Genomic DNA, 57,671 nt, shown 5'->3' with positions numbered 1-57,671 from the left:
CTTCGAACCACGAAAGGCTATATTTCAATCAATTACAGAGTAATTATCGGTAAAAATGGCGCTTAAATTTAATAAGTAATTTATCAAATATAATTATATTTTATCGTTTATGGTGTTTAAATAACGCCATGCATCACATTTTTTTGCCTTGTTTGTTTGTAAAGAAACATTATATTTATCAATATTTAAACCAATTAAAACAAACAATCACCATTAACAACATTATATTAACACTGATTTTGCGCATTTTGTCAGCAACTAATTTTGTGATGGCGATCGATTGCGCGTGATTATTCTCGGTAAAAACGTATCGCGTAGCGTTTTGTGTCGCACATCACAAAACAAGAATTATCCCGAGAGACATTTCCTCTTATAAAAGAAGTCCGGAATATTAATAAGAACGAAATAAAGATTAGATGAATGGGAAATAAACGCCAGATTCGTGGTAAACCAGGCGCAACGCCATAAGGCATGACCATCTGTCCTGAAAGCAAAAACCCCGCCGAAGCGGGGTTTTATAAAGAGTGAAGCTGACCGATAAGCCGGGTTCTGTCGTGGACAGTCATTCATCTAGGCCAGCAATCGCTCACTGGCTCAAGCAGCCTACCCGGGTTCAGTACGGGCCGTACCTTGTGAACCCCTATTTGGCCTTGCTCCGGGTGGAGTTTACCGTGCCACGGACTGTTACCAGCCGCGCGGTGCGCTCTTACCGCACCCTTTCACCCTTACCTGATCCCACTTACGTGGGCCATCGGCGGTTTGCTCTCTGTTGCACTGGTCGTGGGTTTCCCCCCCAGGCGTTACCTGGCACCCTGCCCTATGGAGCCCGGACTTTCCTCCCCTCCGCCCGTCTCCCCCGAAGAGGACGACGACGAAGCGGCGACTGTCTGGTCAGCTTCGGCGCGCAGTATAGAGGGTTTGCGGGGCAATGTCACCCCGCACTGCGCATTCCTATCGCCAGCGTGGCGGCAATGTTCCTTGAAGCACGATAAATATTATCAAATGCCCCACGGAACGCCTCTTCCAGTGTGCTGATACTGGTCAATACGCTAAACACCGCGTCGATACCATATTGATGCACCACCGCCACATCATGCGTCAGGCTGCCGCCAATACCAATCACTGGCTTGTGGTACTTCTTCGCGACATTCGCCACACCTACCGGCACTTTGCCGTGAATACTCTGGCTGTCGATCCGCCCCTCGCCAGTCACTACCAGCGTGCAATCGTGAATATGTTCTTCCAGATTAAGCGCCTGAGTCACAATCTCTATCCCACTGCGCAGATCCGCGCCTAAAAAAGCCATTAACGCTGCGCCCATCCCACCAGCCGCACCGGCGCCGGGAACGTCCTTCACGTCGACCCGCAGCGATTTTTTAATGATGTCAGCATAGTGAGACAGATTACGGTCCAGTTCGAGAATACGTTCTTCCGTTGCCCCTTTCTGCGGGCCAAAGATACGTGAAGCGCCAGTGTCGCCGGTGAGTGGATTGGTCACATCACAGGCTACGCGAATTGAACAGGTTTTTAAGCGAGGATCCAGGCCCGAGATATCGATGGCGTTCAGACTCATCAGGCTACCACCGCCGTAGCCAATGTCAGTCCCGTTGGCATCACAGAGTTTCGCCCCCAGCGCCTGCGCCATACCTGCGCCGCCGTCGTTGGTCGCGCTACCGCCAATGCCGATAATGATGCTTTGTGCGCCGCTGTTCAGCGCCTGCAAAATCAACTCCCCGGTACCGCGCGACGTAGTGACTAACGGATTGCGCTTTTCAGGAGGAACCAGCGCCAGACCACTGGCTGCCGCCATTTCGATAAACGCGGTTTTACCGTCCCCGGACATGCCCCAGCAGGCATTCACTTTTTCGCCCAGCGGCCCCGTCACCCACGCGGAATGTTCACTCCCCTGCGTGGCGGCAATCATGGCTTCGACCGTTCCTTCGCCGCCGTCGGCAACCGGAACAGACACATATTGCGCATCGGGGAAAATTTCCCGAAATCCTTTTTCTATTGCCTGAGCCACCTCGGTGGCAGAAAGGCTTTCTTTATAAGAGTCTGGGGCAATTACGATTTTCATAGTTATGTAGCCTGAAAGTGCCGCGCAAGGCAAGAAATACAGGGCGCGCATCCGCGCCCTTCTTGTTAGCGAGTGACTTCCACTTTCGCCAGTTTTTCGTAGTAGCAGGCGAGCGCGCTATGATCGGCGGTGCCCAACCCATCTGCGCGTAGCGCCTGCATCATCTCCATGACAGCAGCCGTCAGCGGCAACTGAGCGCCAACGCCATGCGAGGTATCCAGCGCATTGGCCAGATCTTTAATATGCAAGTCAATGCGGAAACCCGGTTTGAAGTTGCGGTCCATCACCATCGGTGCTTTCGCATCCAGTACGGTGCTGCCCGCCAGTCCGCCACGAATGGCCTGATACACCAGATCCGGATTCACGCCCGCTTTAGTCGCCAGCGTCAGCGCTTCAGACATCGCCGCAATGTTTAGCGCCACAATCACCTGATTAGCCAGCTTGGTCACGTTGCCTGCGCCAATCTCGCCGGTATGCACCACGGAACCCGCCATCGCTTTCAGCAGATCGTAGTACTTGTCGAAAATCGCTTTATCGCCGCCGACCATCACCGACAACGTACCGTCAATCGCTTTTGGCTCGCCGCCGCTGACCGGCGCATCCAGCATATCCACACCTTTCGCTTTCAGCGCCTCGCTGATTTCACGGCTGGCTAACGGTGCGATGGAACTCATGTCGATCAGTACCGTCCCCGGTTTCGCCCCTTCAATGATGCCGCCTTCGCCCAGCGCCACCTCTTTCACGTGCGGAGAGTTCGGCAGCATGGTGATGATCACATCACACTGCTCGGCAATGTCTTTCGCCGTGGCGGCGGTTTCTGCGCCTGCGGCAATCACGTCCGCAATGGATTCCGGGTTACGGTCAGCAACCACCAGCGAGTAACCTGCCTTGAGGAGGTTTTTACTCATTGGTTTACCCATGATACCGAGGCCAATAAAACCAACTTTCATTGTCATGTCTTTATCTCTCTCTACTGTCGATGGTGGTTATTTCTTAAAAGAATCAGCCAGTTTCTGCGTGGCTGAACGGAACACGCCAAGGTCGCTGCCGACGGCAACAAACGTCGCGCCCCACTCCAGATAACGCCGCGCATCCGCCTCTACCGGGGCCAGAATGCCGCTGGGTTTGCCGTGGGCTTTCGCGCGGGCGAAAATGTGCTGGATAGCTTTCTGCACATCGGGATGGGACGCATTGCCGAGGTGGCCTAACGCCGCGGCCAGATCGCTGGGGCCGACGAAGATACCGTCAACGCCTTCGGTCGCCGCGATTGCATCAACGTTATCAACGCCCTGCTGACTTTCGATCTGCACGATGATGGTGATGTTCTTATTCGACTGCGCAAAATAGTCCGGCACGGTGCCAAACATATTGGCGCGGTGGGATACGGACACGCCGCGAATACCTTCCGGTGGATAGCGGGTTGACGCCACCGCGTTCACCGCCTCTTCTTCGGTCTCAACAAACGGGATCAGGAAGTTGTAAAACCCGATATCCAGCAGACGCTTAATGATCACCGGCTCGTTGGTCGGCACCCGTACCACCGGCGCGCTGGCGCTACCTTTAAGCGCCATCAATTGCGGGATAAACGTCGAGATATCGTTCGGCGCATGTTCGCCGTCCAGCACCAGCCAGTCGAAACCCGCCAGACCTAAAACTTCAGTGCTGATTGGACTGGCTAATGCAGACCAGCAGCCAATCTGAATCTGCTGCGCCGCGAGGGCCGCTTTAAACTTATTCGGGAAAATCGTGTTATTCATCGCCTATACCTTTGTTTATTTCTGCAATTCCATACGTTTAATGTCACCGACAATAAACAGGTAGCAAACCATTGCCATCAGCGCTGAGCACCCTACAAACATCAGCGCGGCAGTAAATGAGTGCAACTCGCTCACCAGATACCCAATCACCAACGGAGTAACAATGGAGGCCACGTTGCCAAATACGTTAAATACGCCACCACACAGACCGACAATCTCTTTCGGCGCGGTATCGGAAATCACCGGCCAGCCCAACGCCCCGAAGCCTTTGCCGAAGAACGCCAGCGCCATCAGCGCGACTACCAGAGCGGTGTTATCGGTGTAGTTACACAGAATAATGGTCGATGCGAGCAGCATGCCGAGCACAATCGGCAGCTTACGCGCCAGGGTGATGCTGGAGCCACGTTTAATCAGATAATCAGAGAACACCCCACCCAGCACACCGCCAATGAATCCACATAGCGCCGGAATAGACGCCACCAGACCAACTTTGAGGATCGACATACCTTTTTCCTGTACCAGGTAAATCGGGAACCAGGTAAGGAAAAACCAGGTAATTGTGTTAATAAAATACTGTCCGAAGAACACGCCAAGCATCATACGGTTGGTCAGCAACTGCTTGATATAATGCAGCTTAGGACCACCTGACTTCACATCGCCCGGCTTCTTATGGTCCATATCCACGACCGCGCCGTTTTCAGAGATAAACTTCAGTTCTTCTTGCGACATACGCGGGTGATCGGTTGGGTTATGAATAAACTTTACCCATAGCCCGGTGAGCACAAAACCAATCGCCCCCATCACGGTAAAGACGTGCTCCCAGCCCCAGGCGAAGGTCAGCCAGCCGAGCAGCGGCGAAAACAGCGCCAGGGAAAAATACTGTGCGGAGTTAAAAATCGCGGATGCCGTACCGCGCTCTTTGGTCGGGAACCAGGCCGCCACGATACGGGCGTTGGCCGGGAAGGAAGGTGCTTCTGAGAAGCCCAACATAAAGCGCATGATGAACATTGAAATACCTGCCCAGGCCAGCGGGAACATGTCCACAAAGCCCTGCAGGAAGGTAAACAGCGACCAGAAGAACAGGCTCCAGGTATAGACTTTCTTCGAGCCGAACTTATCGAGCAGCCAGCCGCCGGGGATTTGCATCAGCAGGTAAGCCCAACCGAAGGCGGAAAAAATATACCCCATTGAGATGGCGCTGAGGTGCAACTCTTTCGCCACTTCCGTGCCGGCAATTGACAGCGTCGCACGGTCCGCATAGTTAACGGCAGTTACAATAAAAATTATCAGTAATATTAAATAGCGGGTATGTGTACCTTTCTTTTTCTCGACAATTGTATCCAGAATCATTCTATTTACCTCGGGCACATAAAAATGTTTTTATTATTATTTGTTAGCTATCCCTGGTGATAAATTACCGATAATAAAAACACATAATAATTTATCAGACGTTATGAAACCGTGATTTAGTATAATCAGCAGCGCAACGTTAATCATTGTGCAGACGCTCACTAATTACGCGTTGTTAAAATAATATTTTGGGCATATGCACACACGCATGGGCGCTAATGCACACATTTACTGATTAGTCCCCTTGGTGGTACGGTCCTGCTGAGTTTAAGTGATCATGATCACATTCTTAATTTTAAACTCCTGACATTCTTATTTCACGATACCCAATATTTATTACTGATAATTAGATTCAAAATATAAATATCCACACTATTATTACCACCTTGCTGGAGAATACTGGACAATGGCCGACATCGAAATCAGACAAGAATCGCCCTCGGCGTTTTATATTAAAGTTCACGCAACAGATAATGTGGCGATTATTGTCAATGACAATGGCCTGAAAGCCGGGACGCGTTTTCCGGATGGGCTGGAGCTGATTGAACATATTCCCCAGGGTCATAAAGTGGCGCTATGCGATATTCCTGTTCACGGCGAAATTGTGCGTTATGGCGAAGTGATAGGCTATGCCGTTCGCGATATCCCGCGCGGTAGCTGGATTGATGAATCCATGGTTGAGCTGCCCAAGGCCCCGCCGCTGGAGACGCTGCCGCTGGCGACCAAAGTACCGGAGCCGCTACCGCCTCTTGAGGGTTATACCTTCGAAGGCTATCGCAATGCAGACGGCAGCGTCGGCACCAAAAATCTGCTCGGCATCTCCACCAGCGTACACTGCGTAGCGGGCGTGGTGGATTATGTGGTGAAAATCATCGAGCGCGATCTGCTCCCCAAATACCCGAATGTCGATGGCGTGGTGGGGCTTAATCACCTGTACGGCTGCGGGGTGGCGATTAACGCTCCGGCCGCCATTGTGCCGATTCGCACCATCCATAATATTGCGCTGAACCCCAACTTTGGCGGTGAAGTGATGGTTATTGGCCTCGGCTGCGAAAAACTGCAACCAGAGCGACTGCTGGAAGGGACTCATGATGTAAAAAGTATCCCGGTCGACAGCGCCAGCATCGTCAGCCTGCAGGATGAAAAGCACGTCGGCTTTCAATCAATGGTTGCTGATATTTTGCAAGTGGCAGAGCGCCATCTGGCAAAGCTCAACCAACGCCAACGTGAAACCTGCCCAGCATCAGAACTGGTGGTCGGTATGCAGTGCGGCGGTAGCGATGCCTTTTCCGGCGTCACGGCCAACCCGGCGGTCGGTTATGCCTCCGACCTGTTAGTACGCTGCGGCGCGACCGTGATGTTCTCGGAAGTGACCGAAGTGCGCGATGCTATCCATCTTCTTACCCCACGCGCGATTAACGAAGAAGTAGGTAAGCGCCTGCTCGAAGAGATGGCCTGGTACGATAACTACCTGGATATGGGCAAGACTGACCGCAGCGCCAACCCTTCACCGGGCAACAAGAAAGGCGGTCTGGCAAACGTGGTGGAAAAAGCGCTGGGCTCAATCGCCAAATCAGGCAAGAGCGCCATCGTCGAAGTATTGTCGCCGGGCCAGCGCCCAACCAAACGAGGACTGATTTACGCCGCGACCCCCGCCAGCGATTTTGTCTGCGGTACACAGCAGGTTGCTTCCGGGATCACCGTGCAGGTATTCACCACCGGTCGCGGTACGCCGTACGGCCTGATGGCGGTGCCGGTGATAAAAATGGCGACGCGTACTGAGCTGGCCAATCGTTGGTTTGACCTGATGGACATCAACGCCGGTACCATCGCCACCGGAGAAGAAACCATTGAAGACGTGGGTCTGAAATTGTTCGAGTTTATTCTCGAGGTCGCCAGCGGGCGTAAGAAAACCTTCTCGGATCAGTGGGGACTGCATAATCAACTGGCGGTGTTTAACCCGGCGCCAGTGACCTGATTGCTGAAAGTGAAATTCGATTACAGGTCGGGGAGTTCGAAAACTTTCCGACCTTTTTGTCAAATACTCACCAGAACAACCTCAATCCCATGCTTACGTAATCCTTCCAGACTCTCCTCTGGAATATTTTCATCAACAATAATCATATCGATCCGCTGGGTATCAATGATCTTATGCAGACTGGAGCGATTAAACTTCGTCGAGTCGGTAACAACGATGATGCGCTCCGCGACTTCACTCATCCGGCGATTGAGACGCGCTTCATCCTCATTGTGTGTGCTAACACCACGCTCTAAGTCGATAGCATCAACGCCAAGAAACAGCATGTCGAAGTGATAATTTTGTAGCGATTGCTCAGCCTGATCGCCATAAAAGGATTGCGACTGACGACGCAAGTGACCGCCGGTCATCAGCAGCTCAACCCCTTCGGCTTCCAGTAACGCATTAGCGACATTCATACCATTGGTCATTGCAATCACATTGGTATGCTGGCGCATCAGGCGGGCAATTTCATACGTCGTGGTGCCGGAATCAAGGATCACGCGGTGCCCCGGTTTAATCAACTCTGCGGCGGCTCTGGCAATACTGCGTTTTACCGCTGTATTGAGCGAACTTTTGTCTTCAACAGAAGGCTCAACACCAGGCGTAGTGCTATCGCAAATCAGCGCCCCACCATAGGCGCGTACCGCAATCCCCTGTTTTTCCAGAAAAGCGAGGTCGTTACGAATCGTGACCGTGGAGACGCCATAAAATAAGGAAAGATCGTTAACCTGAACGCTTCCCTGCTGCCGTAACCGCTGGATGATCTGCTCGCGCCTTTCGCTGGTGCCGATAACGCGCTTGTCTGCAGAAGACTCGGTGTTACTCATAAGAAATCCTTTAGTTGTCTCTTTCGTTTTATTTCGTTTTGTCTATTAACGCCTTTCTTTTACGCGAATGCAAGCCCCACAAGCAGGGAAGAGTCGAACGGATTCACGCTGAAACCTTTCATTGCGTTTCTTTTGTGAAACAGATCGGAAAACTATTATCTTTCGTTTTATTTTTAAATCACCATGATGCAGTATTAAATGAAACAAAACGAAAGATTGATGTCGCAGTTATCTGACCTGGAGAGGAAAGTGAAACATCTAACTAAAATGGTCGAGCAACATAAACGGGGGAAGGCAAACGGGATTTATGCCGTTTGTTCCGCGCATCCAATCGTACTGGAAGCCGCAATACGCTACGCCCATGCCAATCATACACCGCTATTGATCGAAGCAACTTCTAATCAGGTTGACCAGTTTGGCGGCTATACGGGTATGACACCAGCCGATTTTCGCAGTTTTGTCTGCGGTTTAGCCGACTCGCTTAATTTTTCTCAGGATATGCTGATTCTCGGTGGAGACCACCTTGGACCAAACCGTTGGCAAAATCTGCCAGCAGAACAAGCAATGGCCAACGCTGACGATCTGATCAAGAGTTATGTCGCCGCTGGCTTTAAAAAGATCCACCTTGATTGCAGCATGTCTTGTGCTAACGACCCGGTTCCACTAACGGATGAAATCGTCGCTGAGCGCGCCGCGCGCCTGGCAAAAGTTGCCGAAGAAACCTGTATTGCGCATTTTGGTGAGTCTGACCTGGTCTATGTAATTGGCACAGAAGTCCCGGTTCCTGGCGGCGCTCACGAAGCATTAACCGAACTGGCGGTAACAACGCCGGATGCGGCACGCGCAACGCTGCAGGCCCACTATCACGCCTTTGAAAAGCGCGGACTGGAAGGTATCTGGCCGCGTATCATCGCCCTGGTGGTGCAACCCGGCGTCGAATTCGACCATACCCACATCATTGATTACCAACCGCAAAAAGCCGTGTCACTCAGCAAAATGGTGGAAGACTACGACACGCTGATTTTTGAAGCGCATTCTACCGATTACCAAACGCCTCAGTCCTTGCGCCAGTTGGTTAAAGATCATTTCGCGATCCTGAAAGTCGGCCCGGCGCTGACCTTTGCCCTGCGCGAAGCGTTATTTTCATTAGCCGCTATTGAAGAGGAATTGCTGCCCGCAAAAGCCAGCTCAGGCCTGCGACATGTCCTGGAAAGCGTGATGCTTGATCGACCGGAGTACTGGCAGAGCCACTATCACGGCGATGGCAACGCGCGCCGTTTGGCCCGCGGATATAGCTACTCAGATCGGGTTCGTTACTACTGGCCGGACAGCCAGATTGATGAGGCATTCGAACGTCTTGTGCGTAACCTGGCCGACGAACCGATCCCGTTACCGCTGATTAGCCAGTATCTACCCTTGCAGTACGTAAAAGTGCGCGAGGGAGATCTCAGCGCGACACCGCGAGAACTCATCATTAACCATATTCAGGACATACTGCAGCAATATCACTGCGCCAGCTTGGGTGATTCATCCCATAACGCATAACAAGAAAGAGAAAAATACCATGCCAAACATTGTATTAAGTCGCATTGACGAACGTTTAATTCACGGTCAGGTCGGTGTGCAATGGGTCGGATTTGCGGGGGCAAATCTGGTGCTGGTCGCCAATGATGAGGTGGCTGAAGATCCGGTGCAGCAAAACCTGATGGAAATGGTTCTGGCGGAAGGGATTGCCGTGCGCTTCTGGTCACTACAAAAAGTAATCGACAATATTCACCGTGCCGCCGATCGCCAGAAAATTTTGCTGGTCTGCAAATCGCCTGCGGATTTCTACCGTCTGGTCGAAGGCGGTGTTCCTGTTAATCGTATCAACGTTGGCAACATGCACTATGCCAACGGCAAGCAGCAAATCGCCAAAACGGTTTCTGTAGACGCTGCCGATATAGCGGCGTTCAACGGGTTGAAAGCCGCTGGGGTGGAATGCTTCGTTCAGGGCGTTCCAACAGAACCCGCCCAGGACCTCTATAAACTTCTCTGAGGGATTCACAATGGAAATCAGTCTGTTGCAGGCTTTTGCGTTGGGTATTCTCGCCTTTATTGCAGGCCTGGATATGTTCAACGGGTTAACGCACATGCACCGCCCGGTTGTTCTCGGGCCGCTGGTCGGCCTGATTCTGGGCGATCTGCATACCGGTATTTTAACCGGGGGTACGCTGGAACTGGTGTGGATGGGTCTGGCTCCGCTGGCGGGAGCACAGCCGCCAAACGTCATCATCGGCACCATCGTGGGGACGACTTTCGCCATCACCACTGGCGTAAAACCGGAAGTCGCTGTCGGTGTCGCTGTACCGTTCGCGGTAGCGGTACAAATGGGTATTACCTTCCTCTTCTCCGTGATGTCCGGGGTGATGGCGCGCTGCGATCGCATGGCGGCGAATGCCGATACAGACGGAATTGAGCGGGTCAACTATCTGGCGTTACTGGCGCTGGGGACGTTCTACTTCTTATGCGCTTTTCTGCCGATTTACTTTGGCGCGGAACATGCCAAAACAGCTATAGATGTTCTGCCGACCCGCCTAATTGACGGCCTCGGCGTGGCAGGCGGCATCATGCCAGCTATCGGTTTCGCCGTACTGCTGAAAATCATGATGAAAAACGTCTACATCCCTTACTTCATCCTGGGTTTTGTCGCCGCCGCCTGGCTCAAACTCCCTGTGCTGGCGATCGCCGCCGCAGCACTGGCCATGGCGCTGATCGATTTTCTGCGTAAATCACCTGAACCTACAGCACCCGCAGCACAAAAAGAGGAATTCGAAGATGGCATCTAATCAAACGGCTCTGCCGAACGTTTCCGAAACCGAAGAAACGCTGCTGTCCGGCACGAATGAAAACGTCTACGAAGACCAGAATATCGGTGCCGAGCTGACGAAAAAAGATATCAACCGTGTTGCCTGGCGTTCCATGTTGTTACAGGCCTCTTTCAACTATGAACGTATGCAAGCATCAGGATGGTTGTACGGCCTGTTACCTGCACTGAAAAAGATCCATACCAACAAGCGAGATCTGGCGCGTTCAATGAAAGGCCATATGGGCTTCTTCAACACGCACCCGTTCCTGGTCACGTTTGTTATCGGGATTATCCTGGCAATGGAACGCTCCAAGCAGGATGTAAACAGTATTCAAAGTACCAAGATTGCCGTCGGTGCGCCGCTTGGCGGTATCGGTGATGCCATGTTCTGGTTAACGTTATTGCCTATTTGCGGCGGTATCGGGGCAAGCCTGGCGCTACAAGGCTCTATTCTTGGCGCTGTTGTCTTTATTGTGATGTTTAACGTGGTTCATCTTGGTCTGCGCTTTGGGCTGGCACACTATGCTTATCGAATGGGCGTTGCAGCTATCCCACTGATTAAAGCTAACACCAAAAAGGTTGGACATGCGGCATCTATCGTTGGGATGACGGTGATCGGCGCGCTGGTAGCGACCTATGTTCGCCTGAGCACCACGCTGGAAATTACTGCTGGCGATGCGGTTGTGAAACTACAGACAGACGTTATAGACAAGCTGATGCCTGCATTTTTGCCGCTGGTCTACACATTGACCATGTTCTGGCTGGTTCGTCGTGGCTGGAGTCCTCTGCGTCTTATCGCCATTACCGTGGTACTCGGCATCGTGGGTAAGTTCTGTCACTTCCTATAAATGTAAGGGGTTGTAGATGTTAGGTATTATTTTGACGGGCCATGGCGGGTTTGCCAGCGGAATGGAAAAAGCGATGAAACAGATTTTAGGTGAACAGACTCAGTTCATCGCCATCGACTTTCCGGAAACCTCAACCACAGCCTTACTCACCTCGCAACTTGAACAGGCAGTGAGTGAACTGGATGCTCAGCAAGACATCGTGTTTCTGACTGACTTGTTGGGCGGAACACCATTTCGCGTCGCTTCCACACTGGCCATGCAAAGGCAAGGTACTGAAGTGATCACCGGCACCAATCTGCAACTGCTGCTGGAAATGGTACTGGAACGCGACGGCCTGAGCAGCGAAGCGTTTCGTTTGCAGGCGCTGGAATGCGGACATCGGGGGTTGACCAGCCTGGTGGACGAGCTGGGACGCTGTCGCGAGGAAAAACCCGTCGAGGAAGGGATATGATACAGGTGCTACGCGCCAAGCGTCTGCTCACGGAACAAGGCTGGCTGGACGATCATCAGGTGCGTATTGAGGATGGCACCATTAGAGCCATTGAGCCTATCGTCTCAGGCGTGATGGTGCGCGATGCTGAGCTGTTGTGCCCTGCATATATCGATACCCATGTGCATGGAGGCGCAGGTGTCGATGTCATGGATGATGCGCCGGATACGCTCGACAAGCTGGCAATGCACAAAGCGCGCGAAGGGGTAGCCAGTTGGCTACCCACCACCGTCACCGCCCCATTACCAGATATTCACCGCGCATTGAAACGTATTGCCCACCGCTACTATTCCGGCGGGCCTGGCGCGCAGGTACTGGGGAGTTATCTTGAAGGTCCGTACTTTACGCCACAGAACAAAGGGGCGCATCCGCCTGAGCTCTTCAGGGAACTGGAGCTCAGGGAACTGGATGAACTGATTGCGATTTCCCAACAAACATTGCGCGTCGTTGCGCTGGCGCCAGAAAAAACCGGCGCATTGCAGGCTATCAAACATCTGAAGCAGCGCAACGTACGGGTGATGCTGGGCCACAGCGCAGCCACCTGGGAGCAAACCCGCACCGCCTTTGATGTCGGGGCTGATGGGCTGGTTCACTGCTATAACGGTATGACCGGTTTACACCACCGGGAGCCCGGAATGGTTGGCGCAGGGTTAACCGACTCTCGCGCCTGGCTGGAGCTTATCGCTGACGGACACCATGTCCACCCGGCGGCCATGAAGCTGTGCTGCTGTTGCGCAAAAGACAGACTGGTACTGATCACCGATGCGATGCAGGCTGCTGGTATGCCGGACGGGCGCTATACGCTCTGCGGTGAGGAGGTGGAAATGCGCAGCGGTATTGTGCGTACCGCTTCCGGTGGCCTGGCGGGCAGCACGCTCTCGGTTGATGCAGCCGTACGTAATATGGTCGAATTCACCGGGATTACCTCTGAAGAGGCGATCCACATGGCTTCGCTCCATCCCGCTCGCCTGTTGGGAATCGATCGCCAACGCGGATCGTTAGCGGTGGGCAAAACTGCCGACATTATCGCCCTCAATAGCGGCCTGCATTTGCAGCAGATCTGGATTCAGGGTCAGGCTCTCCCCCTTTAGACCTTTCATTTTGTCTCGTATTGGCCTGCGGTCTTTGATCGCCGGGCCTTTCTTTTCCTTTCGCTTATAAAATTTTGATCCGCACTATCTGCAAGCGATTCTTTAAAGATCAACAAGATAATTACAGTCTTCGTTCTCACGATCACAAATTTCGTTTTATTTCATTTTGCATCATTGAACTTTCACTTTCTTTCATATAGATTTTAATCAATCGATCATATGAACAAGTGAAACGAAACGAAAGATAGCGACATTTTGCCAGCGTCTTATGTGGAATTTACGAGACTAAGGACTTAAGTTATGCCAGAAACCTACACCCCTGCTCACGCGTCGACGGGCACCTGGACAGAAGAAGAGATCCGTCAGCAACCCGCTAGTTGGATCCGCTCTCTCGCTAATATCGATAATATTCGATCCGCCATTGATAGCTTTCTCGCGCCATTGTTGCGCAAAAACGATCTACGGATCGTACTGACCGGGGCGGGTACTTCCGCATTTATCGGCGACATTATTGCTCCGTGGCTGGCAAGCCAAACCGGAAAAAACATCAGCGCCGTGCCGACCACCGATCTGGTCACCAATCCGATGGATTATCTGAATCCCGCACATCCGTTGCTGCTGGTTTCTTTCGCTCGCTCAGGTAACAGCCCCGAAAGCGTTGCGGCTGTGGAACTGGCTAATCAGTTTGTACCTGAGTGCTATCACCTGCCAATTACCTGTAACGAAGCAGGTAGCCTGTATCAAAACGCCGTCGCAAGCGACAATGCCTTTGCACTGTTAATGCCTGCTGAAACGCACGACCGTGGCTTCGCCATGACCAGCAGTATTACCACCATGATGGCCAGTTGCCTGGCGGTATTCGCCCCGCAAAAAATCAACAGCCAGACCTTCCGCGACGTGGCCGATCGTTGCCAGACGATCCTGACTTCACTGGGTGATTTCAGCGACGGCGTATTCGGCAACGCGCCATGGAAACGGATCGTCTACCTCGGTAGCGGTGGGTTACAGGGAGCCGCGCGTGAATCGGCGCTGAAAGTCCTGGAACTGACAGCGGGTAAACTGGCGGCATTCTATGACTCGCCGACCGGTTTTCGTCATGGGCCAAAATCGCTGGTTGATAACGAAACGCTGGTAGTGGTCTTTGTTTCCAGCCACCCCTATACACGCCAATACGATCTTGATCTGTTAGCTGAGTTACGCCGCGATCGGCAGGCGCTGCGGGTAGTCGCGATTGCCGCACAAACCGATGACGTGATTGAAGCCGGCCCGCATATCCTGCTGCCGCCTGCCCGCACCTTCATTGATATGGAACTGGCGTTCTGCTTCCTGATCTATGCGCAGGTCTTCGCCCTGACACAGTCAATCAGTATCGGTAATACGCCAGATACGCCTTCTGCCAGCGGTACCGTGAACCGCGTCGTACAGGGCGTTGTTATTCATCCCTGGAACGCCTAAAAGGATCGTTTTATGAGCATTATTTCTACAAAATACCTCCTGCAGGATGCGCAAAAAAAAGGCTATGCCGTACCGGCCTTTAACATCCATAACGCCGAAACGATCCAGGCGATCCTGGAAGTGTGCTATGAAATGCAATCGCCGGTGATCCTTGCCGGAACGCCGGGTACGTTTAAACATATCGCGCTGGAAGAAATCTACGCGCTGTGCAGCGCTTATTCCACCAGCTACGGCATGCCGCTGGCGCTGCACCTCGACCACCATGAATCACTGGACGATATCCGCCGTAAGGTGAATGCCGGGGTGCGCAGCGCCATGATTGATGGCAGCCACTTCCCGTTTGAAGAAAACGTCAAGCTGGTGAAATCCGTTGTGGATTTTTGCCATGCCAAAGATTGCAGCGTGGAAGCTGAGCTGGGCCGCCTCGGCGGCGTTGAAGATGATATGAGCGTGGATGCCGAAAGCGCCTTCCTGACCGACCCGCTGGAAGCGAAACGGTTTGTCGAACGTACCGGCGTCGACAGCCTGGCTGTTGCCATCGGCACGGCACACGGTTTGTACACTAAAACGCCCAACATCGATTTCCAGCGTTTAGGGGAAATTCGTGAAGTGGTGGATATTCCGCTGGTGCTGCATGGCGCAAGCGATGTTCCTGACAACTACGTCCGCCGCACAATCGAGCTGGGAATATGCAAAGTTAACGTGGCCACCGAACTGAAAATCGCCTTTGCCGACGCGGTCAAAGCATGGTTTGCAGAAAATCCGCAGGGCAACGATCCCCGCTATTACATGCGGGTCGGTATGGATGCGATGAAAGAAGTGGTGCGGAGTAAAATTAATGTCTGTGGTTCAGCAAACAAATTGATGGCTACCTGCGAATTATCGTGACCGTCATTATATTCTGCGCGAGTGCTATCTGCGTGTTGTCAGGTAGCGCTCATTGTTCGAATAATTAGGCGGGATACACACCATCATGACATGTCAAAAACGGCTGCTCATCGTGTGATTCGCAGCATAAGCCAGTGTTGAAGGACATCCTGAATGCTTAAGAGATCTTGCTGCTGATAGCAGCTAAAGCGAAGCACGATGCTTTAGCTGCAACGCTTTCAGATACCGCTCTACGGTGCGAGCTGAGATTTCACACTCTTCAGCGATACTTTTGGCAGATCTGCCCGGCTGGTTCGACAAGATTTGTAGAATACGTTTTCCTTCCATCAGTGCGGTGACTTGCTCCCTAGTCAACGAATTATGCTCAATCGCTAAAGAGGCCTGAATGGTGCGAATACGATTTTCTTTGCGCAAAAGAGGAGATGCCCTACCAGCCATCGCGGCCCAATGCCCCATCAACTCACCAATTTCAATGACTTGATTAAGGATCAATGGAGTGACGACGAAAGGTGGTTGGTAGGTGCTCACTCTTACTCCCCCTGCTGGTCCAGCGCGTACTTATACAGCGCATTCTTTTTCACGCCGTGAATTTCCGCTGCCAGCGCCGCCGCTTTCTTCAGCGGCAGCTCTTTTTGTAACAACGCCAGCGTACGCAGCGCATCAGCCGGGAGGTCATCTTCCTGCGCTTTATGCCCTTCGACAATCAGCACCATTTCGCCCTTACGACGGTTTTCATCTTCCTTGACCCACGCCAGTAGTTCGCCGACCGGCGCGCCGTGTATGGTTTCCCAGGTTTTGGTCAGTTCGCGCGCCAGCACCACATAACGGGATTCTCCCCAGACGGCGACCATATCTTCCAGACTATCCAGCAAACGGTGGGTGGATTCATAAAAAATAAGCGTACGCGGTTCTGCCTCAATGGCTTTCATCGCATCGCGGCGGCCTTTCGATTTGGCAGGCAGAAAACCCTCATAGCAAAAACGGTCGGAAGGCAGGCCGGCAGCGCTCAGCGCGGCAATCGCCGCACACGGGCCAGGCAGCGGCACCACGCGGATACCTGCTTCACGACAGGTGCGCACCAGATGGTAGCCCGGATCGTTAATCAGCGGCGTTCCGGCATCAGAAACCAGCGCAATGTTTTGCCCTTCTTTGAGCTTTGCCACCAGCGTCTCGGCTTTTTGTTGCTCATTGTGATCGTGTAAGGCAAACAAACGGGCGTTAATCGCGAAGTGTTGTAACAATAATCCTGTATGACGGGTGTCTTCAGCGGCAATTAAATCAACGGCTTGTAAAACTTCGAGCGCTCGTTGGGTAATATCAGCCAAATTTCCGATAGGAGTAGGTACAATAAAGAGTTGGCCTTGAGAATTATCCGCCGATTCGTGTTGTTTCATTGTGTCGTCCGTATTGCCGATTTAATATTGAGCATTGCGTAAAAAAATATCACTGGATACAGTATGGTACCCTCAACATTTTCTCGTTTGAAAGCCGCGCGCGCGCTACCAGTCATTCTGGCAGCTTTGATTTTCGCAGGCTGTGGCACCCAGGCGCCAGACCAGAGCGCAGCCCATATGCAGGGCACTGCGCAGGCTGATTCCGGCTTTTATCTGCAACAGATGCAGCAAAGTTCAGATGATAGCAAGACCAACTGGCAATTACTCGCCATTCGTGCACTGCTGAAAGAAGGTAAGAGCCAGCAGGCTATCGAATTGTTCAACCAGTTACCACAGAAGCTAAACGATGCCCAGCGTCGTGAGCAGTCACTGCTGGCCGTCGAGATCAAGCTCGCGCAGAAAGATGTCGCGGGAGCCCAGGCCCTGCTGGATAAACTCACGCCCGCCGATTTCGACCAAAACCAGCAGGCGCGTTACTGGCAGGCGCAAATCGACGCCAATCAGGGTCGCCCGTCGCTGTCGCTGCTGCGCGCCCTGATCGCCCAGGAACCACTGCTTGCCGCGAACGCTAAACAGAAAAACATCGATGCAACCTGGCAGGCACTGTCGTCCATGACCCAGGAGCAAGCGCAGACGCTGGTCATCAATGCGGATGAAAACGTACTGCAAGGCTGGCTGGACCTCCAGCGCGTCTGGTTCGATAACCGTAACGACCCGGACATGATGAAAGCCGGTATTGCCGACTGGCAAAAACGTTACCCGCAAAACCCGGGAGCAAAACTGCTGCCAACGCAGTTGGTTAACGTGCAGAGCTTTAAGCCAGCGTCCACCAGCAAGATTGCCCTGCTGCTGCCGCTGAACGGTCAGGCCGCTGTATTTGGTCGTACTATTCAGCAAGGCTTTGAAGCCGCGAAAAATATGGGCACTCAACCGGTAGCCGCTCCTGTTACCGCCGCGCATGCTGCGGATGCCTCTGCTGTGACGACCACGGATCAGCCGCAAACGACTGACGGTGTTGCCAGCCCTTCTCAGGCGTCAGTAAGCGATCTGACCAACGAGACGCCTGCGCAGCCAGAAGCTACAGCCCCACAGCCAACCGCACCAGCACAACCAACTATCGCCAGCGCGCCGGCAAATCCGTCCGCTGAGTTGAAAATCTACGACACCTCATCGCAGCCGCTGAACCAGATCCTGGCCCAGGTTCAGCAGGATGGCGCCAGCATCGTGGTAGGCCCGCTGTTGAAGAATAATGTTGAAGAGCTGATGAAAAGCAATACGCCATTAAACGTCCTGGCGCTTAACCAGCCTGAGTCCGTACAGAATCTGGCGAATGTTTGTTACTTTGCCCTGTCGCCAGAAGATGAAGCGCGCGATGCCGCACGCCACATCCGCGATCAAGGCAAACAGACGCCGCTGCTGTTGATCCCACGCAGTTCGTTAGGCGATCGCGTGGCTAATGCTTTTGCGCAGGAATGGCAAAAACTGGGCGGCGGCGTAGTGCTGCAGCAGAAGTTCGGCTCTACGGCTGAGCTGAAAATGGGTGTCAACGGCGGCGCGGGTATTTCCCTGACGGGCAGCCCGGTAGCCTCTTCTGTACCTGCGCAGCCTGGCGTGACGATTGGCGGTCTGACGATCCCGGCAGCGCCCACCGATGCGCAAATCACCGGGGGCAGTGGCCGTGTTGACGCCGTGTATATTCTGGCGACGCCGGAAGAAATCGCCTTTATTAAACCGATGATCGCCATGCGTAACGGCAGCCAGAGCGGAGCAACGCTGTATGCCAGCTCCCGTAGCGCGCAGGGAACCGCTGGCCCGGACTTCCGTCTGGAAATGGAAGGCTTGCAGTATAGCGAAATCCCAATGCTGGCAGGCGCTAACATGCCTCTCATGCAGCAGGCGCTTGGCGCGGTGCGTAACGACTACTCGCTGGCGCGTATGTACGCGATGGGTGTCGATGCCTGGTCGCTTGCCAACCACTTCTCGCAAATGCGTCAGGTGCAGGGCTTCGAAATTAACGGCAACACTGGCGCATTAACCGCAAATCAGGATTGTGTGATTAACAGGAAGTTATCATGGCTCAAATACCAGCAAGGACAGGTCGTCCCCGCCAGTTAACGAGCAAACAGACCGGTGACGCGTGGGAAGCTGTTGCGCGTGACTGGCTGCACAGCAAGGGACTGCATTTCATCGCCGCCAATGTGCGTGAACGTGGCGGCGAAATCGACCTGATAATGCGTGAAGGCAACACCACCGTATTTGTTGAAGTTCGCTACCGGCGTTCAGCCCAATTTGGCGGCGCGGCGGCGAGTGTGACCCGGAGCAAACAACACAAATTATTACAGACCGCCCGCTTGTGGCTTGCGCGCCACAATGGGAGTTTTGATACTGTGGATTGCCGGTTCGATGTGTTAGCCTTCACCGGAAATGATGTTGAGTGGTTTAAAGACGCGTTCAACGACCGCTCATAGTTGAAGATTCAGAGCCTGGTTCTTAAGGATTAGCGTGTTAGATAGAATTAAAGTCTGCTTTACAGAAAGCATTCAAACTCAGATAGCTGCGGCTGAAGCGCTCCCGGATGCGATCTCCCGTGCAGCCATGACGCTGGTTCAGTCCCTGCTCAATGGCAACAAAATTCTCTGTTGTGGTAATGGGACGTCCGCTGCCAACGCACAGCATTTTGCTGCCAGTATGATCAATCGTTTTGAAACGGAACGGCCAAGTTTACCTGCTATTGCACTAAATACTGATAATGTGGTCTTAACTGCGATTGCCAACGATCGCCTGCACGACGAAGTTTATGCAAAACAAGTCCGTGCGCTGGGACATGCAGGTGATGTTCTGCTGGCAATCTCTACGCGTGGTAATAGCCGCGATATCGTGAAAGCCGTTGAAGCCGCCGTGACCCGCGACATGACAATCGTCGCGCTGACCGGGTATGACGGAGGGGAGCTGGCCGGGTTGCTGGGGCCGCAGGATGTTGAAATCCGCATTCCTTCACACCACAGCGCCCGCGTTCAGGAAATGCATATGCTGACGGTCAACTGCCTTTGCGATCTCATCGATAACACGCTTTTTCCTCACCAGGATGATTAAGGAGTACACATGAAGGCATTTTCGCCGCTTGCTGTGATTATCGCTGCACTGCTGCTGCAAGGCTGTGTAGCTGCCGCCGTTGTCGGAACCGCAGCCGTCGGGACTAAAGCCGCGACGGATCCGCGTAGTGTCGGCACTCAGGTAGACGACGGAACCCTGGAATTACGCGTCAATACGGCGTTGTCGAAAGATGCCCAGATCAAGAAAGAAGCGCGTATCAACGTTAGCGCGTATCAGGGCAAGGTTCTGCTGGTCGGTCAGTCACCAAATAGCGAGCTGTCTGCGCGGGCCAAACAGATTGCAATGGGCGTAGAAGGTACCACTGAGGTCTTTAATGAGATCCGTCAGGGTCAGCCAATCGGTCTGGGCGATGCGTCCAATGATACCTGGATCACCACCAAAGTACGTTCCCAGTTGCTGACCAGCGATCAGGTGAAATCCTCTAACGTGAAAGTCACCACCGAGAACGGGGAAGTGTTCCTGCTGGGCCTGGTTACTGAACGTGAAGCGAAGGCGGCGGCGGATATCGCCAGCCGGGTAAGCGGCGTGAAACGCGTCACGACGGCCTTTACGTTTATTAAGTAATACCGATGCCGGATAGCGACGCATAAGCGTCTTATCCGGCCTACAGGACGTCATCGTTTGTAGGTCGGATAAACGTCAGCGCCATCCGGCATTTTATTTTGCCCTTTCGCGTAGCTCGGAGGAGGTCAGGATTGTAACGCCCTCATCTCCTGGCGCCAGCGCTTCTGCCAGCATTGCCCGTGCAACATCACGCGCTTCAATCGACTTCCAGTTACCTGGCAGCAACCTGAACAACGGCGCTAAAAACCTCTCATTCGTCCGCTGTTTATCCCGTTCCCCCAGTAGCATCGAAGGTCGGACAATCGTCAGGCGCGGCCATTTCTGCGCGATTAACGCCTGCTCCATTTCCCCTTTCACCCGGTTATAAAAAAACGGTGAATTCGCATTCGCGCCCATCGAACTCACCACCAGCATATGCTGGGCGCCTAACCGGCGTCCCGTCAGGGCGGTGTCCACCACCAGCGTATAGTCAGCGTGGATAAACGCCTCTTTCGAGCCGGCTTCACGCCGGGTGGTTCCCAGACAACAAAAAACGATATCGACCGGATCGGTGACTTGCGCCAGAGCATCGGTTAGCTGCGGATCATGGGGATTATAAACGCCAACCATATCAGCCAGCGGTCGACGCGTCGGCGCCGTAATGGCGTTGACCCGGGGTTCATTAAGCAGCATACGCAGCAAATTTCCGCCTACCAGCCCCGTTGCGCCTGTTATTAACACCTGACTCATCCTCGCTCCTTTACAGATTTGTCCGTCTTGCACTCTCAGCCTTAGCGACCAGACTTAATAGTTCGTGAGGTAATTATCCGCCAACATGGAAATTCTGCCTCATTCGCAACCAACTCAACGGAGGAAACATGAGCAAGAAGATTGCCGTTTTAATCACTGATGAGTTTGAAGATTCAGAATTTACATCACCAGCAGCAGAATTTCGCCAGGCCGGGCATGAAGTCATCACCATTGAAAAACAGGCAGGCAAAACGGTGAAGGGGAAAAAAGGAGAAGCCAGCGTCACCATCGACAAAGCGATCGAGGATGTGCGCCCTGCCGATTTTGACGCCCTGCTACTGCCAGGCGGTCACTCGCCGGACTACCTGCGCGGGGACGATCGTTTCGTGACCTTTACCCGGGATTTCGTTAACAGCGGCAAACCGGTGTTTGCTATTTGCCACGGTCCACAGTTGCTGATCAGCGCGGATGTCATTCGTGGCCGTAAACTTACCGCCGTGAAACCTATCATCATTGACGTAAAAAACGCGGGCGCCGAATTTTACGATCAGGAAATGGTGAATGATAACGATCAGCTGATAACCAGCCGAACACCGGATGACCTGCCAGCGTTTAACCGTGAGGCATTACGTATTCTCGGGGCGTGAGTCTCGTAGCCAGAGCATTTTTTTGCCAAAGCCCAGCGTGTTGTCCGTAAATTTGACTTCATCCAGCCGAATTTCCCACACGGGTGCGGACAGCATTCTGGCCACCGGGAAGCGGCGATTATACGCTTTACGCGCAATGTCGCTCTCCTCCCCCTCAAGACGGCGGATTTCCCCTTTAAACTGTACGCCGCGAATCAGGGCTACCGTTTTGGGCTGGCCGTTTACCGTACCGGCAACAGGCGCACGTGGCCCGGACATCTGAGCATGACGCGTTTTCTCTTCGGTCAGCACATAGAACACCACCTTTTGCGCATCAAACAGGTAAAACGCATTGGCGCACCACAATTCACCATCATGGTGAACACACCAGGTTACGACGTGCTGTTTTGCCAGCCAGCGGGTCACCGCAGTCAGTGTTTCCATTTCTGTTCTCTTTTATACTGTAGGCCTGAAAATTATCACGTCGATGGTGACAATGACACCCTGGTATCTGTATCTGATCCGTACCGCGGACAACGCTTTATACACCGGAATAACCACCGATGTGGAGCGTCGATATAAGCAACATCAGAGCGGGAAAGGCGCGAAGGCGCTACGTGGAAAGGGAGAACTCACCCTGGCATTTGCGGCGCAGGTCGGCGACCGTTCGCTGGCTCTGCGCATCGAGTATCGCGTCAAACAGCTTACAAAGCGTCAGAAAGAGCGCCTTGTAGAGGGCGGAGGGCTTGAGGCTCTGCTGAGCAGCCTGCAAACCCCGGATGTTAAAAACGATTGAAGTGGTCGTGGTATTCCACCAGGCCCGTCACGCCCTCCAGCGCATCGTCCGCCAGGCGATGAACCTGGAACGCGCTTTCGGTGCCCGACCAGCGGCAACGCAGGTCATGATGCGCAGCCAGCTCAAAGCCAAAACGGCTGTACAGTGCCGGATCGCCCAGCGTAACCACCGCGGCGTAGCCAAACTCGTTCAGGGAGTCGAGTCCTTCATAGACCAGTTGACGCGCCAGGCCCTGACCACGGTAATTTTCATCCACTGCGAGCGGCGCCATGCCGACCCATTGCAGATCTTCACCCTGAACATCAACAGGACTGAACGCGACGTAACCCACTACCTGACCTTCGTCATCTGTCGCAACCAAACCCAGCGTTAAGAAACCATCTTCACGCAGGTCGTGCACTAATTTCGCTTCAGCATCGCTCTCAAATGAACGACGCAGCAACGCATCAATACCGGGGGCATCGATGGGAATCTCAACTCGAATCAGCATGGCTCACCTACCGAAGTCTGTTTGGTGTCTGGCGTCGTTTTCATTCCCGCCTCAACAAAATCCGCCAACTGCATCAGCATGACGCGCAACGCTTTAGGCATCTGATCCAGTTCGATGGCGTCCATCAGATTTTTTACATACAGCCCTAATTCTGTGTCACCTTCAATCACCAGGCGACGCTGGAAGAAAAGCGTATCCGGATCCTGCTTACGTGCAGCAATCATCAGTAAATCGCTGGCGTCAGCGCTAAAACTCACATCCGCATCGGCACTCTGGCTGACGATAAGTTTATCGTTCTCAACAGAGGTATACCATTGGAGGCCAATATCACGCACATGAATACTCAGCCAGCGGCCTTCGAGGAACTCCAGCTCTCCATCAGCCAGCGCCTGGCTAAACTGCCAGCTCAGAACCTGCTCCAGGACCTGGCGCTTCAGCGCAAAGGGCGTCAGTTTAACCGGTACACTCATCAGAGAAGGACCAAAATGTACTAAGCGTGAACGCAGTTTATCCAACACGAGCTTTACTCCCTGTTTCAATAGTCCTGCTATTTTGCCATATCCAATAAACGACATAGCGGCATAAATCAACAATTCGATGCGAAATTGTTACCTCTTTATTGCTGTCACCAATACGACTTTAACTGCCTCAAATCAAAAATTGTCTCAGCAAGGTTAACTAAAATCCCTCTTCGTTAACATTTCTGCGCCCTTCACGGCGCTACGTTCAGGATAAATTATGGAGCTGCTCTGCCCTGCCGGAAATCTCCCGGCGCTTAAGGCGGCCATCGAGAACGGCGCTGATGCTGTCTACATCGGGCTGAAAGATGATACCAACGCCCGTCATTTCGCCGGCCTTAATTTTACCGAGAAAAAATTGCAGGAAGCGGTGAGTTTTGTCCATCAACACCGCCGTAAGCTGCACATCGCGATTAACACCTTTGCGCATCCGGATGGTTATGCGCGCTGGCAACGGGCCGTAGATATGGCGGCGCAACTGGGTGCGGATGCGCTAATCCTCGCCGACCTCGCCATGCTTGAGTATGCCGCAGAGCGCTACCCGCATATTGAGCGCCATGTCTCTGTTCAGGCATCTGCTACCAACGAAGAGGCGATTAATTTTTATCATCGCAACTTTGATGTCGCCCGCGTGGTGCTGCCGCGCGTGTTGTCTATCCATCAGGTGAAACAGCTCGCTCGCGTCACGCCCGTTCCACTCGAAGTGTTCGCCTTTGGCAGTCTGTGCATTATGGCGGAAGGGCGGTGTTATCTTTCATCCTACCTGACGGGTGAATCGCCTAACACGGTTGGCGCTTGCTCTCCCGCGCGTTTTGTTCGCTGGCAGCAGACCCAACAAGGTCTGGAATCGCGTCTGAATGAAGTGCTGATTGACCGCTATCAGGACGGAGAAAATGCCGGTTATCCGACACTGTGTAAAGGCCGCTATTTGGTTGACGGCGAGCGCTATCATGCGCTGGAAGAACCCACCAGCCTGAACACGCTGGAGCTGCTGCCGGAGCTGCTGGCGGCCAATATTGCCTCGGTAAAAATCGAGGGACGCCAGCGTAGCCCGGCCTACGTCAGCCAGGTGGCGAAAGTGTGGCGTCAGGCGATCGATCGTTGTATAGCCGACCCACAGAACTATGCGCCACAGGCGGCATGGATGGAAACGCTCGGTTCCATGTCCGAAGGCACGCAGACCACGCTTGGCGCGTATCACCGTAAATGGCAGTGAGAGAAGCAATGAAATATTCCTTAGGGCCGGTGCTGTGGTACTGGCCAAAAGAAACGCTGGAAGATTTTTATCAGCAGGCCGCCGCCAGCCAGGCCGACATTATCTATCTTGGCGAAGCGGTATGCAGCAAACGTCGCGCCACTAAAGTCGGCGACTGGATTGATATGGCGAAGTCGCTCGCCGGCAGCGGTAAACAGGTGGTGCTGTCAACGCTGGCGCTGGTGCAGGCATCCTCTGAGCTAGGCGAATTAAAGCGCTATGTCGAAAACGGCGACTTCCTGCTGGAAGCCAGCGATCTGGGCGTGGTAAACATGTGCGCGGAGCGTAAGCTGCCGTTTGTCGCCGGACATGCGCTCAACTGCTACAACGCGGTGACGCTACGTTTGCTGCTCAAACAAGGGATGGTGCGTTGGTGTATGCCGGTAGAATTATCTCGCGACTGGCTGATCAATCTGCTCAACCAGTGTGAAGAGTTAGCTATCCGCGATAAGTTTGAAGTGGAAGTGCTGAGCTACGGCCATCTGCCGCTGGCGTACTCTGCCCGCTGCTTTACGGCGCGTTCCGAAGATCGGCCAAAAGACGAGTGTGAAACCTGCTGCATCAAATACCCGAACGGGCGAGATGTGCTGTCGCAGGAGAATCAGCAGGTCTTTGTTCTCAACGGGATCCAGACCATGAGCGGCTATGTTTATAACCTCGGCAACGAGCTGACATCCATGCAGGGACTGGTAGATATTGTGCGTCTGTCCCCTTCAGGCACGGAAACATTTGCCATGCTGGATGCCTTCCGCGCCAATGAAAACGGCACTGCCCCATTACCGCTTGCCGCCCATAGCGACTGCAACGGTTACTGGAAACGTCTGGCTGGGCTGGAGCTGCAATCCTGATATAACCTCGCCGGATGGCGGCATAAATGCCTTATCCGACCTACAAATCGCGATCCCTAGGCCCGATAAGCGCAGCGCCATCAGGCATTGTTTTTGCCGTCAGTCTCATAAAGCTCACTTTGTTAACAACGTTAATCAAATTTTAATGCAGTATTAAATGATTAACCGGTAACAAAGTGAGCCGTTATGACTGACAAAACTATTCCGTTCTCGGTGCTGGATCTGGCACCGATCCCTGAAGGATCTTCGGCAAAAGAAGCCTTTACGCACTCGCTTGATCTCGCACGGCTGGCTGAAAAGCGCGGCTATCACCGCTACTGGCTGGCAGAACACCACAACATGACCGGCATCGCCAGCGCCGCAACCTCTGTGCTGATTGGTTATCTGGCTGCCAATACCACCACGCTGCATCTGGGTTCTGGCGGCGTGATGCTGCCCAACCATTCGCCGCTGGTGATCGCCGAGCAGTTCGGTACCCTGAACACGCTGTATCCGGGACGCATCGATCTCGGGCTTGGCCGCGCACCGGGGAGCGATCAGCCAACGATGCGCGCGCTGCGCCGCCATATGAGTGGCGATATCGATAACTTCCCACGCGACGTAGCAGAACTGGTGGAGTGGTTCGACGCCCACGACCCGAACCCCCATGTACGCCCGGTGCCTGGCTACGGCGAGCAGATCCCGGTCTGGTTATTAGGTTCCAGCTTGTATAGCGCACAGTTGGCGGCGCAGCTTGGCCTGCCGTTTGCCTTCGCCTCGCACTTTGCTCCGGATATGCTGCATCAGGCGCTGCATCTGTATCGTAGCCAGTTCACGCCTTCGGCGCGCCTGGCAAAGCCGTATGCAATGGTATGCATCAACATCATTGCCGCCGACAGCAATCGCGATGCCGAATTTCTTTTCACCTCAATGCAGCAGGCGTTTATGAAACTGCGTCGTGGCGAAACCGGCCAGCTACCGCCGCCGGTAGAGAATATGCATCAACTGTGGTCCGCTTCTGAACAGTATGGCGTGCAGCAGGCGCTACGCATGTCGCTGGTCGGTGATAAGGCGAAAGTGCGGCACGGGCTGGAGGCTATTTTACGTGAAACCCAGGCTGATGAAATTATGGTTAACGGCCAGATTTTTGATCACCAGGCGCGGCTCCACTCATTTGATTTGGCGATGGATGTGAAGCAGGAATTGTTGGGATAGTGCTATTTGTGCCGGATGGCGGCTGCGGCTTATCCGGCCTACGCAATCTCTGTAGGCCCGGTAAGCGTAGCGCCACCGGGCAATTGTTCTACTGGTACACCGGCAGCAGGTTAACGCTCGACAGAACATGGATAACCGCGTTGCCGACGCCGAAGACCAGAATCAGGGCAATCATTGGTTTACCGCCCCAGACGCGGAATTTCGGACTGCCGAAACGTTCGCGAGATTTACGTGCCAACAGCGCTGGCACAATGGCAGCCCAGATAGTTGCAGCTAAACCTGCATAGCCAATGGCGTACAGAAAACCGTTCGGCCACAGCAGGCCACCGACAATTGGCGGCACAAACGTCAGCAATGCGGTTTTAAAACGCCCCATTGCTGAATCATCAAAACCAAATAAATCAGCCAGATAGTCAAACAGGCCCAGCGTCACGCCGAGGAAGGAACTGGCGACCGCAAAGTTGGAGAACACCACCAACAGCAGATCCAGACTACGGCTGTTCAGCACACCGCTCAACGCCTGCACCAGCACATCAATGTTCCCACCCTGCTGCGCAATACCAATAAATTCCGGACGCGGAATATTACCCATCGTTCCCAGCAACCATACGGTATACAGCACCAGCGCCAGCAACGTGCCGTATACCAGGCACTTAACGATGGTCTTCGGATCCTTGCCGTAATACTTCATCAGGCTTGGGACGTTGCCGTGATAACCAAATGAAGCCAGACAGAATGGCAGCGTCATCAGCAGGTACGGCGTATATGAAGCGTTGCTCTGCGCCACGTTAAACAGCGTTGCGGGCTGCACGTGTCCCAGCAGGCTGCCGAAGGTCAGGAAAAAGGTAATCACCTTCGCGCCCAGCACAATCGCCGTCATGCGGCTAACCGCTTTGGTGCTTAACCACACCACAAACGCGACCAGCAGCGCAAAGCCAAGACCTGCCGCGCGCGCCGGAACGTTCAGCGACATCTCGGCAAAGGTGTGATGCAGAATCGAGCCGCTTGCCGAAATATAGGCGTAGGTCAGAATGTAGAGCACAAAGGCGATGGAGATGCCGTTAACAACGTTCCAGCCTTTGCCCAACAGATCTTTGGTAATGGTGTCGAAGCTGGAACCAATCCGGTAATTGAGGTTGGCTTCAAGGATCATCAGCCCGGAGTGCAGCATGCAGAACCAGGTGAAGATCAGCGCCGCCATTGACCAGAAGAACCACGCCCCGGACATGACCACCGGCAGAGAGAACATCCCCGCGCCAATAATGGTGCCGCCGATGATCACCACGCCGCCAAGCAGCGAAGGTGACGTTTGGGTGGTGGTTAGTGTTGCCATTTAGCCATCTCTCCAGTCATTAATATTGTGACTACTTATCAATGTGCTGCACTGTACCAGTACACGAGTACAATTGAAATAAAAAAAGCCCCGATTGTTGAGATCGGGGCTGTATACTTTATTTTACGCTTTTAAGCCGTTTTGGCTTATGCGTCACCGCCGAAACGACGACGACCGGCTGAGTCATCACGACGCGGAGCAGAAGAATCGTCACGGCGCGGGCCACGACCACCTTCACGACGTTCGCCGCTGAAACGACGACCATCACCACGACCGCCTTCACGACGCTCACCGCCAAAACCACGACCTTCACCGCGACCGCCTTCACGACGCTCGCCGCTGAAACGGCCACCGCCACGACGCTCACCACCGGTATGCGGTACTGCATCGCCAACCAGCTGCATGTTCATCGGCTTGTTCAGGATGCGGGTACGGGTAAAGTGCTGCAGCACGTCGCCCGGCATACCTTTCGGCAGTTCGATGGTCGAGTGGGAAGCAAACAGCTTGATGTTACCGATGTAACGGCTGCTGATATCACCTTCGTTAGCAATCGCGCCAACGATATGGCGGACTTCAACACCGTCATCACGACCCACTTCAATGCGGTACAGTTGCATATCGCCAACGTCACGACGTTCACGACGCGGACGGTCTTCACGGTCGCCACGCGGGCCACGATCGTTGCGGTCACGCGGGCCACGATCGTCACGGTCGCGGAATTCACGCTTAGGACGCATCGGTGCATCTGGTGGTACGATCAGGCTACGTTCGCCCTGAGCCATTTTCAGCAGTGCGGCTGCCAGGGTTTCCATGTCCAGCTCTTCGCCTTCAGCGGTAGGCTGAATCTGCGCCAGCAGAGCACGGTACTGATCCAGATCGCTGCTTTCCAGCTGCTGCTGTACTTTCGCGGCGAATTTTTCCAGACGGCGTTTGCCCAGCAGCTCTGCGTTCGGCAGTTCTACTTCTGGAATAGTCAGTTTCATGGTGCGTTCGATGTTACGCAGCAGACGACGCTCGCGGTTCTCAACGAACAGCAGCGCACGGCCAGCACGACCCGCACGACCGGTACGGCCGATACGGTGAACGTAAGATTCGGAGTCCATCGGGATATCGTAGTTAACGACCAGGCTGATACGCTCAACGTCCAGGCCACGGGCCGCAACGTCGGTTGCAATCAGAATATCCAGACGGCCATCTTTCAGACGCTCCAGAGTCTGCTCACGCAGAGACTGGTTCATGTCGCCGTTCAGCGCAGCGCTGCTATAACCGCTACGTTCCAGCGCTTCTGCCACTTCCAGAGTCGCATTTTTGGTACGGACGAAGATAATCGCCGCATCAAAATCTTCTGCTTCCAGGAAACGCACCAGCGCTTCATTTTTACGCATGCCCCACACAGTCCAGTAGCTCTGGCTGATGTCAGGACGGGTAGTGACGCTGGACTGAATGCGTACTTCCTGCGGCTCTTTCATAAAGCGGCGGGTAATACGACGAATCGCTTCCGGCATGGTGGCAGAGAACAGAGCGGTCTGATGACCTTCCGGGATCTGCGCCATAATGGTTTCAACGTCTTCGATGAAGCCCATACGCAGCATTTCATCAGCTTCGTCCAGTACCAGACCGCTCAGTTTGGAGAGGTCCAGAGTACCGCGCTTCAGGTGATCCAGCAGACGACCCGGCGTACCGACGACGATCTGTGGTCCCTGACGCAGGGCACGTAATTGCACGTCATAACGCTGGCCGCCGTACAGGGCAACCACGTTCACGCCGCGCATGTGTTTAGAGAAATCCGTCATGGCTTCTGCAACCTGAACCGCCAGTTCGCGGGTCGGTGCCAGCACCAGAATCTGAGGTGCCTTCAGCTCAGGATCAAGATTGTTGAGCAGCGGTAAAGAGAACGCTGCCGTTTTGCCGCTACCGGTCTGGGCCATACCCAGAACATCGCGACCGCCCAGCAGATGCGGAATGCACTCTGCCTGGATTGGAGATGGTTTTTCGTAACCCAGATCGTTAAGGGCTTCAAGGATAGGAGCCTTCAGGCCCAGATCTGCAAAAGTGGTTTCGAATTCAGCCATGTAGTACGTGTGCCTCAAAATTAATGGCGGCCAGTCTACATAACTCATCATGAAATTGATCTGCAATTTTCATTGAAAAGTGTGAACCGGCTCAAAGTAGGTGTATTAACGAACAACAACGCCCTCACCCGTGAAGGTGATGGCAATCAAAAAAGATTACGGGCTGATGTGTACGTCAGCTATTGCTGGTCCGATTCTGCCAGGTCATCTTGGTCCTGGCCCAGGAGCGATAATTCCAACAATGCGTATCGGTGCTCAACAAAGTTATGAACGTTGTTAGCCACCGCCAGTTTGAACAATGCCGTAGCGTTGTCCAAATCCCCCAGACTTAGGTAGTACTTACCTAAATAGAAGTTGGTTTCACTGAGATGCTCAGCGAGCGAGGTGTTATCCGTTGCGTCCGCCTTCAGGCGTTCCATCAGCGTTGCTTCGCTAATGTTGCCCAGGTAGAACTCGACAATGTTCCATCCCCATTGCTCTTTATCCGATTTCTCGAAGCGTTGGTTTAACGCTTCTTTAGCCTGCTTCTCATCGAGCTTCTGCTCGGCAAGATAAAGCCACAGACTGCGGAAAGGATCATTGGGATCGTCTTGATAAAACGCCAGCAGATCATCTTGCGCTAACTTGTCGCGACCGCCGTAATACAATGCGATACCGCGATTTAAGTACGCGTAGTTGTAAGTTGGATCAAGCTCAAGTACAGAATCAAACGCTTCATAGGCAGCATCAAAATTGCCTGCCTGCGTTAAATATATACCTAAGTAATTGAATACTTCAGGCATATCTGGTCGGATTGCCAGCGCTTGTGAAAAATCATTTCGCGCCAGTGCCCTCAGACCGAGACTATCATACAACACTCCGCGCTCATATAAAAGCTGTGCGCGTTCGTCATCGGTTAAAGCCCGACTGGCAAGAATTTGTTCCATACGTGCCAGAATCACTTCCTGCTGCAAAGTCGGTTGCAATGGTACTGCGAGGACTTCACTCTTACGCCAGGCGGAATTACTACATCCAGCCAGCGTGAGTGCTGTCGCAACGAAACACCAGCGCAAAAAAGGCTTCATTTCCCACTCCCGAAGACAACGATTGAATGAACGTCCAGGTTCCCCGGTTGCTAACAAGGCGTCCTGCCGGGTTAAAGGCCCTCCGTTCTCACGGAGGGCAATGGCAACCTTACTCGCCCTGTTGGCTTACCGGAGCTTCCGGTTCGCCTGCAGGCTGAGACTGCTCAGTTGCTTCTTTAATGCTCAGACGTACACGGCCCTGGCGATCAACTTCCAGAACTTTAACCGGTACTTCCTGGCCCATCTGCAGGTAATCGGTCACTTTCTCAACGCGCTTGTCAGCGATCTGAGAAATGTGTACCAGACCTTCTTTACCGCCACCGATGGCAACGAATGCGCCAAAGTCAACGATACGGGTCACTTTACCCGTGTAGATACGACCTACTTCAATCTCTGCGGTGATCTCTTCGATACGACGGATAGCATATTTCGCTTTCTCGCCGTCGGTCGCTGCGATCTTCACAGTACCGTCATCTTCGATTTCGATAGTAGTGCCAGTTTCTTCGGTCAGAGCGCGGATAACAGAACCGCCTTTACCGATAACGTCTTTAATCTTGTCCGGGCTGATCTTGATGGTGTGGATACGTGGCGCGAATTCAGAGATATCGCCACGCGGCGCGTTAATCGCCTGTTCCATCACACCCAGGATGTGCAGACGCGCACCTTTAGCCTGGTTCAGAGCAACCTGCATGATCTCTTTGGTGATACCTTCAATTTTGATATCCATCTGCAGTGCAGAGATACCGTCGCGGGAACCCGCTACTTTGAAGTCCATATCGCCCAGGTGGTCTTCGTCGCCCAGGATGTCAGACAGAACAACATAGTTGTCGCCTTCTTTCACCAGACCCATCGCGATACCCGCAACGGCCGCTTTGATCGGCACACCTGCGTCCATCAGCGCCAGGGAAGCGCCACATACGGAAGCCATGGAAGAAGAACCGTTAGATTCGGTGATTTCAGAAACCACACGCACGGTGTACGGGAATTTATCCAGTTCCGGCATCACTGCCAGCACGCCACGCTTCGCCAGGCGACCGTGACCAATTTCACGACGCTTCGGAGAACCGACCATACCGGTTTCACCTACGCAGTACGGAGGGAAGTTGTAGTGGAACAGGAAGTTGTCAGTACGCTCGCCCATCAGTTCGTCGAGGTTCTGCGCATCACGGGTGGTGCCCAGGGTCGCAGTGACCAGCGCCTGAGTTTCGCCACGGGTGAACAGCGCGGAGCCGTGGGTACGCGGCAGAACGCCAGTACGCACGTCCAGACCACGGATCATGTCTTTTTCACGGCCATCGATACGCGGCTCGCCTGCCAGTACGCGGCTACGAACAACGTTTTTCTCAATGGCGTGCAGGATTTCGCCCAGTTCGTTGGCGTCCAGGGTTTCATCTTCTGCCGTAAGCTGAGCGATGGTTTCAGATTTGATCACGTCAACCTGAGCGTAACGCTCTTGTTTGTCGGTGATACGGTAAGCATCGCTCAGGCGAGCTTCTGCCAGTGCGGCAACGCGCGCGTTCAGTGCTTCGTTGACGGCTTCTGGCTGCCAGTCCCAGCGCGGTTTGCCGGCTTCTTTCGCCAGCTCGTTGATCGCCTTAATAACAACCTGCTGCTGTTCGTGACCGAATACTACAGCGCCCAGCATCTGGTCTTCGCTCAGCAGTTCAGCTTCGGATTCAACCATCAGTACGGCACCTTCGGTACCGGCAACGACCAGATCCAGCTTGCTTTCTTTCAGTTCGTCCTGAGTCGGGTTCAGTACGTACTGGTCATTGATATAACCAACACGCGCAGCACCGATCGGGCCGTTGAATGGGATGCCAGACAGCGTCAGCGCAGCGGATGCGCCAATCATTGCCACGATATCCGGGTTAACCTGCGGGTTAACGGAAACAACGGTCGCGATAACCTGAACTTCGTTAACGAAACCTTCCGGGAACAGCGGGCGAACCGGGCGGTCAATCAGACGCGCGATCAGGGTTTCACCTTCGCTCGGACGGCCTTCACGACGGAAGAAGCTACCCGGGATACGGCCAGCAGCGTAGGTACGCTCCTGATAGTTAACGGTCAGTGGGAAAAAGTCCTGGCCTGGTTTCGCTTTTTTCTGGCCGACAACGGTAACGAATACCGCAGTGTCATCCATGCTAACCATAACAGCGGCAGTCGCCTGACGCGCCATCATGCCGGTTTCCAGCGTAACGGTATGCTGACCGTACTGGAATTTACGAACGATCGGATTAAGCAAAATAATATCCTTTCTCTATTTTTTGACGGCACATTTTTGCGCCATCGTTAATACCCGATCTTCTGCGCATCCTCGCGACTAATGACAACCCTAACCCATACGCATGAGTAAAGCCTCTCATTAGCCGCGCGAACCTCTGCAACGGAAGATCATTCATAGCAACAATACATTAGTTTCCAGCGAATTGCTGCCATCTGCTGGAAAAAAGGGGCCATGAAGGCCCCCTCTTTCTGAAACTCGAAAGAATTAGCGACGCAGACCCAGACGCTCGATCAGCGCGGTGTAACGTGCAACATCTTTACGTTTCAGGTAGTCGAGCAGTTTACGACGCTGAGAAACCATGCGCAGCAGACCACGACGGCTGTGGTGATCTTTTTTGTGCTCTGCAAAGTGGCCCTGCAGGTGGTTAATCTGTGCAGTCAACAGAGCAACCTGAACATCGGTAGAACCGGTGTCGTTTGCATCACGACCAAACTCAGAAACGATTTTAGCGGTAGCTTCAGTACTTAGAGACATTTTAAAACTCCAAAGTGTTAAGAATGAAAGGATGCCGATCTCTAATTCAGCTATCCCAGTGTATACACTTTATCCTTCAAACTGACTCTGCGTTGGCTGCGTCCGCTCACCTCAGTCACTTATCTAAGTAAGCTCCTGAGGATTCTCAGACTTGCCGCCTTGATGCAGCTCGAATGATTTTGTGTATACGCCACGCAGATTGTTAAACAATTCACGCGACGTTAAGCGGCAGTATTCTACTCGCAGCGCCCTTTTATCGCAAGACAGAGAGCGCTATGCAGGATACTCAACCACCAGGCGACGGGGGGCGACACGACCTTCATCGTCGATCTCCCCCATGCCGATAAATTTGCCGTCATCGCCTTCCGTCACACGCACCAGGCCTTCCAGCGGGACACCTGTCGTACGTACCGGGTTACCATTTTTAAAGTAAACCGACGATGTTAAAGGCAAATTAACAACAGGATAGTCCGATGCTGGACTGTCCATTGGCATCAGCAAGGGATCAAGCAACTGAGCGGCCGGAATGTTCTGCTGCTCAGCCTGTTCAACCAGCTCGCGCAAGTGTTCCAGCGTCACCATACGATCCACCGGATACTTGCTGACCGTCAGACGACGCAGGTACGTTACGTGCGCACCACAGCCGAGCTTCTCGCCCAGATCGTCGATAATAGTGCGAATATAGGTGCCTTTGGAGCAGTGAACCTCCAGCTCCAGCTCGTTACCTTCATGGCGAATAAACAGCAGCTCATAGACGGTAATCGGGCGCGCTTCACGCGGCACTTCAATGCCCTGACGCGCATATTCGTACAGCTTTTTACCCTGATACTTCAGCGCCGAATACATTGACGGAATCTGCTCGATATCGCCGCGGAAAGTATCCAGTGCGCTCGCAAGTTGCTCTGCGCTGAAGGTTACCGGACGTTCCTGCACGATTTGCCCGTCAGCATCGGAGGTGTCAGTACGTTGCCCCAGGCGGGCTACTACGCGATAGCGTTTGTCAGAATCCAGCAAATACTGTGAAAACTTCGTCGCTTCGCCGAGGCAGATAGGCAGCATGCCCGTCGCCAGCGGATCCAGCGCGCCGGTATGACCCGCACGGTTGGCATTGTAGATGCGCTTTACTTTTTGCAGTACGTCATTGCTGGACATGCCCTGCGGCTTATCCAGCAGCAGGACACCGTGAATGTCGCGACCACGACGACGAGGACGACTCATCAGTCCTCCTTGCTGTCGTCCGCTGGGTTCACACGACGTTCATCGTCATGTTTCACCACGCTGGTCACCAGGTTAGACATACGCATCCCTTCAACCAACGAGTTGTCGTAGAAGAAGGTCAGTTCAGGCACGATACGCAGACGCATCGCTTTCCCCAGCAGGGAGCGGATAAAACCAGAGGCTTCCTGCAGGGCCTTAATGCCGTTTTTCACAGCCGCTTCGTCCTGGTCGTTCAGGAAAGTCACGAATACTTTGGCATACGCCAGGTCACGGGACATCTCAACACCAGAAACGGTAGTCATCATGCCTACGCGCGGATCTTTGATTTCGCGTTGCAGGATGAGTGCGATTTCTTTCTGCATCTCCTGCGCCACACGCTGCGGGCGACCAAATTCTTTCGCCATAATAAATTCTCCAGAATAATGACAAAAAAGGGGCCATAAGCCCCTTTTTAAATTTCTTGCCGGGTGGCGCTTCGCTTACCCGGCCTACGCCTAATCATCTTCTAAGGATTTTGGATTGCAACAAGGCGGCAAGCTCGTAAATCCCCGGGAGCATAGATAACTATGTGACCGGGGTGAGCGAGCGCAGCCAACGCCGTTGCGGTCCAAAAGACGACGAAGATTATGCGATGGTACGTTTGATCTCGATAATCTCGAACACTTCGATCATATCGCCAACGCGAACGTCGTTGTAGTTCTTAACGCCGATACCACATTCCATACCGTTACGGACTTCGTTAACGTCATCTTTGAAGCGGCGCAGGGATTCCAGCTCGCCTTCATAGATAACCACGTTGTCGCGCAGGACGCGGATTGGGTTGTGACGCTTGATAGTACCTTCGGTAACCATACAGCCCGCAATCGCACCAAATTTCGGTGATTTAAACACATCGCGCACTTCAGCCAGACCGATGATCTGCTGTTTCAGTTCCGGAGACAGCATACCGCTCATCGCCGCTTTCACTTCGTCGATCAGATGATAGATGACGGAGTAGTAACGCAGATCCAGACTTTCAGATTCGATCACTTTACGCGCAGAAGCATCAGCACGGACGTTGAAGCCAACCAGAATCGCGTTGGACGCCGCAGCCAGGGTCGCGTCGGTTTCAGTGATACCACCTACGCCGGAACCGATGATCTTCACTTTCACTTCGTCGGTAGACAGTTTCAGTAAGGAGTCGGAGATCGCTTCTACAGAACCCTGTACGTCAGCTTTCAGTACGACGTTCACTTCGTGAACTTCGCCATCGGTCATGTTGGCGAACATGTTCTCAAGTTTAGATTTCTGCTGACGAGCCAGTTTAACTTCACGGAATTTGCCCTGACGATACAGTGCAACCTCACGGGCTTTCTTCTCGTCACGCACCACGGTCACTTCGTCACCGGCAGCCGGAACACCGGACAGACCGAGGATTTCCACCGGAATGGACGGACCTGCTTCCAGAACTTCCTGACCCAGTTCGTTACGCATCGCACGCACGCGGCCGTATTCGAAGCCACACAGTACGATGTCGCCTTTATGCAGCGTACCTTCACGCACCAGGACGGTAGCAACCGGACCACGACCTTTATCCAGGAAGGATTCGATTACCGCGCCGCTCGCCATACCTTTACGAACAGCTTTCAGCTCCAGAACTTCGGCCTGCAGCAGGATCGCATCCAGCAGTTCGTCGATACCGGTACCGGCTTTCGCAGAAACGTGGACGAACTGGCTCTCGCCGCCCCACTCTTCCGGCATGATGCCGTACTGGGACAGTTCGTTTTTAACGCGATCCGGATCCGCTTCTGGTTTATCGATTTTGTTGACTGCAACCACCACCGGCACACCTGCCGCTTTCGCGTGCTGGATAGCTTCGATGGTCTGCGGCATCACGCCGTCGTCTGCTGCAACAACCAGAACCACGATATCCGTTGCCTGAGCACCACGAGCACGCATGGAGGTAAACGCGGCGTGACCCGGGGTATCCAGGAAGGTGATCATACCGTTGTCAGTTTCAACGTGGTACGCACCGATGTGCTGAGTAATGCCGCCCGCTTCGCCAGAAGCCACTTTCGTAGAACGAATGTAGTCCAGCAGGGAGGTTTTACCGTGGTCAACGTGACCCATGATGGTTACAACCGGTGCGCGCGGTTCAGCCGCAGCGCCGGTGTCACGGTCGCTCATTACTGCTTCTTCCAGCTCGTTTTCACGACGCAGGATAACTTTGTGGCCCATCTCTTCGGCAACCAGTTGTGCGGTTTCCTGGTCGATGACCTGGTTGATGGTCGCCATTGCGCCCAGTTTCATCATCGCTTTGATGACCTGAGAGCCTTTAACCGCCATCTTGTTAGCCAGTTCGCCAACGGTGATGGTTTCGCCGATCACAACGTCACGGTTAACGGCCTGAGCTGGCTTCTGGAAGCCCTGCTGCAGAGCGGAACCTTTACGCTGTTTACCGCCTTTACCACCACGAACTGCGGCGCGCGCTTCTTCACGGTCGGCTTTCGATTCAGCGTGTTTGTTGCCTTTCTTCGCCGGACGCGCGGCTTTCGCACTGCGAGTACGACCACGGCCGCCTTCAACTTCACGATCGTTTTCGTCTTCTGCCTGGCGAGCGTGCTGAGAAGTCGTGACGTGATAATCGCTGGTATCTTCAACAGGTTCAGCGTTATCCACACCATTTTTCTCGTTTTCTTCCGCCATACGGCGAGCTTCTTCCGCTACGCGGCGAGCTTCTTCTTCAAGCTTGCGACGTGCTTCTTCTTCCGCTTTACGTTTCAGTTCTGCGGCTTCATTTTCACGGCGGGCTTTTTCGGCCTGGGCGGTTTTAGTCATATCGTCGGTCTGTTGATTGCTCACTTTGTCTTTTTCCGCAGCTTCACGTTTCGCTTTATCAGCGGCTTCACGCTTAGCTTGTTCTGCGGCCTCACGTTCGGCTTTTTGTTGCGCCTCGCGTTTGGCAGCTTCTTCTGCCTCACGACGGGCTTGCTCTTCCGCTTCACGCTGCGCCTGCTCTTCCGCGGCCAGGCGTTCAGCCTCTTGCGGATCGCGTTTCACAAAGGTGCGTGTCTTGCGGACTTCGATTTGTACCGATTTGCTTTTCCCACCGGTACCTGGAATATTGAGAGTACTGCGCGTTTTACGCTGCAATGTCAACTTATCCGGCGCTGAGCCGTTCTCACGGTTCAGATGCGCCAGTAAGGTTTGTTTCTCTTGTGCGGACACAGAGTCATCAGCAGACTTCCGGATACCTGCATCAGCAAATTGCTGTACCAGGCGATCCACGGAGGTCTGTATCTCTGCAGCCAGCGTTTTTACGGTTACATCTGTCATACTGTTCCTTCCTGCTACAGTTTATTACGCTTCGTCACCGAACCAGCAAATATTACGGGCAGCCATAATCAGCTCACCGGCTTTTTCGTCGGTCAACCCTTCGATATCAGCCAGATCATCAATGCCCTGTTCGGCGAGATCTTCCAGCGTACAAACACCACGGGCAGCCAGTTTGAAGGCCATATCGCGATCCAATCCTTCCAGATTCAGCAGATCGTCAGCCGGTTTGTTATCACCGAGGCTTTCTTCCTGGGCCAGTGCCAGAGTGGTCAGTGCGTTTTTAGCACGCTCGCGCAGCGCTTCAACGGTCGGTTCATCAAGGCCGTCAATTTCCAGCAGTTCTTTCATTGGCACGTAGGCCAGTTCTTCCAGCGTCGCAAAACCTTCTTCCACCAGAACTGTCGCGAAATCTTCATCGATATCGAGATATTTGGTGAAGGTATCGATGGCGGCATGTGCTTCAGCCTGATGCTTCGCCTGCAGGTCATCAACGGTCATTACGTTGAGTTCCCAACCGCTCAGTTGTGAAGCCAGGCGGACGTTCTGACCGTTACGTCCAATCGCCTGAGCCAGGTTACCGGCTTCAACCGCGATATCCATGGTGTGTTTGTCTTCATCCACCACGATAGAAGCGACATCTGCTGGCGCCATTGCGTTAATCACGAACTGCGCCGGGTTATCATCCCACAGGACGATATCGATACGCTCGCCGCCCAGTTCGGTAGAGACCGCCTGAACGCGCGCACCGCGCATACCCACACACGCGCCGACCGGATCAATACGCTTATCGTTGGTCTTAACGGCGATTTTCGCACGAGAGCCCGGATCGCGGGCAGCCGCTTTAATTTCAATCACTTCTTCGCCAATTTCTGGCACTTCAATGCGGAACAGTTCCACCAGCATTTCCGGTTTGGAACGGGTGACGAACAGTTGCGCGCCGCGCGCTTCCGGGCGCACAGAGTACAGAACGCCACGAATACGGTCGCCAGGGCGGAAGTTTTCACGCGGCAGCATGTCTTCGCGCAGGATCACGGCTTCAGCATTGCTGCCCAGATCCAGGGAAATGTTGTCACGGTTAACTTTTTTCACCACACCCGTAACGATTTCGCCTTCGTGTTCGCGGAACTGATCAACAACCATTGCGCGTTCAGCTTCACGTACTTTCTGTACGATAACCTGTTTCGCAGTCTGGGTGGTGATACGGTCAAAGGTGACAGATTCAATCTGATCTTCAACATAGTCGCCCACGTTCAGGCTTTCGTCTTCGAAGCGTGCCGCTTCCAGCGTAATTTCTTTGGTTGGCTGGGTAACTTCTTCTACGATTACCCAACGACGGAAGGTATCGAAATCACCGCTTTTACGATCAATTTCTACGCGGACGTCGATCTCTTGCTCATATTTTTTCTTTGTTGCTGTAGCCAGCGCACTTTCCAGCGCTTCAAAAATTTTCTCGCGTGGCAGCGCTTTTTCGTTGGATACGGCTTCAACAACAGCCAAAATTTCTTTGTTCATCGCGGGCTTTTCACCTCAATCCAGACTGTTAAAAGTGGGGAACCAGGTTCGCCTTCTGGATATTACTCAGCGCGAACACTTCATCTTTACCTTCGACTGTGACCGTGATCATCTCACCGTCCACCGCTTTGATAACGCCCTGCCATTTACGACGGTTTTGAACCGCCATACGAAGAACCAGCGTGACTTCTTCCCCCAGGAAACGCACGTAGTGTTCAGCAGTGAACAGAGGACGGTCGAGACCCGGCGAGGAAACTTCCAGGTTATAGGCAACGGTGATTGGGTCTTCGACATCCATCACGGCGCTTACCTGATGGCTCACATCAGCACAATCATCAACATTGATGCCATCTTCACTATCAATATAGATGCGCAGTGTGGATGTGCGACCGCGAATAAATTCGATGCCGACCAGTTCGTAGCCCAGGGCTTCAACCGGGGCTGTAATCATCTCTGTTAATTTTTGCTCTAATGTGGACAAGCCCACCCCCAAGACATAAAAAAAGGGCCTAAAGCCCAGTTATTCTGTAGTCAGATAACAAAAAACCCCGATAAATCGGGGCTTTAGATAACTGAACCCTATAACCGCACCTGCGGTTCGGAGAACCTTCCGAAAGAATTTTTTTCAAATCCAGCTACGAAGGCCTAAGTCTTCACAGTATATTTGAAAAAGAACTCTAAGGGAAAGTGGTTGCGGGGGCCGGATTTGAACCGACGACCTTCGGGTTATGAGCCCGACGAGCTACCAGGCTGCTCCACCCCGCGCCTGAAACGTGGCAAATTTTACTCGTTTTGGGTAAAAAATGCAAATACTGCTGGGATTTGGTACCGAGGACGGGACGTAAAATCTGCGCACAGTATATTGATACTCTATGTGTTATGTCAACCTTGTTACCACTATGCAAATCAATGAATGCTGACCAGCGGGTGGTAATCAAGATAAATGTACCGGCCGCGCCGTTATTTAACGAAATTATCACTAAACTCTTCCTGTCATCCAGAAAAGATGATTAAATGAAAACTCATTTATTTTGCATAAAAATGCATTTAGTATAATAAGCCGACCTCTTCACCAGTCTATCAAGCAGGGTTTTATTTTATGACGACGATTCTCAAGCATCTCCCGGTAGGTCAACGTATTGGTATCGCTTTTTCCGGCGGCCTGGACACCAGTGCAGCACTGCTGTGGATGCGACAAAAAGGGGCTGTCCCATATGCATATACTGCGAATTTGGGCCAGCCGGATGAGGATGACTATGACGCCATTCCTCGCCGCGCAATGGAATATGGTGCTGAGAATGCTCGCCTGGTAGATTGCCGTAAGCAACTGGTTGCCGAAGGGATCGCAGCCATTCAGTGCGGCGCGTTCCACAACACTACCGGTGGCCTGACCTATTTTAATACCACCCCACTGGGCCGTGCAGTCACCGGCACCATGCTGGTTGCCGCCATGAAAGAAGATGGCGTGAATATCTGGGGTGACGGCAGCACCTATAAAGGCAACGATATTGAACGTTTCTATCGTTACGGCCTGCTGACCAACGCGGAACTGCAGATTTACAAACCATGGCTGGATACCGATTTTATCGACGAACTGGGTGGTCGCCATGAGATGTCCGAATTTATGATCGCCTGCGGTTTCGACTACAAAATGTCTGTCGAGAAAGCGTACTCCACTGACTCCAATATGCTCGGCGCGACCCACGAAGCAAAAGACCTGGAATTTCTGAACTCCAGCGTAAAAATCGTCAACCCGATTATGGGCGTGAAGTTCTGGGATGAGAGCGTGAAGATCCCGGCAGAAGAAGTGACCGTACGCTTTGAACAGGGTCATCCGGTAGCGCTAAACGGTAAAACCTTCAGCGACGACGTTGAGATGATGCTGGAAGCCAACCGCATCGGCGGTCGTCACGGTCTGGGCATGAGCGATCAGATTGAAAACCGTATTATTGAAGCTAAGAGCCGTGGTATCTATGAAGCCCCGGGGATGGCGTTGCTGCACATCGCTTACGAGCGTCTGCTGACCGGTATCCATAACGAAGACACCATTGAGCAATATCACTCTCATGGCCGTCAGTTGGGCAAACTGCTGTACCAGGGCCGCTGGTTCGACTCGCAGGCGTTGATGCTGCGTGACGGTCTGCAGCGTTGGGTCGCCAGCCAGATTACCGGCGAAGTGACGCTGGAGCTGCGCCGCGGCAACGACTACTCCATCCTCAATACCGTGTCTGATAATCTGACTTACAAGCCAGAACGTCTGACCATGGAGAAAGGCGAGTCAGTATTCTCACCTGACGATCGTATCGGCCAGCTGACCATGCGTAATCTGGATATCACCGATACCCGCGAGAAGCTGTTCGGCTACGCGAAAGCCGGTCTGTTGACCGCCTCTTCAACGACCGGCCTGCCGCAGGTTGAAAATCTGGAAAACAAAGCGAAGTAAGCATTCATCATTTTAAGGCCGCGAAAGCGGCCTTTTTTATGCGCGGAATATGAGGTGTCTGTAGGCCTGATAAACGTAGCGCCATCAGGCGTTGCAATAATGTCGGATGGCGGCGTAAACGCCTTATCCGACCTACAGACAGCCACGAGTAACAGACAAAAAAAAAGACGCTTTGCAGCGTCTTTTTTCTGGAATTTGGTACCGAGGATGGGACTCGAACCCACAAGCCCGTTAGGGCACTACCACCTCAAGGTAGCGTGTCTACCAATTCCACCACCTCGGTACAGAATACTTAGTGTGGGATATCGCTGGTCGGCTGAGCCGGAGCAGCTGGCTGAGTTTGCTCGGTTTTCGCCGGTGCGCTCAGATTTTCCCACTCACTTCCTTTATTGGTCTTATTGCTGTTCATGTTACCCAGCACCAGACTGATGATGAAGAACAAGGTTCCCAATACAGCTGTCATACGGGTCATGAAGTTACCAGAACCACTTGAACCAAACAGAGTACCAGAAGCGCCTGCGCCAAAAGAGGCTCCCATATCAGCGCCTTTACCTTGTTGCAGCATGATCAAGCCTACCAGGCCAATTGCCACAATAAGGAAAACTACTAAAAGAGCTTCGTGCATAATCAACCTGTTCCTTGCGGAGTTGCCGCGTACAATGCTTCGACCATTAAAGCGGGAATATTTACTGTTTCCCACTGAAGCGGGTGTGAATACTAACCAAAGCGAATCACCTTCGCAAGGGCATTTTTAGTGCATTGTATCAACTGCGGAAAAAAACAGCAAAAGCGCCGCATTCTGCCGGTTAACGGCGGAAAAACGGCTATAAAACAGCCGGCTATTCGGGTTTCGCTTCCGGCGACACTTTCACGAGCCTGTATTTTCCATACCGTTTAACAATGCGCCATACGCCATCCGGCGTCTCTACGGGTTCTCTCTGCGCGTAGAAGGTGGTTTTTTTACCAACGCGCACGCCTATCTGCAAATTCTCCCCTTCCCCACTAATCAAAGCGATGGTCGGCGTCATATCCACCGGCTCGATAACCGCCTGTGTATCTGCCGCGGGCGACGCCCGCCTGGCATTGGGGTTTAATGTCGACGCAAAAAGCACCTCCATTGGGTTTACCAACTGGTGATGATGGCTGAGTTCCAGGTGGAGATGAGGACCATTGATGCGCCCGGTCGCCCCTGATAAGGCGATAACATTGCCTCTGAATACCTTATCGCCTTTATGAACCTGCAGCGTATTTAAATGCAAATAGCGGCTGCTCCAGCCATCGGCATGACTGACGGTAATATAGAACCCCGTCACCGGACCATAGCCGGTCGCCGTCACTTCGCCATCGGCAACCGACATTACCGGGCTATTTACCGGTGCGCGCAGATCCACGCCTTCATGCCGCATAAACTGACGGGTGACCGGGTGGTAACGTATGCCATAAGGAGACGTCACAACAATTTCGTGCGTCAGGGGGAAGATAAACGCCCCGGCAGGTAGGGTATCGACCTCAGAAACGGCATGACGATTCGATAAAGACTGCCAGTTTGGCGCTGGGGCGCTGTTCGTGGGGATCGTCAGATTCAGCACCGAAAAAAAGCTGCTCGCCGTATCATTATCAGGAGCCGGATTGGTTACAAAGCGATCGGTAGATACAACGCCAGCAGGAAAGAAGCTTGCCAGCGCCATAACCTGCACGCAGGAAAGATCATCATTGGCATCGGCGTTCACCGTAACGTCAGAGGGCCACGTCATAAAAGCGCGACGTGACAAGGTAGCAGCGCTGATGCGACAGGAGAGAGGGTCGGTTTCCCGTGGGGTCTCAATAAGGTTCGCATGGTGTTTACCGGCCTGAAGATCATCGAAACAGGGCTGATAGCGCTGCCGTATTAAAGGCGATGTTCTTACTGGCGGCTGATTCATCAGCACCGCTGTTGCACAGGTTTTCTGCTGATCCACTGACCGCCATACTGGCAGCGACAGTAAATAAAGCGTACGTGGTATTCGCCCCGTCATGGCTGGCACGGTAGTGTATTGTCGTGGAGCGGGCGGAATGAGCGATACCGTCACGCTGAATTCATCACGCGCAACCTCGTCCCGATACATATCTGGCGCAGCGCGCAGCAAAAGTAACGAAAGCAGAAGAGTGATCACAGGTTAAGCACCGCCGTATACATTAGATAGATCGACATCACAACGATCGCTGGGCCAAATGGAATGTATCCCTGTTTCGCCAGCTCCCCCTGCGGCGCGAATCTGCGGATATAGAAGTAGCGAAACAAAAACAGGCAAAGACCCAACAGGGCTGAGCCCAGCATCAGCACCGCAATATTTTCCACCCCTAACCATGTCGCACACGCGGCGAACAGCTTAACGTCCCCTTTACCGAAACCTTCCCGACCGGTTATCCAGCGGTACCCTTCGGCCATTAGCCAGGTAAAGCCCCATATAAAAACGGCGCCCATTACGCTATCCCGCGGTGAAATTGGAATAAGGTGGCGTACAGAGGCAATAAGTCCTGCCCACAGCAATAAAAACACCAGGCAGTCAGGAAGCAAAAAGGTGCGGATGTCGATAACCGCCAGGGTGTACAACAGGCAGAGAAATAACGCCATGAACGCGAGCTGGAGTAAGCTATATTGCGGATAAAGCCAGTAAACCAGAGTGCAAAACACAACGCCAATGACCGCCTCACTTAACGGATAAATACCCGAAATTGTGCAATGGCAATGGCGACATCTGCCGCGTAACAGCAACCAGCTCACCACGGGAATGTTATCCCAGGGCATAACATTGTGCTGGCAGCATGGGCAGTGAGACGGCGGCCACCATAAATTTACCGCGGGAAGCGCACTTCTTTCTTCATCGTCTGCGGTTTCACGCATCAGCATTATCGGTAATCGATAAATAACGACGTTGAGAAAGCTGCCAATGAATAATCCCAGAAGTAGCGCGAGCCAGGGATACGAGGGAGATAAAAAAGCATCCATGCAGAATTTAACTCTTATTAATAGTCGGTGTTGCATTAGTAACGATCGTCTTTTAATAACTGGCGATCGTTACGCGAGATTATTTGCAGTTATCAGGGATAAGCGCCTTCTGGCTGTCTGACATATCCACCGTGTGCGCATAAGGTAATAACGTCTTCCATGGGTCACCAGTGCTTGATGACAACCAAACCTGTATAGCGGCATATGACGTTAGCCTTATTTTCTCAGGTAGATTAACGCCATTAAAATTAGCCCCGGCGGCAGTGCCACCTACAGCAGTCAGTTGCATTTCGTCTTTATTGCCTGTCGCTCTGTACTCAAAATATAATGGCTCGACATACTGGTTATAAGATTGTGTAAAAACACCCACTGGCCCGGAATAAGGCGTAAAGAATTCGACTCTCAGTAGTTTCAGGTACCGTATAGGCAAAGAATACCACGTAAGATCGCCTTCATAGCTAGGGGCATTGGCTAATACCTTAACGTCATCATCAGGAAATTCGGCGACAAGATCTTTATATGCCGAAATACCCTGGCCTACGCTTCCCTTGCCTTTTGTCACACAATTACCGCTGTTCTGACAAAAGGCTGTGTCAAGTCCACTCATTAAATGCGAAGGCCAGACAAATTGGTTCTTAATATTGTAAAGATCAGTGTAATCATCCACATGCTTACGTTTACCAGCTGAGATATATATGACGTTAAACTTAGGTCTGGCATAAGTAGACACCCAATCAGCTGACGGAACCTGAAACGAAAGCGGAAAAAAGGTATCCCAAAGCTCGCAGTACTGGAGACTGTCGCTAAGACCATATTTTTGCGCTCCTTGCGCCGTTACGCTCGCCAGGAATAAGGCACCCAGTAAGAGTGCACGCTGACAAATGTTTTGTTTTTTTATATTCATTTCATCAATCATCCTACTGCACTTTTCGACAACGTATCCATTAATGAGAACAGCGCCAGAAATACCCAGATAACGCTCCCGCCCAGGATAACGGTGGCTAAGTTTTTTAACAGTCCGGCAAGTTTTTTAATATACTCCTGTATATGTTCGCGGGAGCGCTCCGATACCGAGAGCAAAACCTCATTAAACGAGGGGAGATCGGCATACAGGCTGATGTTGAGTAACTCTTCCGCGCCCATCAGTCCGGTATCGAGCGCTTTACCATAATTCACGCCGTGCGCCATTTTCTCCAACATGGTGAAAAGATGCCATTTTAGCCAACGGTTAGCATTGAGCTGAATAATTGAAAGCGCATCCGTCAGAGGAATATTGTTACTCAACATTAGCGACAAATTATTCAAAAAAATGGAGGAAGTTAGCTGCCGATAAGTTGAGAACGGCATAATTCTGTCGAGAATCTTATTCCTTATTGTGCCGCTAAAATTGGCCATTGTCAGCCGTGAAAAGATAACCAGAAAGATAAATCCCAGCAGAATTTTTAGCCACAACCCCTCGTAAAGCGCCACGCCAAAATTATAGAGATTCTGTGTCACGGCTGGCCATTTATCAATCGGCACCACGGAGGCAAAGGCGGGGAATACCTTTTGCGAATAGCCGGCAATAACAATTAACGACAAGGTAATCATTATCAGGGGAAATATAAGCGCACCGATGATCTTTTTACGCAGTTCATCGTTGTATTTAATAATCGAAACCAGGGTAAAAAATCCATCAGAAAGGCTGCCGCTTTTCTCCGCCGCGGTGATCACGCTCAGTTCAGAATTCGGCACCATACCTTCGAAAACAGCCGCAACGGATGTTTCCTGCTTCATTTGCGTGATAAGATCCATCAACCGTTTACTAAAGGCTTTCCCCAGTAAAGATTGACCTTCTTTTTGCAGTTTTTGCATCGAATCATACAAAGGCAGACCGGCCTTAATCATGTCTGCGCAAAACTGGTAGATATAGATGCGCTGTTTCTTACTGAATTTTTTCAACGATCATCTCCAGATCTTCTGTTGGCAATACGCCAAATTCCATTGCGTACCAGCGCGCATCCACACGACCAAGCAGCACATGCGCCATGACTTTTTCACGGATCTCAAACCCTTCAGCAAGACCTACCGCTGTCTTTCTTTTTTCCCGCCACAGGGTGTAAACATTAAGCCACTCCTGACGGGAGATAGCCGCCAGTTCGTCATAGGTTGGCAAAAAATACTCCATCGCCAGCTGCCGTCCTTTGATACCGCTCTTCTTACACTTTACACACCCCTTCTCGCTTGCCCGGAACAGAGTAAAAGCGCGGCCGGAAAGGGTAATCTCTTCATGGACTTGCTTACAGGTATCGCAAAGCACCGGCACCAGTTTCTGACACTGCAACCCAGCAACGAAGCCTGGCGTGGAGAGCTTGTCACTGCTGATACCTAATGCGGACATACGCTGCAGGAGTGAAACGATATTGCCCGCATGCACGGTGGTAAAACAGTAATGTCCACTCTCAACGGCGCCCGCCAGGGCGTTAGCTGAAACATTGTCACGAATCTCCCCCACCATCAGTACATCCGGGTCGCGGCGTAACGCAGATTTAATTGCAGCGTGGAAGCCTCCCCCCTCGACGCTGACAACGGAGCTTTGCTTGGCGCCGTATATCTGATATTCCACGGGATCTTCGACCGTCAAAAAGCAGCCGTGATCGTCATAGCGGTTGATTTGCAGCCATTCCATCAAATTTTTCAGCGTGGTGGATTTGCCCGAACCTGTCGTTCCCGCAATGACATACGCGCCATAAGGGTTGCTAAGGATCTTTTTCAAATCGGCAATTTCGGCGGACGAAACGCCTATTTTATCCAGCGAGCCCAGGTTATCTTTTTGCAAACCGGAAGGAATAATACGCAGCACAGCATGGTAACAATCCGCCGTTTCGCCAAAAATGGGGAAATGGGCATAACGGAAACGGTACGGTTTACCGTTAAGACTATAGAGAATATTCGCATTCTGCGGAATTGCCCGGTTCCATGTTGTATCTCTGGTTGTAGCCTCTACGTTGTACAAGACAAATACCAGTTCATCACACTGCTGTGATTTAATCTGCATAAACGGCATCAATACGCCATTTACGCGCGCCTCGAGTAACGCCAACACATCATTCCGCGTAATATGAAGGTCGCTGGCCCCCATATTTACAACGCGCTGTAAGATATTGACCAACTGTTTTTGCGTGTCTGTGATATCAATATCATTATGCGCAGCGTTAAGGGCTTTAAGAGAGATAAATTCCAGTATATGAAAATAATCTTCTTCCGTTACTATCGCCAGACCAATGACTGGCCGTTTATGCATAGATTTCAGCCGGCTTATCTGGAGCTTGTATTCAAATAACTTATCGATATTGATAGTGTGTACTAATAAATACTCATAACCATCATGAATAGCATTAATGCCTATTCCTTCAAATTCATGATACTCCCAAAGACCGGAAAATATATCTTCAGTCGTTATTCGTTTAAAATCTATATTCACGGGTTAGCTTCCTTAATTTGCAACCCGTTTTTACGATCTTTGGTTAAAATGTATTGTGCGCCGTCCATGGAAAATACATTTCCTGGAGTGACGTATAACAATGTATCACCGCGTTGATTGGCAATAGCAACCCGGGAAAGACCGCCAATGACTGATTCCAGTACTACGTGCGGCTTCGCAATATTATTACCTGTATTTACCGCAGGCGCGCTCTTTTCAGTCTTGATCTTCGCTTCGATTACGGGAGTTGGAGTTGCCCTCGCTTTTATTTTATCTTCACCGCGCAGCTTACGAATTTCGCTCAACATTTTTTCTAATTCAACCTGTTGCTGTAGCTTGCGATATTCTGATTGATATAGATAATCCTGCTCAACGAGTGCCTGAATATGATCCTGCATCGTCAGTTCCGCTGACTGCTCATTCAGGGCTTTCTCATCGACATTTTTTACCTCAGGAGACGCAGCTTTCTCGCCATTGCCTACCAGCGCTGGTTTACCGGTCTGGTTTTTGGGTGCAGGCGGCAAGTCAGTAGTCGGAGCGGCCTGTACCAGTCCGGATCCCACCATTAATACTGCAAATATGATGATATTTTTTACGCTTTGCATACTAATCCTCCGGATACTTTTATTCCATCGTTAATTGTTTCAATCTTCCTGATAAGAAAGGCATCCCGATACGCCTGTTTATACAAGGCAACCTGTAATAATATCCCTTCGTTCACTGATGTGGAGTGTGGTTTTGTCAGCGTCATGTTCCACTCTGCTGAAAGCATACCGTAAGCCTTAACGTCCCCCGCTAATGTTTTTTCCAGCGCTGCGACTGTCGATTTAGGCAGGGTCTTAAATACAATCTCGCCATTTTTCTTTTTACCCTTTCCGCCCGTCAACGTTGAGTTATAGCTTTTGATATAAGAGATAACCTCATTACAGGAATATAACGACAAAGGTTTGTTCTTCTTATACGCGCTTAATAAGCCGTTATCTTTGCGGGCAATTTTCATGTCATTGTATTCAAGTGAAACCCCATTCGACCTGTTCTTTCCTTTTTTTACAGGAAATGATGCTGCGTAGGTTTTACCAAAGAAAGTTAACTCTGGTTGCGTCAAAATAGCAGCGGGGTCGATTTCAAAAGTCATGTGGCACGCCTTTAGCGAACAGCCATAGCTTCGTCCTTCAACAGGAAGTTTAATCAATGCGAACGGAATAACGCTGCGATGAATTTCATCAAGCAGGTGAATACCGAAATCAATACTCATTCCCTCTAATGATTTCTCATACCAGTCGTGTACAGAAGCCTTATCGTTAAGCAGTTTCTGCGCAGCCTGCTGTTGCTGAGCAAGCATTTCGTCTTGCGGCATCTTTATAAAATAATACCAATAGCCTGCACCAGCACCACACAACAGTAAAGCAATAACCAGAATAATAATTATAATTCGACTTGTAGTAAATGTTCCGCTCTTACCTTTCCAGAAATAAAGACCTTCCAGCATAAATTACCCCGCCACCAGAAAATGAAGTGCTAAAGCAAGCAGCGCCAAAAATATCAGACCACCAGCCAGAATGGAGCTAATAATGAATCTGCGACGTCGCTTCAGAGAGAGCTGATGCGCCGCGCATTTCTCTATCACCACAGAAAGCTGGACTTCAGTCAGCGACGTCACTTCCAGGTGTTCATATTGTTCCGGGTGCCGCATGAGCTCATCAAACAGGCTGCGCTCTATAAAGCAATCGGTTCCACTGACAATCCGGCCGCCATTAATAATGAGCAGATAAGTGAAATTATCATCACCATGTGAGAAATAGATGCCATCCCCAAATAACTCTTTAATATAAATCGCAAAAGGCTCATAAAGGGTAGAAATTTTCTCACAATAACCCACTGCTAAACGCCCGTCAGAATCTTTATAGATTACCCGACGATTAGCCTTTACCATTCCGCGAAAAGCTGCCTGCGCGCCAGGGTCAAGATGAGACATACTGTCCGGTTCCCAGAGCAGACCGGTAAGGATATTATTATCCTGTAACAGTTTATCCATAACCATTTATTCCTATCGGGAAGTAATAGGCTGACGATAATAATCGACGCCAATTACCATGACGATCGTCGCAGATTCATCTTCATTTTTGTCACCGATACCCAATACCTGATATTCCAGACCACCATTTTCACCTTTCACATCATACTTGCCTACCATTAGCAGATCGCCCGGCATAATAATTGATGAGTTAAATGATTCCGTGGTGCTTACGTTCGGTAACTGCACATCATCATAAGTTTCAATGCCTTCCAGATAACGTTTTGTGAAACCACTCACTACCTCAATTCGACCATCTGAAAGCACGCGGGGGGTAATGATAAAACTGGTCCCTGTAATAATGGATGATGTTTCGACCGCGACGTTAACCTCACCATTGTCATCGACGGTACGGGTTTTGCTGGAGACGTAATTTTGCGACTTCGTCATATTCAGCGGTATCGCCATATTGTTGCGCGTGATAAAGGAACCGCTTTGTAACGTCCGGTCACCCGTTAACTTGTATAACGCATCCAGCCCGCTACTGATATCAACATTGCTGTTTTTCCAGCCTGCCGATATGCCACCCGTCAATGAGTCCAGCAGACTTGAACTGATCTTCATGGTATTCTGCCCGTCATCCAGGGAGAAGTTCATGCCGGCAGAAAGTTCTTTCACTTTCGCTTTATCAAGCGTGAAAATTTTATAGGTAACAATAAACTGACGGCTGTTATCAGCTTTATATTTCTCTAACGCGCGATTAAGCGCCTCATACTCTGAGGGTCTTGAGTTAACCATTAAGACAGAAGAATCTTTAAAAAGATTATAGTTTCCTGAGGAAATATAATTCTTCGCCATATCCTCCACATCATCCCAGAAGGATGATTCGAATTTGGTTTCCGCCTTTCCGGTCAACCCGCCGCTGGAAGTCGCCTCGTTACCCGAAAGATCCAGGTTCGTTTCTGTCTTATTGTTTTCACCATAAAAGTCCAGCTTAATGACATACGTTTCATAAACGTTTATTTTGAGAACGTTATGATTATCAAGTTTTGGGCTTACGTCATAAAGGGAAGCGATATACTGGATAAACGCCTCAAAGGTGCCATCAAATTTTACGCTACGCGCCGTATTCCAGCTACCGCTGTTATTTGACGCACCGGCTTTTGCGCCTATCGCACTCTCGTTGATCCGGTAACTGATTCCCGTTTGTGCAGAGACAGCGTCCATAATGACTGCCAACGTGGCGGGTTCATAGGATGAAATTTTGACATGTTTTCCCATGATTCGCTGCTGCTCAACGCTGTAATCCACCTTTTTCCCTATGTATGCGCGGTCGTACTTGATATACGGCTTCGCTTTTGATTCATCCTGGGTGGTCGCATCTTTAAAATGCTTCTGAATCTGGCTTTCTGAATCATATTTTTCTTCAAAATCGCTAACACAACCCTGCAGAAAAATGGCTAATATTAACAACCCTGTCTTAATCTTCATCCCTGCACCCGTTTTACATTTCATCAATAACAATAACGCGATTTTTCTGATATTTCTTGACTACCAGGCCATAATTCTCAGAAAAAAACAGCTCGCCAAGTTCTTGTAGGATCTCGTCATCCGATTTCCCCGCCAGCGTAATATTGTTATAAACCAGGTAATCTTTCGCACTGTTCCAGAAAAGCTTATAGCCATTAGCCTCCACCCATTTTCTGATTTCCTGGCTTAATAATTTATCTTCCTGAATCACCAGTGGCGGCGCTGAAGGTGCCGCTGCTTGATAAGTATCGCCGGTAAACGGATTTCTGCCAGTATGTTGAACAACCGCATCAGAAGACACTGGAGATGCCACCATATGGATTTCTGATGAACTATTATTACTTGCCATAGCCTGCGGCAAAAGCATTACCGACAATAAAAGCAGGCAGTATTTCCTGATAATCATATTCTCTTCCCTCTGTTTATCAGATTGCTAATATTTATATTCTGTCGTCGTCAATAAATCATATGGCGTACCTGATTGCGGTATCGTACTGCACCATTTGGTAATGACATAAGATATTGTCTGTGGGTTTACTATGCTAAATCCTGCTCCCGTTTCTGAATCATACATGCCCATCGTTGCAGTCACTGCCCATACATATTTGCTGCCCGGGAATTTATATTTTTGCGCTGAGTTATGATCCGGACGAACCCCATTTGAAACGTCCATCTCAGCCAAGTCTACCTGTACGGTAACGCCGCCAAGCAAATCCACGTTCTTGCTATCATCTAATTTTGCGCGAGTCTCATTTTGCTTAGTATAGCTACCATTTATGCCGCCATCATCATAAGCCGAGACAGAAGATATACTGGCAGACAACCGTGGATATAACTTCCTGGTAACCTTTGTTTTTTCCTTATTGCCATCTTCATCCAGGATTGCGTCGCCGTTGGCGTCACGTAAAATAATTTCCTGTTCGATGACAGGGCAAGTCTGCACTGCAAATCGATGTAAGCCAGAGTTTATTGAACTGTCATCATATGCTGCCACATAATCTTTCTTATCTGTAATATCCACAGATAAAAGTTCATAGCCAGAATATTCACTCACTGACGGAGTCACAAGTTCAAATGCATCATATGTACTGGAAGGATAATAATTCGAAATAATATCTCCCCCAGCCATGCTGCTGCCATTCCAGGGACGATAAGAGGTATTATCATCCAGATAAAAATCACCCTCAATTTCTTCGTTATTGTTATTTTTGTATGTAAAGCGCTCAGGGCTACCGTCGGCGGAAAGCATCAAATCACCGCCATAATTACGCTTGAATAAAAAAACTGGCCGTGACGTATTTTCCATCACCAGATTGGCTTTTAGCGTACCCATTTTGGTCTCATCACCATAATTCTCCGGATCGGTCATATCCAGCGAAAGGATCTGATCTTCGCCATGGGCACCTGTGCCTGCCTCCTGGTTGTAACACAGTTCAACTTTACTTGCCTGGGTGTTCCAGCATGCCGTGCCTGAGCCGCCGCCATTACCCCCCTGATCGTTATCATTCATGTCAAAGGTAAAGCGAATACCCAGTTGCTGCCCCTTTCCCAGCGTTTCCAGCCGCTCCAGGTTAGACGCCATATCCGAAAACTCGACTGGTGTACTGCCGTCAGCTTCCGTTATCAGTTGCCAGGCGTCCGCCGTCCTGGCCCGGCGAACAAGCATGATATGCGAAGCAATCAGGCCTGAGTTATTTAACGCATTGTTAAACGCGGAGGCATAATTGGCAAAACTATACTTGTCGTTACTCTCCGTGTAGTTGAACGCAACAATAGCATCCATACGCGCAATCGTGCTCGAGGGGGTTTTAAGATCGTCAGAAGCAAACCCAATCCGTTCAATTTTCGCCGCGGGATTTTTAGCCGCCGTCACAAGTGAGCAGGGTAAATATTCTTGTGTCAGTTCAAATGTCGATTTAAGTGAGACGTTACAGCTTTTGCTGATAAACAAATAACGTTGTTGCTTTTGCTGATTCGCCCCCTCTCCCCACAAAAAATAGTTCGTCCCGGTCCCGGTATCAATGTCCGTAACGTTATTAGTTATTCGGTAACGATATTGGGAATCGGTACTGCTGCCTTGCGTGTCTTCATACAGTGGGTTATCTTTTTCACCGTCTTTTGTTTGCAGGGTATCATCACGCAAATAATTCATCACGCCCTTCATCTCCTGGACAAGCGCGTTCGCGATGGTCTGGCGCATTTCTTTCGCTGCTTGTTTACGGGCATAATTGGTATACATAGCTAGCGCGCCACCAATGATTGCCAGTACAACAATAACTTCCAGTAGTGAAAATCCAGCCTGATGGTTTCGGGACCGCATACTAATTCCTGAAGAACATGAATCATTTTTATATAAATAATAAGTGGCTATTCACAGTAAATAGCCACTTGTTTTTATTCTAAAAAAGAACAGATTCTAATTTAGAGCACAGAGTATTATTTACTACCGAAGATAACAGCGTTAATGGAACCCTGGCCGTCACAGACGCCATCAGCAACAATATCAGCAGGCGCAATGTCACCAGAGGTCAGCGTCTTAAGAATCGCGCCACTTTTACTTACACTGAAGTCCCGGCCAGAAATAGACGGTTCAGACCCGGCAGCGGCACCGGAGTTGAGCGCTTCAACATAGTCCCACTGATTACCCATCTGGGAAATCAGGTTACGACACTCTTCTGACGCCAGACCATTGACCACCACAACAAAGCCTTTTTTCTGAGAACTTGAGCTATCCGTTAACGCGTTATCCATCTGGAACGCATCGTTAGAGAAGCCGTTAAACGCTTCATCAGCAGAGATTTTACCCATACGCACCAGCGTGGCGATTGGTGAGTCATTGGATACAGAAGTATCGTTGATATCGGATTTAGACAAACCTTTAATAGAATCGCTTTGCGCCGGATATTGAGCCTGATCTTTATAAGCTTCATTCATTGCAGTACGTACACTGGTCAAATCATCCTGTACAGCAGACAAGTCCTGAGCCGTAAAAGCCCGCTGGGCTAAAATAACCACACCAGCGGCAATAACACCGATAATCCCTAAGACAATAATTATTTCCAACAGCGTAACACCACGCTGTTTCTTCATCTCTTTTAATTTAGAGACCTTTTTGGTCACATTCCCTTTTATGTTTAAAACCATTGTACTCATGTTATACACCCTTATTAATTCCGTTAAATTCAGGCTTAGCCACCTGTTCGAATATTATTAATATGGAAAAATAAGAATGCAACAGAACGAAAAAAAACTAAGAATACATTTATATTCAGCAAACACATTCCATACATTATTTTTATAATATTTATAGGAAAGTATAATTATTATGAATTAGTTAAATCAATAAAACAAAACGTACTTTATAGTTGTACTTTTACATGAAATGCGGAATATTTTCAATAATTAAATGTCAATCTTGATAAATTTCTCTTCTTCCTTATTTATTAAGCCCTTATCGATAAAACAATACCGATAATACTGTCATTCCTGTTACTCTGGCATGAGAATGAAAAAAAATGCCCGGTTAAATTAACCGGGCGTCTGATAACAAATTATAACGTTCTTTAATAGAGGTTAAACTAACCCCTATAGCTATGTATTAAACCGCTTTCACTGCATCTGCAATACGATGGGCGAACTCAGATACCTGCGCCTCGTCTTCACCTTCAACCATCACACGAATTAATGGTTCAGTGCCAGACTTACGCAGCAGGACGCGTCCACGATTACCCAGCGCTGCTTCAACGTCTGCCATCACCGCTTTCACATTGTCATTTTCCAGCGGATCGCCGCTACCTGCGGTGTAACGTACGTTAACCAGCAGCTGCGGGAACATTTTCATGCCGCTGCACAGGTCGTGCAAACTCATATGATTGCGCACCATCGCAGTCAACACTTGCAGACCCGCCACGATACCGTCACCGGTGGTGGTTTTATCCAGCAGGATCACATGGCCTGAGTTTTCCGCGCCGATACTCCAGCCTTTTTCCTGCATTTTTTCCAGGACATAGCGGTCACCGACTTTCGCACGGGCAAACGGAATACCCAGCTGTTTCAACGCCAGCTCAAGGCCCATGTTGCTCATCAGCGTGCCTACCGCGCCACCGCGCAGTTGTCCCTGACGCAGCGCTTCACGGGCGATGATATACATGATTTGGTCACCGTCGACCTTATTGCCTTCGTGGTCGACCATGATCACGCGGTCGCCGTCGCCGTCCAACGCGATACCCAGATCGGCTTTTTCCGCGATCACGCGCGCCTGCAGGGCGCGGACGTCGGTAGCGCCGACTTCTTCATTGATGTTAACGCCGTTTGGCTCACAACCAATGGCAATAACATTTGCGCCGAGCTCACGCAGTACGTTTGGCGCAATGTGATACGTCGCACCGTTAGCGCAATCCACCACAATTTTAAGCTCGCTCAGGCTCAGTTCATTCGGGAAGGTACCTTTGCAAAACTCGATATAGCGACCGGCGGCATCGACAATGCGGGTGGCTTTACCCAGCTCAGCCGAGTCCACACAGGTGATCGCTTTTTCCATCTCGGCTTCTATGGCTTCTTCAACCGCATCCGGCAGTTTGGTGCCGTCGATAGAGAAAAATTTGATCCCGTTGTCATAGTACGGGTTGTGTGAAGCGGAGATAACAATCCCTGCTTCAGCACGGAAAGCACGCGTCAGATAAGCAACGGCAGGTGTTGGCATTGGGCCAGTGAAAGAGGCAGAAAGACCTGCGGCAGCCAGGCCCGCTTCCAGCGCAGACTCCAGCATATAGCCAGAA

The 57,671-nt window shown here is 51.5% G+C and carries 55 protein-coding genes, 2 tRNA genes, 1 other RNA gene and 1 pseudogene (1 of these 59 running past the window's edge); 19 read left to right on the top strand and 40 right to left on the bottom strand.

All coding sequences use genetic code 11. The features are described 5' to 3' along the window. Nucleotides 1-522: 522 nt before the first annotated feature. From rnpB to AC534G_RS03095, 5 genes are all read right to left on the bottom strand, one after another. Nucleotides 523-899, bottom strand: an RNA gene (gene rnpB / locus AC534G_RS03115) — RNase P RNA component class A. A gap of 32 nt (nt 900-931) precedes the next feature. Then, nucleotides 932-2,077, bottom strand: coding sequence for a glycerate 2-kinase (garK, locus tag AC534G_RS03110; RefSeq protein ID WP_069324377.1), 1,146 nt, complete (start codon nt 2,075-2,077; stop codon nt 932-934). 65 nt (nt 2,078-2,142) lie between these two features. Continuing rightward, nucleotides 2,143-3,033: a 2-hydroxy-3-oxopropionate reductase gene (garR, locus tag AC534G_RS03105; RefSeq protein ID WP_038634119.1), complete on the bottom strand. Its 891-nt coding sequence runs from the start codon at nt 3,031-3,033 to the stop codon at nt 2,143-2,145. Between the two features lie 30 nt (nt 3,034-3,063). Continuing rightward, nucleotides 3,064-3,834: a 2-dehydro-3-deoxyglucarate aldolase gene (gene garL, locus AC534G_RS03100; RefSeq protein WP_038634122.1), complete on the bottom strand. Its 771-nt coding sequence runs from the start codon at nt 3,832-3,834 to the stop codon at nt 3,064-3,066. 15 nt (nt 3,835-3,849) lie between these two features. Continuing rightward, complete coding sequence (locus AC534G_RS03095; protein WP_110496760.1) at nt 3,850-5,184, bottom strand: MFS transporter; 1,335 nt, start codon at nt 5,182-5,184, stop codon at nt 3,850-3,852. Between the two features lie 406 nt (nt 5,185-5,590). Here AC534G_RS03095 and garD point away from each other — a divergent pair, with 406 nt between their 5' ends. Further along, a complete protein-coding gene (gene garD, locus AC534G_RS03090; protein WP_038634129.1) occupies nt 5,591-7,162 on the top strand; it encodes a galactarate dehydratase in 1,572 nt (523 codons plus the stop codon). Between the two features lie 59 nt (nt 7,163-7,221). On the opposite strand, the gene AC534G_RS03085 is transcribed toward garD, so the two are convergent. After that, nucleotides 7,222-8,031 carry a DeoR family transcriptional regulator gene (locus AC534G_RS03085; protein ID WP_038634132.1) on the bottom strand — a complete coding sequence of 270 codons (810 nt, stop codon included), beginning with the start codon at nt 8,029-8,031 and terminating at the stop codon, nt 7,222-7,224. A 267-nt stretch (nt 8,032-8,298) separates the two neighbouring features. On the opposite strand from AC534G_RS03085, the gene kbaZ reads away from it, so the two are divergent. From kbaZ to kbaY, 8 genes are all read left to right on the top strand, one after another. After that, entirely contained in the window at nt 8,299-9,576 is a 1,278-nt protein-coding gene (gene kbaZ / locus AC534G_RS03080) for a tagatose-bisphosphate aldolase subunit KbaZ (protein ID WP_038634134.1), read from the top strand. Between the two features lie 19 nt (nt 9,577-9,595). Continuing rightward, nucleotides 9,596-10,069 carry a PTS N-acetylgalactosamine transporter subunit IIB gene (gene agaV / locus AC534G_RS03075; protein ID WP_038634137.1) on the top strand — a complete coding sequence of 158 codons (474 nt, stop codon included), beginning with the start codon at nt 9,596-9,598 and terminating at the stop codon, nt 10,067-10,069. A 10-nt stretch (nt 10,070-10,079) separates the two neighbouring features. Then, nucleotides 10,080-10,859 carry a PTS N-acetylgalactosamine transporter subunit IIC gene (agaW, locus tag AC534G_RS03070; RefSeq protein ID WP_038634140.1) on the top strand — a complete coding sequence of 260 codons (780 nt, stop codon included), beginning with the start codon at nt 10,080-10,082 and terminating at the stop codon, nt 10,857-10,859. Further along, the gene (agaE, locus tag AC534G_RS03065) at nt 10,849-11,727 is read left to right on the top strand and encodes a PTS N-acetylgalactosamine transporter subunit IID (protein WP_038634142.1); all 879 of its coding nucleotides are present in this window, start codon (nt 10,849-10,851) and stop codon (nt 11,725-11,727) included. Before agaW ends, agaE begins: the two co-directional genes overlap by 11 nt. A gap of 16 nt (nt 11,728-11,743) precedes the next feature. After that, the gene (gene agaF, locus AC534G_RS03060) at nt 11,744-12,178 is read left to right on the top strand and encodes a PTS galactosamine/N-acetylgalactosamine transporter subunit IIA (RefSeq protein ID WP_038634146.1); all 435 of its coding nucleotides are present in this window, start codon (nt 11,744-11,746) and stop codon (nt 12,176-12,178) included. Beyond that, nucleotides 12,175-13,308 carry an N-acetylglucosamine-6-phosphate deacetylase gene (nagA, locus tag AC534G_RS03055; protein WP_199981198.1) on the top strand — a complete coding sequence of 378 codons (1,134 nt, stop codon included), beginning with the start codon at nt 12,175-12,177 and terminating at the stop codon, nt 13,306-13,308. Before agaF ends, nagA begins: the two co-directional genes overlap by 4 nt. A gap of 300 nt (nt 13,309-13,608) precedes the next feature. Further along, nucleotides 13,609-14,763 (top strand): AgaS family sugar isomerase, encoded by a 1,155-nt coding sequence (locus AC534G_RS03050; protein WP_038634150.1) that lies wholly within the window; start codon nt 13,609-13,611, stop codon nt 14,761-14,763. A 12-nt stretch (nt 14,764-14,775) separates the two neighbouring features. Beyond that, nucleotides 14,776-15,651 carry a tagatose-bisphosphate aldolase subunit KbaY gene (kbaY, locus tag AC534G_RS03045; protein ID WP_038634152.1) on the top strand — a complete coding sequence of 292 codons (876 nt, stop codon included), beginning with the start codon at nt 14,776-14,778 and terminating at the stop codon, nt 15,649-15,651. Between the two features lie 183 nt (nt 15,652-15,834). On the opposite strand, the gene AC534G_RS03040 is transcribed toward kbaY, so the two are convergent. The 3 genes and pseudogenes from AC534G_RS03040 to rsmI all read right to left on the bottom strand — a co-directional run bounded on the left by AC534G_RS03040 (nt 15,835) and on the right by rsmI (nt 17,045). Next, nucleotides 15,835-15,978, bottom strand: coding sequence for a winged helix-turn-helix transcriptional regulator (locus AC534G_RS03040; RefSeq protein ID WP_233593815.1), 144 nt, complete (start codon nt 15,976-15,978; stop codon nt 15,835-15,837). Next, nucleotides 15,958-16,179, bottom strand: a pseudogene (locus AC534G_RS03035) (Fic family protein); the annotation flags it as partial. The pseudogene AC534G_RS03035 and the gene AC534G_RS03040, both read right to left, overlap by 21 nt. A 2-nt stretch (nt 16,180-16,181) precedes the next feature. After that, nucleotides 16,182-17,045, bottom strand: coding sequence for a 16S rRNA (cytidine(1402)-2'-O)-methyltransferase (gene rsmI, locus AC534G_RS03030; RefSeq protein ID WP_038634156.1), 864 nt, complete (start codon nt 17,043-17,045; stop codon nt 16,182-16,184). 63 nt (nt 17,046-17,108) lie between these two features. Between rsmI and AC534G_RS03025 the strand changes: the two genes are divergently transcribed. The 4 genes from AC534G_RS03025 to dolP are packed head-to-tail and all read left to right on the top strand — an operon-like array spanning nt 17,109 to nt 20,723. Then, nucleotides 17,109-19,160, top strand: coding sequence for a penicillin-binding protein activator (locus AC534G_RS03025; protein WP_110496756.1), 2,052 nt, complete (start codon nt 17,109-17,111; stop codon nt 19,158-19,160). Then, nucleotides 19,118-19,513, top strand: coding sequence for a YraN family protein (locus tag AC534G_RS03020; protein WP_038634160.1), 396 nt, complete (start codon nt 19,118-19,120; stop codon nt 19,511-19,513). Before AC534G_RS03025 ends, AC534G_RS03020 begins: the two co-directional genes overlap by 43 nt. A gap of 34 nt (nt 19,514-19,547) precedes the next feature. Next, the gene (gene diaA / locus AC534G_RS03015; RefSeq protein WP_003024948.1) at nt 19,548-20,138 is read left to right on the top strand and encodes a DnaA initiator-associating protein DiaA; all 591 of its coding nucleotides are present in this window, start codon (nt 19,548-19,550) and stop codon (nt 20,136-20,138) included. 9 nt (nt 20,139-20,147) lie between these two features. Next, nucleotides 20,148-20,723, top strand: a complete 576-nt coding sequence (dolP, locus tag AC534G_RS03010) for a division/outer membrane stress-associated lipid-binding lipoprotein (protein WP_003024954.1) — start codon at nt 20,148-20,150, stop codon at nt 20,721-20,723. 93 nt (nt 20,724-20,816) lie between these two features. On the opposite strand, the gene AC534G_RS03005 is transcribed toward dolP, so the two are convergent. After that, a complete protein-coding gene (locus AC534G_RS03005; RefSeq protein ID WP_110496754.1) occupies nt 20,817-21,452 on the bottom strand; it encodes an NAD(P)H-binding protein in 636 nt (211 codons plus the stop codon). 128 nt (nt 21,453-21,580) lie between these two features. Here AC534G_RS03005 and AC534G_RS03000 point away from each other — a divergent pair, with 128 nt between their 5' ends. Further along, a complete protein-coding gene (locus AC534G_RS03000; protein ID WP_038634164.1) occupies nt 21,581-22,099 on the top strand; it encodes a type 1 glutamine amidotransferase domain-containing protein in 519 nt (172 codons plus the stop codon). Here AC534G_RS03000 and AC534G_RS02995 read toward each other — a convergent pair. Beyond that, on the bottom strand, nt 22,079-22,522 hold the full coding sequence (locus AC534G_RS02995; protein ID WP_038634166.1) for a YhbP family protein: 444 nt from the start codon (nt 22,520-22,522) through the stop codon (nt 22,079-22,081). The genes AC534G_RS03000 and AC534G_RS02995 overlap by 21 nt on opposite strands. A 52-nt stretch (nt 22,523-22,574) precedes the next feature. On the opposite strand from AC534G_RS02995, the gene AC534G_RS02990 reads away from it, so the two are divergent. Continuing rightward, complete coding sequence (locus AC534G_RS02990) at nt 22,575-22,874, top strand: GIY-YIG nuclease family protein (protein ID WP_038634168.1); 300 nt, start codon at nt 22,575-22,577, stop codon at nt 22,872-22,874. Here AC534G_RS02990 and AC534G_RS02985 read toward each other — a convergent pair. After that, nucleotides 22,861-23,364: a GNAT family N-acetyltransferase gene (locus AC534G_RS02985; RefSeq protein WP_110496752.1), complete on the bottom strand. Its 504-nt coding sequence runs from the start codon at nt 23,362-23,364 to the stop codon at nt 22,861-22,863. The two genes, AC534G_RS02990 and AC534G_RS02985, sit on opposite strands and share 14 nt — an antisense overlap. Then, nucleotides 23,358-23,882, bottom strand: a complete 525-nt coding sequence (gene ubiT / locus AC534G_RS02980; RefSeq protein ID WP_038634172.1) for a ubiquinone anaerobic biosynthesis accessory factor UbiT — start codon at nt 23,880-23,882, stop codon at nt 23,358-23,360. The genes AC534G_RS02985 and ubiT overlap by 7 nt, the downstream gene beginning before the upstream one ends. A 220-nt stretch (nt 23,883-24,102) precedes the next feature. On the opposite strand from ubiT, the gene ubiU reads away from it, so the two are divergent. From ubiU to AC534G_RS02965, 3 genes are all read left to right on the top strand, one after another. Further along, on the top strand, nt 24,103-25,098 hold the full coding sequence (gene ubiU, locus AC534G_RS02975) for a ubiquinone anaerobic biosynthesis protein UbiU (protein ID WP_006687898.1): 996 nt from the start codon (nt 24,103-24,105) through the stop codon (nt 25,096-25,098). Nucleotides 25,099-25,106: 8 nt separating this feature from the next. After that, complete coding sequence (locus AC534G_RS02970) at nt 25,107-25,985, top strand: U32 family peptidase (protein WP_417918036.1); 879 nt, start codon at nt 25,107-25,109, stop codon at nt 25,983-25,985. Between the two features lie 186 nt (nt 25,986-26,171). Further along, nucleotides 26,172-27,179: a luciferase-like monooxygenase gene (locus tag AC534G_RS02965; protein ID WP_087856886.1), complete on the top strand. Its 1,008-nt coding sequence runs from the start codon at nt 26,172-26,174 to the stop codon at nt 27,177-27,179. A gap of 88 nt (nt 27,180-27,267) precedes the next feature. Here AC534G_RS02965 and mtr read toward each other — a convergent pair whose 3' ends face one another. The 12 genes from mtr to AC534G_RS02905 form a co-directional block, all read right to left on the bottom strand. Continuing rightward, nucleotides 27,268-28,512, bottom strand: coding sequence for a tryptophan permease (gene mtr / locus AC534G_RS02960; protein ID WP_038634179.1), 1,245 nt, complete (start codon nt 28,510-28,512; stop codon nt 27,268-27,270). 146 nt (nt 28,513-28,658) lie between these two features. After that, nucleotides 28,659-30,584: an ATP-dependent RNA helicase DeaD gene (deaD, locus tag AC534G_RS02955; RefSeq protein WP_038634182.1), complete on the bottom strand. Its 1,926-nt coding sequence runs from the start codon at nt 30,582-30,584 to the stop codon at nt 28,659-28,661. Next, nucleotides 30,577-30,657: a protein YrbN gene (gene yrbN / locus AC534G_RS02950; RefSeq protein WP_010723222.1), complete on the bottom strand. Its 81-nt coding sequence runs from the start codon at nt 30,655-30,657 to the stop codon at nt 30,577-30,579. Before yrbN ends, deaD begins: the two co-directional genes overlap by 8 nt. A 106-nt stretch (nt 30,658-30,763) precedes the next feature. Further along, nucleotides 30,764-31,648 (bottom strand): lipoprotein NlpI, encoded by an 885-nt coding sequence (gene nlpI / locus AC534G_RS02945; protein WP_038634184.1) that lies wholly within the window; start codon nt 31,646-31,648, stop codon nt 30,764-30,766. A 109-nt stretch (nt 31,649-31,757) separates the two neighbouring features. Then, nucleotides 31,758-33,893, bottom strand: a complete 2,136-nt coding sequence (gene pnp, locus AC534G_RS02940; protein ID WP_069324388.1) for a polyribonucleotide nucleotidyltransferase — start codon at nt 33,891-33,893, stop codon at nt 31,758-31,760. 246 nt (nt 33,894-34,139) lie between these two features. Then, a complete protein-coding gene (gene rpsO, locus AC534G_RS02935; RefSeq protein WP_000059465.1) occupies nt 34,140-34,409 on the bottom strand; it encodes a 30S ribosomal protein S15 in 270 nt (89 codons plus the stop codon). Nucleotides 34,410-34,682: 273 nt separating this feature from the next. Next, nucleotides 34,683-35,627 (bottom strand): tRNA pseudouridine(55) synthase TruB, encoded by a 945-nt coding sequence (gene truB / locus AC534G_RS02930; RefSeq protein ID WP_110496748.1) that lies wholly within the window; start codon nt 35,625-35,627, stop codon nt 34,683-34,685. Beyond that, nucleotides 35,627-36,031: a 30S ribosome-binding factor RbfA gene (rbfA, locus tag AC534G_RS02925; RefSeq protein ID WP_003024988.1), complete on the bottom strand. Its 405-nt coding sequence runs from the start codon at nt 36,029-36,031 to the stop codon at nt 35,627-35,629. The genes truB and rbfA overlap by 1 nt, the downstream gene beginning before the upstream one ends. A 220-nt stretch (nt 36,032-36,251) precedes the next feature. Beyond that, a complete protein-coding gene (infB, locus tag AC534G_RS02920; RefSeq protein WP_038634196.1) occupies nt 36,252-38,942 on the bottom strand; it encodes a translation initiation factor IF-2 in 2,691 nt (896 codons plus the stop codon). Between the two features lie 24 nt (nt 38,943-38,966). Then, nucleotides 38,967-40,454: a transcription termination factor NusA gene (gene nusA / locus AC534G_RS02915; protein WP_038634199.1), complete on the bottom strand. Its 1,488-nt coding sequence runs from the start codon at nt 40,452-40,454 to the stop codon at nt 38,967-38,969. Between the two features lie 28 nt (nt 40,455-40,482). Further along, the gene (rimP, locus tag AC534G_RS02910) at nt 40,483-40,935 is read right to left on the bottom strand and encodes a ribosome maturation factor RimP (RefSeq protein ID WP_003024996.1); all 453 of its coding nucleotides are present in this window, start codon (nt 40,933-40,935) and stop codon (nt 40,483-40,485) included. Nucleotides 40,936-41,142: 207 nt separating this feature from the next. After that, nucleotides 41,143-41,219, bottom strand: a tRNA-Met gene (locus AC534G_RS02905). Between the two features lie 334 nt (nt 41,220-41,553). Here AC534G_RS02905 and argG point away from each other — a divergent pair. Beyond that, a complete protein-coding gene (gene argG / locus AC534G_RS02900) occupies nt 41,554-42,897 on the top strand; it encodes an argininosuccinate synthase (protein WP_006687887.1) in 1,344 nt (447 codons plus the stop codon). Between the two features lie 196 nt (nt 42,898-43,093). Here argG and AC534G_RS02895 read toward each other — a convergent pair. The 15 genes from AC534G_RS02895 to glmM all read right to left on the bottom strand — a co-directional run. Beyond that, nucleotides 43,094-43,180, bottom strand: a tRNA-Leu gene (locus AC534G_RS02895). 9 nt (nt 43,181-43,189) lie between these two features. Then, nucleotides 43,190-43,522, bottom strand: coding sequence for a preprotein translocase subunit SecG (gene secG / locus AC534G_RS02890; RefSeq protein WP_006687886.1), 333 nt, complete (start codon nt 43,520-43,522; stop codon nt 43,190-43,192). Nucleotides 43,523-43,736: 214 nt separating this feature from the next. Then, nucleotides 43,737-45,050, bottom strand: coding sequence for a M23 family metallopeptidase (locus AC534G_RS02885; RefSeq protein ID WP_110496746.1), 1,314 nt, complete (start codon nt 45,048-45,050; stop codon nt 43,737-43,739). Continuing rightward, nucleotides 45,047-45,886, bottom strand: coding sequence for a prepilin peptidase (locus tag AC534G_RS02880; RefSeq protein WP_162620706.1), 840 nt, complete (start codon nt 45,884-45,886; stop codon nt 45,047-45,049). Before AC534G_RS02880 ends, AC534G_RS02885 begins: the two co-directional genes overlap by 4 nt. 79 nt (nt 45,887-45,965) lie before the next feature. Next, nucleotides 45,966-46,802: a hypothetical protein gene (locus AC534G_RS02875; RefSeq protein WP_110496744.1), complete on the bottom strand. Its 837-nt coding sequence runs from the start codon at nt 46,800-46,802 to the stop codon at nt 45,966-45,968. Further along, nucleotides 46,799-47,827, bottom strand: coding sequence for a type II secretion system F family protein (locus tag AC534G_RS02870; protein ID WP_038634211.1), 1,029 nt, complete (start codon nt 47,825-47,827; stop codon nt 46,799-46,801). The genes AC534G_RS02875 and AC534G_RS02870 overlap by 4 nt, the downstream gene beginning before the upstream one ends. Further along, the gene (locus tag AC534G_RS02865) at nt 47,811-49,169 is read right to left on the bottom strand and encodes an ATPase, T2SS/T4P/T4SS family (protein ID WP_199981200.1); all 1,359 of its coding nucleotides are present in this window, start codon (nt 49,167-49,169) and stop codon (nt 47,811-47,813) included. The genes AC534G_RS02870 and AC534G_RS02865 overlap by 17 nt, the downstream gene beginning before the upstream one ends. A 176-nt stretch (nt 49,170-49,345) precedes the next feature. Continuing rightward, the gene (locus AC534G_RS02860; protein WP_051594486.1) at nt 49,346-49,954 is read right to left on the bottom strand and encodes a hypothetical protein; all 609 of its coding nucleotides are present in this window, start codon (nt 49,952-49,954) and stop codon (nt 49,346-49,348) included. Beyond that, on the bottom strand, nt 49,942-50,838 hold the full coding sequence (locus tag AC534G_RS02855) for a hypothetical protein (protein ID WP_110496740.1): 897 nt from the start codon (nt 50,836-50,838) through the stop codon (nt 49,942-49,944). The genes AC534G_RS02860 and AC534G_RS02855 overlap by 13 nt, the downstream gene beginning before the upstream one ends. 3 nt (nt 50,839-50,841) lie before the next feature. Then, nucleotides 50,842-51,384, bottom strand: a complete 543-nt coding sequence (locus AC534G_RS02850; RefSeq protein ID WP_038634220.1) for a hypothetical protein — start codon at nt 51,382-51,384, stop codon at nt 50,842-50,844. 12 nt (nt 51,385-51,396) lie between these two features. Then, entirely contained in the window at nt 51,397-52,854 is a 1,458-nt protein-coding gene (locus AC534G_RS02845) for a type II and III secretion system protein (protein ID WP_110498778.1), read from the bottom strand. Nucleotides 52,855-52,867: 13 nt separating this feature from the next. Beyond that, nucleotides 52,868-53,299 carry a TcpQ domain-containing protein gene (locus AC534G_RS02840; protein WP_069324395.1) on the bottom strand — a complete coding sequence of 144 codons (432 nt, stop codon included), beginning with the start codon at nt 53,297-53,299 and terminating at the stop codon, nt 52,868-52,870. Nucleotides 53,300-53,326: 27 nt separating this feature from the next. Continuing rightward, nucleotides 53,327-55,213, bottom strand: coding sequence for a type II secretion system protein (locus AC534G_RS02835; RefSeq protein WP_110496738.1), 1,887 nt, complete (start codon nt 55,211-55,213; stop codon nt 53,327-53,329). A 116-nt stretch (nt 55,214-55,329) separates the two neighbouring features. Next, on the bottom strand, nt 55,330-56,046 hold the full coding sequence (locus AC534G_RS02830; protein WP_077223913.1) for a type IV pilus major pilin: 717 nt from the start codon (nt 56,044-56,046) through the stop codon (nt 55,330-55,332). A gap of 445 nt (nt 56,047-56,491) precedes the next feature. Beyond that, nucleotides 56,492-57,671: the 3' portion of a phosphoglucosamine mutase gene (glmM, locus tag AC534G_RS02825; protein ID WP_038634228.1), read on the bottom strand. It continues 158 nt past the right edge of the window; only the last 1,180 of its 1,338 coding nucleotides appear in the window; its start codon lies off the right edge, out of view; its stop codon occupies nt 56,492-56,494.

The organism is Citrobacter sp. CRE-46, assembly GCF_059615875.1.
The sequence above is the reverse complement of the archived record's forward strand: the minus strand, read 5'-3'. Positions and strand labels throughout refer to the sequence as shown.

What these genes read in the sequence shown, in the direction of transcription:
- dolP (WP_003024954.1), top strand. Translation starts at nt 20,148, where the DNA reads ATGAAGGCATTTTCGCCGCTTGCTGTGATTATCGCTGCACTGCTGCTG.
- agaV (WP_038634137.1), top strand. Translation starts at nt 9,596, where the DNA reads ATGCCAAACATTGTATTAAGTCGCATTGACGAACGTTTAATTCACGGT.
- nusA (WP_038634199.1), bottom strand. Translation starts at nt 40,454, where the DNA reads ATGAACAAAGAAATTTTGGCTGTTGTTGAAGCCGTATCCAACGAAAAA.
- AC534G_RS02830 (WP_077223913.1), bottom strand. Translation starts at nt 56,046, where the DNA reads ATGAGTACAATGGTTTTAAACATAAAAGGGAATGTGACCAAAAAGGTC.
- garR (WP_038634119.1), bottom strand. Translation starts at nt 3,033, where the DNA reads ATGACAATGAAAGTTGGTTTTATTGGCCTCGGTATCATGGGTAAACCA.
- AC534G_RS02845 (WP_110498778.1), bottom strand. Translation starts at nt 52,854, where the DNA reads ATGAAGATTAAGACAGGGTTGTTAATATTAGCCATTTTTCTGCAGGGT.
- truB (WP_110496748.1), bottom strand. Translation starts at nt 35,627, where the DNA reads ATGAGTCGTCCTCGTCGTCGTGGTCGCGACATTCACGGTGTCCTGCTG.
- AC534G_RS03025 (WP_110496756.1), top strand. Translation starts at nt 17,109, where the DNA reads ATGGTACCCTCAACATTTTCTCGTTTGAAAGCCGCGCGCGCGCTACCA.
- AC534G_RS02995 (WP_038634166.1), bottom strand. Translation starts at nt 22,522, where the DNA reads ATGGAAACACTGACTGCGGTGACCCGCTGGCTGGCAAAACAGCACGTC.
- garL (WP_038634122.1), bottom strand. Translation starts at nt 3,834, where the DNA reads ATGAATAACACGATTTTCCCGAATAAGTTTAAAGCGGCCCTCGCGGCG.
- AC534G_RS03000 (WP_038634164.1), top strand. Translation starts at nt 21,581, where the DNA reads ATGAGCAAGAAGATTGCCGTTTTAATCACTGATGAGTTTGAAGATTCA.
- argG (WP_006687887.1), top strand. Translation starts at nt 41,554, where the DNA reads ATGACGACGATTCTCAAGCATCTCCCGGTAGGTCAACGTATTGGTATC.
- ubiU (WP_006687898.1), top strand. Translation starts at nt 24,103, where the DNA reads ATGGAGCTGCTCTGCCCTGCCGGAAATCTCCCGGCGCTTAAGGCGGCC.
- AC534G_RS03040 (WP_233593815.1), bottom strand. Translation starts at nt 15,978, where the DNA reads ATGGAAGGAAAACGTATTCTACAAATCTTGTCGAACCAGCCGGGCAGA.
- nagA (WP_199981198.1), top strand. Translation starts at nt 12,175, where the DNA reads ATGATACAGGTGCTACGCGCCAAGCGTCTGCTCACGGAACAAGGCTGG.
- AC534G_RS02850 (WP_038634220.1), bottom strand. Translation starts at nt 51,384, where the DNA reads ATGGATAAACTGTTACAGGATAATAATATCCTTACCGGTCTGCTCTGG.
- garD (WP_038634129.1), top strand. Translation starts at nt 5,591, where the DNA reads ATGGCCGACATCGAAATCAGACAAGAATCGCCCTCGGCGTTTTATATT.
- AC534G_RS02860 (WP_051594486.1), bottom strand. Translation starts at nt 49,954, where the DNA reads ATGCAAAGCGTAAAAAATATCATCATATTTGCAGTATTAATGGTGGGA.
- AC534G_RS02985 (WP_110496752.1), bottom strand. Translation starts at nt 23,364, where the DNA reads ATGCTGATTCGAGTTGAGATTCCCATCGATGCCCCCGGTATTGATGCG.
- AC534G_RS02855 (WP_110496740.1), bottom strand. Translation starts at nt 50,838, where the DNA reads ATGCTGGAAGGTCTTTATTTCTGGAAAGGTAAGAGCGGAACATTTACT.
- AC534G_RS02970 (WP_417918036.1), top strand. Translation starts at nt 25,107, where the DNA reads ATGAAATATTCCTTAGGGCCGGTGCTGTGGTACTGGCCAAAAGAAACG.
- AC534G_RS03085 (WP_038634132.1), bottom strand. Translation starts at nt 8,031, where the DNA reads ATGAGTAACACCGAGTCTTCTGCAGACAAGCGCGTTATCGGCACCAGC.
- rbfA (WP_003024988.1), bottom strand. Translation starts at nt 36,031, where the DNA reads ATGGCGAAAGAATTTGGTCGCCCGCAGCGTGTGGCGCAGGAGATGCAG.
- AC534G_RS02840 (WP_069324395.1), bottom strand. Translation starts at nt 53,299, where the DNA reads ATGATTATCAGGAAATACTGCCTGCTTTTATTGTCGGTAATGCTTTTG.
- AC534G_RS02965 (WP_087856886.1), top strand. Translation starts at nt 26,172, where the DNA reads ATGACTGACAAAACTATTCCGTTCTCGGTGCTGGATCTGGCACCGATC.
- rpsO (WP_000059465.1), bottom strand. Translation starts at nt 34,409, where the DNA reads ATGTCTCTAAGTACTGAAGCTACCGCTAAAATCGTTTCTGAGTTTGGT.
- AC534G_RS02990 (WP_038634168.1), top strand. Translation starts at nt 22,575, where the DNA reads ATGACACCCTGGTATCTGTATCTGATCCGTACCGCGGACAACGCTTTA.
- rsmI (WP_038634156.1), bottom strand. Translation starts at nt 17,045, where the DNA reads ATGAAACAACACGAATCGGCGGATAATTCTCAAGGCCAACTCTTTATT.
- infB (WP_038634196.1), bottom strand. Translation starts at nt 38,942, where the DNA reads ATGACAGATGTAACCGTAAAAACGCTGGCTGCAGAGATACAGACCTCC.
- kbaZ (WP_038634134.1), top strand. Translation starts at nt 8,299, where the DNA reads ATGGTCGAGCAACATAAACGGGGGAAGGCAAACGGGATTTATGCCGTT.
- AC534G_RS02875 (WP_110496744.1), bottom strand. Translation starts at nt 46,802, where the DNA reads ATGATTGATGAAATGAATATAAAAAAACAAAACATTTGTCAGCGTGCA.
- secG (WP_006687886.1), bottom strand. Translation starts at nt 43,522, where the DNA reads ATGCACGAAGCTCTTTTAGTAGTTTTCCTTATTGTGGCAATTGGCCTG.
- AC534G_RS02880 (WP_162620706.1), bottom strand. Translation starts at nt 45,886, where the DNA reads ATGGATGCTTTTTTATCTCCCTCGTATCCCTGGCTCGCGCTACTTCTG.
- agaW (WP_038634140.1), top strand. Translation starts at nt 10,080, where the DNA reads ATGGAAATCAGTCTGTTGCAGGCTTTTGCGTTGGGTATTCTCGCCTTT.
- garK (WP_069324377.1), bottom strand. Translation starts at nt 2,077, where the DNA reads ATGAAAATCGTAATTGCCCCAGACTCTTATAAAGAAAGCCTTTCTGCC.
- AC534G_RS03095 (WP_110496760.1), bottom strand. Translation starts at nt 5,184, where the DNA reads ATGATTCTGGATACAATTGTCGAGAAAAAGAAAGGTACACATACCCGC.
- kbaY (WP_038634152.1), top strand. Translation starts at nt 14,776, where the DNA reads ATGAGCATTATTTCTACAAAATACCTCCTGCAGGATGCGCAAAAAAAA.
- AC534G_RS02835 (WP_110496738.1), bottom strand. Translation starts at nt 55,213, where the DNA reads ATGCGGTCCCGAAACCATCAGGCTGGATTTTCACTACTGGAAGTTATT.
- deaD (WP_038634182.1), bottom strand. Translation starts at nt 30,584, where the DNA reads ATGGCTGAATTCGAAACCACTTTTGCAGATCTGGGCCTGAAGGCTCCT.
- agaE (WP_038634142.1), top strand. Translation starts at nt 10,849, where the DNA reads ATGGCATCTAATCAAACGGCTCTGCCGAACGTTTCCGAAACCGAAGAA.
- AC534G_RS02865 (WP_199981200.1), bottom strand. Translation starts at nt 49,169, where the DNA reads ATGCATAAACGGCCAGTCATTGGTCTGGCGATAGTAACGGAAGAAGAT.
- mtr (WP_038634179.1), bottom strand. Translation starts at nt 28,512, where the DNA reads ATGGCAACACTAACCACCACCCAAACGTCACCTTCGCTGCTTGGCGGC.
- agaF (WP_038634146.1), top strand. Translation starts at nt 11,744, where the DNA reads ATGTTAGGTATTATTTTGACGGGCCATGGCGGGTTTGCCAGCGGAATG.
- AC534G_RS03020 (WP_038634160.1), top strand. Translation starts at nt 19,118, where the DNA reads ATGGCTCAAATACCAGCAAGGACAGGTCGTCCCCGCCAGTTAACGAGC.
- nlpI (WP_038634184.1), bottom strand. Translation starts at nt 31,648, where the DNA reads ATGAAGCCTTTTTTGCGCTGGTGTTTCGTTGCGACAGCACTCACGCTG.
- AC534G_RS03005 (WP_110496754.1), bottom strand. Translation starts at nt 21,452, where the DNA reads ATGAGTCAGGTGTTAATAACAGGCGCAACGGGGCTGGTAGGCGGAAAT.
- yrbN (WP_010723222.1), bottom strand. Translation starts at nt 30,657, where the DNA reads ATGAAAATTGCAGATCAATTTCATGATGAGTTATGTAGACTGGCCGCC.
- AC534G_RS03050 (WP_038634150.1), top strand. Translation starts at nt 13,609, where the DNA reads ATGCCAGAAACCTACACCCCTGCTCACGCGTCGACGGGCACCTGGACA.